This window comes from Marmoricola endophyticus (assembly GCF_014644415.1).
In the GTDB taxonomy this organism is placed as follows: Bacteria; Actinomycetota; Actinomycetes; order Propionibacteriales; family Nocardioidaceae; genus Marmoricola; species Marmoricola endophyticus.
This window is the reverse complement of the sequence record NZ_BMKQ01000001.1, coordinates 1,482,245-1,538,513: the sequence shown is the minus strand read 5'-3', so window position 1 is coordinate 1,538,513 and position 56,269 is coordinate 1,482,245. Positions and strand designations below refer to the sequence as shown.

Below are 56,269 nucleotides of genomic sequence, written 5' to 3'. Positions count from 1 at the left end.
CCTTCGCGTTCTACGTCGCCAACGTCAGCTCCTACGACCGCACCTTCGGCTCCGTCGCCGGTGCCGTGGTCGCCCTGCTCTGGCTGTGGCTGACCAACCTCGCGCTGCTCTTCGGTGCCGAGCTGGACTCCGAGCTGGAGCGCCACCGGCAGCTGCAGGGCGGGCTGCTGGCCGAGGTCTCGCTGCAGCTGCCCGTGCGCGACGACCGGACCATCCGCAAGCGCGCGAGCAAGCAGGAGCAGGTCGTCGCCGCGCACCGCGAGGTGCGCGAGTCGTTCCTCGGTGGCGGGCAGATGGAGGACCGGCCGTACCGATGAGTCTGCTGCCGCACCCCGGCACCGGCGAGCCGTTCGCCAGCCCGGTGCCGCCGGGTGCCGGGTGGCCGGGTGACCTCGCGACGCCGGACACGCGGGTCGCTCGTACGCCTGGGGGAGTGGCCCGGCTCGCGGCCAGGGCCTCGCTCGACGAGGTCTCCGCCCGGCTGTCGGTCTGCCGCGCCTGCCCGCGGCTGGTGACCTGGCGCGAGGACGCCGCGGTGACCAAGCGGGCGTCGTACGCCGACGAGCCGTACTGGGGCCGCCCGGCCCCGGGCTTCGGGTCGGCCACGCCGTCGATCCTCGTCGTCGGGCTCGCGCCGGCCGCGCACGGCGGGAACCGCACCGGCCGCAACTTCACCGGAGACCTGTCCGCCGACTGGCTGCACGCCTCGCTGCACCGCACGGGTCTCGCGGCACAGCCGACGTCGACGTACGCCGGCGACGGGCAGCGGCTCGAGCACGTACGCCTGCTCAACCCGGTGCGCTGCGCACCGCCGGAGAACAGGCCGACCCCGGTCGAGCGGGACACCTGCGCCCCGTGGATGCGGCGCGAGCTGACGCTGCTGCTGCCGAGCGTGCGCGCGGTGGTCTGCCTGGGGGCCATCGGCTGGCGAGCGGCGTGGACGGCGCTGGGCGACGCGGGCGTCGACGTCCCCCGCCCCCTGCCGAGGTTCGGCCACGCGGTCGAGGAGCGGGCCGGTGACCTCACCGTCGTCGGCTGCTACCACCCCTCGCCGCACAACACCTACACCGGCCGGCTCACCGCCGACATGCTCGACGCGGTGCTCCGGCGGGCGCGTGGGATCGCCGGACTCGACTAGCGTCGACCCCGGTGCCCGGCACGGCCCCGGTATCCCAACGGCAGAGGAAGAGGTCTTAAAAACCTCCCAGTGTGGGTTCGACCCCCACCCGGGGCACCCGGTCCATGGACGCAGCCGCCGGGCGGAACCAAACCTCGGCGATCGGCGTTACACCCTGTGCACGGCCCGATAGGCTCGAGCCGTCGGTGGCCACCAGAGCCGGTGGGCCACACCCGGCCTCCAAGGAGGAGACCACACATGGCACGCAGGAACGTCTTCCAGTCCAGCAACCCCGTCTTCAACCGCGCCGAGGGCTTCAAGCCGGGCAGCGGCTCCGCCCAGGGCGGGGACGCCGGCTACGGCTCGCCGTCGTCCTGGAGCACCGGTGCAGGGACCGCAACCCAGGCGCCGTACTCCGGCAGCGACTACGGCATCCCCAGCACCCACGGTGCCGACCAGGGCCGGATGACCCTGGACTCGGTGGTGCAGAAGACCGGGCTGACGCTGCTGCTCGTCGTCGCCGCGGCGGCACTGACGTGGTTCCTCACTCCCGCGCTCGACCTGCAGGGCCGCGCCGCGACGAGCCTCTACGCGATCACGATCGTGTCGGCCATCGTCGGCTTCGGCCTCGCGATGGTCACCTCGTTCAAGAAGACGATCAGCCCGGCGCTGGTGCTCGCGTACGCGCTGGTCGAGGGCGTGTTCATCGGCGCGCTGAGCAAGACCTACAACGCCGCGTTCGGGCAGGGCATCGTCACCGGCGCCGTGATCGGCACCGTCTGCGCCCTGGCCGGCACCCTCGCCGCGTACAAGTTCCTCGGGATCAAGGTCGGCGACCGGTTCCGCAAGGGCATGGTCGCCGCGGGCTTCGGCCTGGTCGGCCTGATCGTGCTCGACTTCGTGCTCGGGATGTTCAACAGCGCCATCGGCTTCAACGGGATGGGCGCGCTGGGCCTGCTGATGAGCGTCGCGATCCTGGTGTTCGGGATCTTCTCGCTGATCATGGACTTCGACTTCGTCGAGCGCGGCATCGACGCCCAGCTCCCGGAGCGCGAGTCCTGGCGCGCGGCCTTCGGGCTGACGGTCAGCCTGGTGATGATCTACGTCAACCTGCTCCGCCTGCTGGCCATCCTGCGCGGCGACTGATCACTGACGTCCCACGACGGCCCCGGGCCCACCTCGCGGAGGTGGGACCGGGGCCGTTCGTCGTCGATTCGCCGACCGGGCACTTCCTGCACACCCGGTCGTACACAACTGCCGGCTCGGGTCAGACGCCCGGGCCGAGCTCCTCGACGACGATCTGGTCGAGACGGGAGGTGGCGTCGTCGAGGTGGGCGACGATGCGCTCCTCGACGGTCGGCTCAGTTGTGCTCGCCGTGTCGCCGGCGTCCTCGGGACCCGGCTGCTCCTCCTGCTCGGTGGGTGTGCCCTCCTCCGGGGCGTGCCGGCGCCGGCGCCTCAGGGTGGCCCAGCGACCGCCGCCACCGGCGGGGGAGTGCGGTGAGCCGCCGACCTCGGTGCCCGGGTTCCGCGCTGCGTCGGCGGCGGCCTGCTCGACCGAGAGGACGCCCTCGCCGCGCTGCGCGGCCGGGTGCGTCTCGTCCTCGGGGCCGGCGCCGACGGCGGAGAGCACCGACGGGATGAGGACGGCCGCGAGGGAGGCGTACCCCTTGGCCGAGGGGTGGAACCGGTCCGGCCCGAAGAACACCGCGGGCGCGGCGTCGAACTCCGGTCCGAGGATCGAGCCCAGCGACACCGAACGGCCGCCCTCGCGGACCGTCACGACGGTCTGCCTGGCGGCCAGCCGTCGCGACCACAGTCGCACCATCTGCTTCAGCGGCGGCGGGATCGGTCGGATCGTGCCGAGGTCGGGGCAGGTACCGACGACGACCTCGACGCCCGCCTCCCGCAGGGTGTGGACCGCGCGGGCGATCAGGCGCACCGAGGTCGCGACCGGGACGGCGTGGGTCACGTCGTTGGCCCCGATGAGGATCACCGCGACGTCGGGGGTGTGCCTGCGCTCGAGGGCCCGCTCGACCTGACCGGCCAGCTCGGAGGACCGGGCGCCGACGCGGCAGAACGCGCGCAGGTGGACCCGTCGGTCGGCCCAGCGGGCGACCCCCGCCGCGAGGTAGGCGCCGGGGGTCTCCTGGACCCGGGACACCCCGTAGCCGGCCGCGCTGGAGTCGCCGAGCAGCGCGATCCGCAGCGCCGGGCGCGGGCGCGACCCGCCGTACCAGCCGGTCGCGTCGGGCACCGGGTCGTCGGTCACGCCGATCACCCGGCGGGCGATCCGCGCCTCCGCCACGGCCACACCGAGGAGCCCGACCCCGGCGGCCGCCGCGCCGCCACCTCCGGCCACGGCGGCCCGGGCGAGCGGGTGCCTGGGCAGCAGCGTCCTCTCGTCGTCGGCCATGGGGACAGCCTAGGGAGGCGCGAGTGACAGACAGATATCGTCGGCTCATGGAGTACGCCGAGTCCCTGCTCGACCTCGTGGGCAACACCCCGCTGGTCCGCCTCGACCGCAGCACCGACGGGGCCAAGGGCCTCGTGCTGGCCAAGGTCGAGTACCTCAACCCCGGCGGGTCGGTGAAGGACCGGATCGCGGTCCGCATGGTCGACGCCGCGGAGGCGTCGGGGGAGCTGCAGCCCGGCGGCACCATCGTCGAGCCGACCTCCGGCAACACCGGGGTCGGCCTGGCACTGGTCGCGCAGCAGCGCGGCTACTCCTGCACCTTCGTCTGCCCCGACAAGGTCAGCGAGGACAAGCGCAACGTGCTGCGGGCGTACGGCGCCGAGGTCGTGGTCTGCCCGACCGCGGTCGAGCCCGACCACCCCGACTCCTACTACTCGGTCTCGGACCGGCTGGCTGCGGAGCCGGGCGCCTGGAAGCCCAACCAGTACGCCAACCCGAACAACCCGCGCTCGCACTACGAGGACACCGGTCCGGAGATCTGGCGCCAGACGGAGGGCCGGATCACGCACTTCGTGGCCGGCGTCGGCACCGGCGGCACGATCAGCGGCACCGGTCGCTACCTGAAGGAGCAGGGCCCGGTACAGGTGGTCGGCGCCGACCCGGCGGGCTCGGTCTACTCCGGCGGCACCGGCCGGCCGTACCTCGTCGAGGGCGTCGGCGAGGACTTCTGGCCCGAGACCTACGACCGCACGGTTGCGGACCGGGTCATCGAGGTCTCCGACGCCGACTCGTTCGCCTTCTCCCGGCGCCTGGCCCGTGAGGAGGGCCTGCTGGTCGGCGGCTCGTCGGGGATGGCGGCGTACGCCGCGGTCCAGCTCGCGCACGAGCTCGACGACCCCGACGCGGTGATCGTGGTGCTGCTGCCCGACTCGGGTCGCGGCTACCTCACGAAGGTGTTCAGCGACGACTGGCTCGCGCAGTACGGCTTCCTGCCCTCCGCCGGCGACCAGACGGTCGGCGAGGTGCTGCGCAGCAAGCTCGGCGACATCCCGGCGCTGGTGCACACCCACCCCGGCGAGACGGTCGCCGAGGCGGTGCAGATCCTCCAGGAGTACGGCGTCTCGCAGATGCCGGTCGTGCGTGCCGAGCCCCCGGTGATGGCCGCCGAGGTCGCCGGGTCGGTCTCCGAGCGGGTGCTGCTGGACGCGCTGTTCACCCGTCGCGCGGCCCTGGTCGACACGGTCGAGCAGCACATGAGCGCAGCCCTGCCCACGGTCGGCGCCTCGGTGCCCGTCGCCGACGCGGTGCAGCGGCTCGAGGATGCGGACGCGCTCCTGGTCCAGGAGGACGGTCGCCCCGTCGGCGTGCTCACCCGCCAGGACCTGCTCGCGTTCCTCGCCCGACCCTGAGGGCCCCGGCCGGCGGGCGGCCGTCGGGGTGCAGGATCCCGGCCAGCGTCTCGACCCCGTCCACCAGCCGCGGTCCGGGCCGGGCGAAGCACCCGTCCGCGTCGACCGCCCAGACCGGTACGTCCGGCAGCTGCGCCCGGGCCTGCTCCGCGAGCGTGCGGGCGGCAGCCAGGTCGAAGCCGCAGGGCGCGCAGACGACCACGTCCGGCCGGCACGTGCTCACGTCCTCCCACGTCACCCGCACCGACCGCTCACCCGCGCGTCCGAGGACCGGGTCACCGCCCGCGGCGTCGACCTGCTCGGGCAGCCAGTGCCCGGGTGCGTACGGCGGGTCGGTCCACTCCAGCACGGCCACCCGCGGTCGCGTCCGACCGCGGACCCGACGTCGTACGACGTCCAGGCGCTCGCGCAGCGTGGCCACCAGTGCCGCGCCTGCTGCCGCCACACCGGTGCGGTCCGCGACCGTGGCGATGCTGGCCAGGACCTCCTCGAGCGTGCGGGGGTCGAGGGTGAGCACGTCCGCGGTGCAGCCGAGGTGGGTCAGGGCGTCGTCGACGGACGCGACGTCGACCGCGCAGACCGCGCAGAGGTCCTGGGTCAGCACCAGGTCGGGGTCGATGGAGCGCAGCGCACCGGCGTCGAGCCGGTAGAGGTCCTCGCCGCGCGCGACGGCGTCGCTCACCCAGGCGTCGATCGCAGCGCTCCCGGCGGCGGACACCGACGCTGGCATCGTGGTGGTGGAGACGACCGGGATCCGGTGCGCCGCCGAGGGGTGGTCGCACTCGAACGTCCGCCCGACGACGCGGTCACCGACGCCGAGGGCGAAGCAGATCTCGGTGGTCGACGGCAGCAGCGACACGATCCGCCGTACGTCGCTCACGGCGCGCCACATCCTCGGGGGTGGTGATGAGCCTGCGTTGATAACGACATGGCAACCATTCGGTCGGATCGGCCCTCAGAGCCTCGCGGACACGTCAAGTGTGATGTGGTGACCGACAGCCACGGCCCGAGAAGTGCACCGGGCTCAGCCTGCTCGATCAGCTCGACTTCCCGACGACAACTGACGACACCTGACCCGTGAGGCGGTACCCGACTGTGTGGGACTTCATCGTCGAACGACGATCCCAGCTCCTGATCAACGGCTTCAACCACGTCTACCTGGTGTTCCTCGCCGTGGTCTTCGCGACGATCATCGCGGTGGCGATCGCGATCCTCGTGACCAGGCTCCCCAAGCTGGAGCCCGTCGCCAACGCGGTGAGCGCGATCGGCCTGACCATCCCGTCCTTCGCCCTGATCGGTCTGCTGATCCCGGTGTCCAAGATCGGCGACGGCACGGCGATCATCGCGGTCACCTTCTACGCGGTGCTCCCGATCCTGCGCAACGCGGTGGTCGGTCTCCAAGGGGTCAGCCCGACGCTGCTGGAGTCGGCGAAGGGCATGGGCATGAGCGAGTTCACCTCGTTGTACAAGGTCCGCATCCCGATGGCCTGGCCGGTGATCCTGGCCGGCATCCGCGTCTCCACCCAGATGTCGATGGGCATCGCCGCGATCGCGGCCTACGTCCTCGGCCCCGGCCTGGGGACGTTCATCTTCACCGGTCTGACCGGGTACGGCGGCGCCAACGCGTTCAACAACGTCTTCGTCGCCACCGTCGCCATCATCGTCCTGGCCCTGATCCTCGACCTGCTCCTGATCATCCTCGGACGACTCACCATCTCGAAGGGAATCCGCGTCGCATGAGCGAGACCACTGCTACCTCCTCCGGCTCCGTCACCGGAGCCGAGATCCGGCTCGAGAACGTCACCAAGCAGTACGCCGGCCAGAAGGTCGCCGCGGTCGGCGACCTCACGCTGACCATCCCCGCCGGTGAGATCGCGATGTTCGTCGGGCCCTCCGGGTGCGGCAAGACCACCTCGCTGAAGATGATCAACCGGCTGATCGAGCCCACCTCGGGCACGATCATGATCGGTGGCGAGGACTCCAGGAAGCGCAGCGCGGACGAGCTGCGCCGCACCATCGGGTACGTCATCCAGGGCGGGAGCCTCTTCCCGCACATGACGGTGGCCAAGAACATCGCCCTGGTGCCCAAGCTGCTCGGCTGGGACGACGACCGGATCAAGAAGCGCACCGACGAGCTGCTCGACCTGGTCAGCCTGGACCCGTCGCGCTACCGCGACCGCTACCCGCGCGAGCTGTCCGGTGGTCAGCAGCAGCGCGTGGGCGTGGCCCGCGGTCTGGCCGCCGACCCGCCGGTCGTGCTCATGGACGAGCCGTTCGGCGCCGTCGACCCCATCACCCGCCAGCGGCTCCAGGACGAGCTGCTGGCCATCCAGCGCGAGCTGCGCAAGACCATCGTCTGCGTCACCCACGACATCGACGAGGCCATCAAGATGGGCGACCGGATCCTGATCCTGCAGGAGGGGGCGCAGGTGGCGCAGTACGACACCCCCGAGGTGGTGCTGGGCAGCCCGGCCAACGAGTTCGTCGAGGACTTCGTCGGATCGGGCTCGGCGCTCAAGCAGCTCTCGCTGGCCCGCGTCGACGAGGTCGGCACCTTCCCGCAGACCACGGCGAAGATCGGCGAGTCCTCCGCCGAGGTCATCCAGCGCGCGCAGGCCGCCGGTCACCGCTCGGTGGTCGTGCTCGACGAGCGCAACCGCCCGGTCGGGTGGCCGTGGCTGCGTCAGCTCAAGGGCGAGAAGATCGTGCAGTCCGAGCACGCACCCGACGCGATCGACCGACGAGCGACCCTGAACGACGCGCTCGACGTCATGCTCGTCAACGGCCACGGTGGCGCGGTGGTCACCGACGCCGGCGGCGCCTACTTCGGGGTCGTCGACTTCACCTCGGTCACCGACCAGATGCGCGCCATGCAGGAGAAGGCCCACGAGGTGAGCAATGGCTGACGTGGCCACCGCCCCCAACGCCCAGGCGGATGCGCGCGAGCGCACCGGCCGCAAGCGAGGGCCGAAGCTGGACGCCGAGCAGCTGATCGAGCTGTTCGGGATCCCGCTGATCGTGGTCGTCGGCTTCGTGGCCTTCGCCATCTGGCGCAACACCGCGACGCTGGACAGCGTCGAGACCAACGCGCTGCCCTGGAACTCGATCTGGATCCAGCTGCGCGAGCACGTCGTCCTGACCGCCGTGGGTGCGATGATCACCGTCGTCATCGCCGTGCCGCTCGGCATCGCCCTGACCCGTCCAGGCCTCAAGCGCGCGGCGCCGGTGGTGGTCGGCGTGGCCAATGCCGGGCAGGCCGCCCCCGCGATCGGTCTGATCGTGCTGCTGGCCATCTGGTTCGGCTTCGGCTTCTGGACCGCCATCGTTGCGCTGGTCCTCTACGCCGTGCTGCCGGTGCTGCGCAACACCATCGTCGGCCTGCAGGCCGTCGACCCGACGCTGGTCGAGGCCGGACGTGGGATCGGCATGTCGAACCTGATGGTGCTGCGTCGCATCGAGCTGCCTTTGGCCCTGCCGGTCATCATGTCCGGAGTGCGCACCGCGCTGGTGCTGCTGGTCGGCACCGCAGCGCTGGCGACGTTCATCAACGGCGGCGGGCTCGGTGGACTGCTCAACACCGGCATCACCCTCTTCCGCTTCCCGGTGATCGTCGCCGCCGCCGTCCTGATCGCCCTCCTGGCCCTCCTCATCGAGTGGCTGGGGCAGGTGCTCGAGCTGGTCTTCCGACCGAAGGGAATCTGACGATGAGATCCACCAAGGCGCGACTCGCGCTCCTCGCCGGGCTCGTCTCGACCGCCCTGCTGTCGTCGGGATGTCTCGGCCTGGGCACCGCCGGTGGTTTCGTCGCGACCGGGAAGCTGGCCGGCCCGCTCGAGGACGTGAAGTCGATGGACGGCGCCAGCGTCGCCGTGGGGTCGAAGAACTTCTCCGAGAACATCATCCTCGGCAAGATGGCGATCATCCTGATGCAGTCCGACGGGGCCAACGTCAAGGACCTCACCAACATCCCCGGGAGTGCAGCCGCCCGACAGGCGATGCTGACCAACCAGATCGACGCCCAGTGGGAGTACACCGGAACCGGGTGGATCACCTACCTCGGCCACGACAAGCCGATCAAGGACGAGGAGAAGCAGTACACCGCCGTCCGCGACGAGGACCAGAAGAAGAACCAGCTGGACTGGCTCCCGCCCGCGCCGATGAACAACACCTACGCCTTCGCGACGACCCAGGCCGGGAAGAAGAAGTTCGGCAACATCACCAAGTTCTCCCAGATCGCGACGCTGCCGGTCAGCGAGCGGACCTTCTGCGTGGAGTCCGAGCTGCTCAACCGACCCGACGGGATGCCCGGCCTGCTGAAGACGTACGGCATCCCGCTCGGCGACCCGAACGGCGTGCCGCGACGCAACCTGCAGACGTACCAGACCGGTGCGGTGTACGCCGCCACGGCGCGAGGCGAGTGCAACTTCGGCGAGGTGTTCACCACCGACGGCCGGATCGTGTCGCTGAACCTCAACGTGCTCGAGGACGACAAGAAGTTCTTCCCGAACTACAACGTCTCGCTGGTGCTGCGCGACGAGACCGCGAAGAAGTACCCGCAGATCGCCGACCTGATAGAGCCGGTCGCGAAGAAGCTGACCAACGAGGTGCTGCTGAAGCTCAACGCCAAGGTGGACGTCGACGGCGAGGAGCCCGCCGACGTCGCGTACGACTGGCTGAAGCAGAACGGCTTCGTCACCGACAAGTAGCGCTGAGACGCCAAGGAGCCGGCCACCCCAAAGGTGGCCGGCTCCTTCGTCGTACGGCGCTCAGACGGTCGCGAGTCCCGCCTCGGACGCGGCGTCCTCGGTCTCCTCGGTCGGCTCAGAGGAGTCGATCGTCGTGGCGAGCGGCTTCTCCTTGACGAACAGCAGCAGCGCCGCAGCGACCACCAGCAGCGGCAGCAGGTAGCCGAAGACCGGCGTCAGCGCGTTGCTGTAGGCGTCGACCACGACCGTCCGCGCCGCCTCGGGCAGCTGGCGTACGGCGTCGGGCGTGAGGGAGTTCGCGGCGTCGCCGCCACCCGTGCCGCCGAGCGAGGAGCCGGAGAGCAGGTCGACCAGGCGCGAGGAGAAGATCGTGCCCACGACCGCCGAGCCCAGCGAGGCGCCGATCTGGCGGAAGTAGTTGTTCGCCGCCGTCGCCGTGCCCACCTCGCGCGGGGAGAAGGTGTTCTGCACGACGAGCACCAGGATCTGCATGGCCAGGCCGAGCCCGATACCCATGACGGCGAGGTAGGTGCAGATCACCACGGTCGGTGTGCCGGGGTCCATGGAGGCCATCAGGCCCAGTGCGACGGCGACGATCAACGTGCCGACCACCGGGAAGGCCTTGTAGCGACCGGTCCGGCTGACCACCTGTCCGGAGACGGTCGAGGTGACGAGCAGGCCCGCCATCATCGGGATCATCAGCAGACCCGCCTCGGTGGCGGAGGCGCCGGTGACCATCTGCAGGTACGTCGGCAGGTAGGCCAGCGCCCCGAACATCGCGATCCCGATGATCAGGCCAGCCGCGGTGGTGAGCACGAAGTTGCGCTCGCGGAACATCCGCAGCGGCATCACCGGCTCGGCGGCCCGCCGCTCGGCGACCACGAAGCTGATCGCGGCCAGGACGGTCAGTGCGATCAGGCCGAGGATCTGCGGCGAGGTCCAGTCGTACGTGGTGCCGCCCCACACCGAGACCAGCACGAGGGCCGCAGAGGCGACGGCGAGGCTCGCCGTGCCGGCGACGTCGAGCTGCGGGCGGGAGTGGCTGCGCACCGGGAGCTTGAGGAACGCGACGGCGGCGATGATCGCGAGGAGGCCGAGCGGGAGGTTCATCCAGAAGGCCCAGCGCCAGCCGACGTGCTCGGTGAAGAAGCCGCCCAGCAGCGGGCCGGCCACCGAGGAGAGGGCGAAGACGCCGCCGAGGATCCCCATGTAGCGCCCACGCTGCCGAGCCGGGACGATGTCGGCGATGATCGCCTGGGCGAGGATCATCAGACCACCGCCGCCGATGCCCTGGACGGCCCGGCCGGCGATCAGCACCGGCATGCTCGTGGCGAGCCCGCCGATCACCGAGCCGACGAGGAAGAGGCTGATCGCGGCGATGAAGATCGGCTTGCGGCCGATCAGGTCGCCGACCTTGCCGTAGACCGGCATCATCACGGTCGAGGCGAGGATGTACGCCGTCGTCACCCACAGCATCTGGTCGACGCCGTGCAGGTCGCCGACGATGGTGGGCAGCGCGGTCGAGAAGATCGTCTGGTCCAGCGAGGCGAGCAGCATCGCCATCACCAGGCCCGCGAAGACCAGCAGCACGCTGCGGGTGCTGGTCTCCGGGGCGGAACGGCCGGGTGTGGTGGTTTGGCTCATGCGAGGCTCCTGGTGAGGGTGGTGATGAGGTCGAGGGCGCGGGCTTCGATGTCCGCGGGGTCGAGGTCCGAGTCGTCGGGCGCGTTCTCGACGGTGGTGCGCACGGTGGTCAGCGCGAGGACCAGCACGAGGTCGGCGTACGTCGACAGCTCCGCCGCGGGGAACGCGCTTCCGGCCCGCAGCAGCTCGGTGACCGAGGCGACCATCCGCTCCTTGCGGTGCATCAGCCGGACGAACTGGCTCTGGACGAGGTCGGGGTGCCGCCGGATCAGCTCCTTGCGGCGCCGGTGCAGCGTGTTGTCGCTCTGGTCGAGGACGCCGGTCTCGGTGACCGCGAGGCGGACGACGGCCCGCAGCGGATCGACCTCGGCGAGGTCGCGCAGGCCGGCGACGACGTCGCCGTGCTCGGCCTCGGACGCCTCGTCGGGCGTCACGCCGAGGACGGCGGCGTCCTTGGAGTCGAAGTAGTTGAAGAAGGTGCGCGCGGAGATCTCCGCCCGCTCGCTGATCGCCTCGATGGTCGCGCCGTCCAGCCCGTCGGCGAGCACCAGCTCCACCGCCGCCTTCTCGATGCGCGCCCGCGTCGCGAGGCGCTTGCGCTCGCGGAGGCCGGGCTCTGTCGTGGTCATGTTTCTACAGTACTGCAAAGTTGCAGTTATGCAAACATGCATCGACGCAGGAAGTTTCGACTCGACGTCCGGAGTGGTGGAGCCGGGTACGTGGGTGGTCGAGCCCGACCGAGCGCCAGCGAGGGCGATGTCCTGAGCCTGTCGAAGGGAGGACGTCGAGACCCGGTGAGGCGAGGACGACCTCAGCCCAGGCGGGTGGCCTCGGCGATCCGGTGGATCGCGAAGGTACGGGTCTCCCGCGCGCGCTGGTCGTGGGCGACCAGGCGCCCGTCGTCGATGCGCAGGGGGTCGACGACGCGCTCGGCGTGCGTGCCGTGGTTGTCGACGTACCCGATGCGTACCTGCTCGCCGTCCTCCGCGCTCTGCCGCAGCAGGCGCAGGACGTCGCCCGGCGACGTGGCGCGCTGACCGGCGGGCCGGCTCGCGGCCAGCCGGTCGCCGGCGCGTACCGCGCCCACCAGCACCCCGAGGCGCGACCCGTCCAGCTGCGGCTCCGCGGGCTCGGCGTCGTGGTCACGCCGTCGGCGCCGGGCGCGGTGGACGTCGGGCCTGGCGACACGCACGGTCCCGTCGGCCGCCTCGACCACGGGAGCCGCACCGAGCTCGCGCAGGCGGGGGAGGAGGACGTCGAGCGGGGTGTCACTGACGAGCACCGTCGGCGCGATCCGCCGCAGCCCGAGCGACGTGCCGCGGTGCAGCAGCTCGCTCAGCGCGGCCTCGTCGTCGCTGCGCAGGAATGCCGAGGCGACACCGGCGCGCAGGGTCCCGAACCGCCGTGAGACGTCGTCCACCAGGTAGTCCAGCGCCTGCGGGACGTCGGTCCGCGACGCGGCGGCGAGCAGGTCCTTGACCTCGCCGGCCGACCAGCCGGCGTCGAAGGCGCGCCGGATGCTGGCCGCGGTGAAGCGGTACGTCGTGGCCCCGCCCCGTGACTCCACGTCGGCGAGCAACCCGAGCGAGCGTGCCAGTGCGGTCTCGAGCGGGCCCGGGGCGACGGCGGTGAGGTCGGCCTGGAGGAGGACGTGGTCGACCGGCTCGGGCAGCAGCGGGGCCAGCGCGGCGGCCGCGTCGTCACCGGCGCCCAGTGCGCGTCCGGGCGACGCCAGCGCGTCCCGTCCGGTGATCCCGACGAGAGCCGCCTCCTCGAGCACGGCCCGGACGGCGTCGGCGCGGGTGGTCGGGCGGCGGGGGTGCCGCCACCGCATCCGGGCGACCAGCGAGGTGAGGCCGTCCTCGCCGGCCAGGCCACCCTCGGCACCGGCGAGCTCGGTCAGCGCCTCGTGCCTCAGCGCGGGCAGCCAGCCGCGCGCCAGCTCGGGTGTCAGCGCGTTGACCGGCCGGTCCTGCTCGTCGCGGCCGCCGACGAGCGACGCCATCCGCGGACTGGCCAGCCAGGCCCGTGCGAGCAGCGCCCACCGGTCGGCTGCGGGCTGCTCCTGCCAGGTGTCGTAGGCGTCGGTGGGGAGCCAGGCGGGGTCCACCTCGTCGGTCGCCCCAACGGCGAGCAGACCGGCGGCCGCTGCGGTCTCGACGACCAGGCCGGCCTCGGTGGGGGACACCTGCAGCAGGTCCGCGACCGCGCGCAGGTCGCGGACTCCGAGCCCTCCCGAGCGCAGGACGGCGGGAGGCGTCGTACCCCAGTGGTCGAGCAGCAGGTCCGTGCGTCGTACGAGCTCGAAGGCCGCGCCCGCCGCCGCCCGGTCGACGCGCTGGGCGGGTCGGTCGAGCGTCTCCAGCGGCGGGGGGACGTCGACGTCCTCGCGCGTCGAGCGACCACCGCGCAGACCGACCCGTACCGACCAGGGCAGCACGACCTGGCGCCGGTCCTCCCCGCGCCAGGCGACCAGCCGTGCGTCGAGGAGCTCACGCAGCACGGGGGAGACGGTGTCCGTCCGGCCGCCCGCGTCCTCGTGGTCGAGGTGGTCGAGCATCGCGCGAGCGGGCTCGGAGAGGCCCTCGCGCAGCTCCGCGGCGTCGTCGGACGAAGCGCCCTGGACGACGCCGAGCAGCTCGCCGAGCACACTCACCGGCCGCAGCGGCTCCCCCCAGACCAGGGTGAGGTCGCCGAGCCGCTCCAGTGCGTCGCCGACGGCCTCCGGGGCCGCATGGACGACGTCGGCCACCGTGGGGCTGCCCGTGGGCGCCAGGTGCAGGACCGCCTCGAGCACCGTCAGGTCGAGGCGGGTCAACCCGTCGAGAGCGCGCAGCACCGAGGGGCGCGTGGACAGCCGCGCGGCGAGCTGCGCGGAGTCGTGGGGCGTGGGCACCGCGACGTCGGGACGGGCCAGCAGCAGCGCGCCGAGGCGCTCGTCGGACCAGCCGCGGAGCTGGTCGGCGAGGGTACGGGGAGCGGCGCTGGGCATCCGCTCGATTTTACTCGCGGACGCGTCGAGCGACGGTGTCACCCGGGGGTGGGCGAGACTGGGCGCATGGCACTGATCAAGGCCGAGGGGCTCGGCAAGTCGTACGGAGGACGGCCGGTGGTGACCGACCTGTCCTTCGAGGTGCACCCCGGGAGCGTGACCGGCTTCCTCGGACCCAACGGCGCCGGGAAGTCCACGACGATGCGGCTGATGCTCGGGCTGGACTCCGGCGCGGGGAGCACCACCTTCGACGGGAAGCCGTTCACGGCCCTGGAGCAGCCGATGACGCGGGTGGGGTCGCTGCTGGAGGCCAAGCCGTTCCACCCGACGCGCACCGCGCGCAACCACCTGCGGATGCTGGCTGCCGCGAACCGGGTGCCGGCGACGAGGGTCGACGAGGTGCTGGCGCTGGTCGGGCTGACGGAGGTGGCGCGCGCGAAGCCGAAGAGCTTCTCGCTCGGCATGGGCCAGCGGCTCGGCCTGGCGGCGAGCCTGCTCGGCGACCCCGACACGCTGATCCTCGACGAGCCCGCGAACGGGCTGGACCCACAGGGCATCCAGTGGATGCGCGAGCTGCTCAAGCACCTCGCCTCGCAGGGACGGTCCGTCCTGGTCTCCAGCCACCTGCTCTCGGAGATGGCGCTGCTGGCCGACGAGCTGGTGGTCATCGGTCGCGGCCGGCTGATCGCCAGCGGGCCGGTCGGCGACTTCGTCGGGTCGGCCCGTCAGCGCCCGGTCCTCGTACGCTCGCCTCAGGGTGACGTCCTGGCCGAGGCGCTGCGCGGAGCCGGGGCCGACGTACGCGAGGAGAACGGGACGCTCGTCGTCTCCGGTCTCTCCGCGTCGCGGATCGGGGACCTCGCCCACGAGCGCGGTGCGACGCTGCACGAGCTGACTCCGCAGCAGGCCACGCTGGAGGAGGCCTTCCTCGAGGCCACCGGCGGCGCGGAGGAGTTCGCGGCGCTGGTGCCTGGCAGCCTCCCGGCGACGGAGGGGAGGCGGCCGTGATCCGCGACGCGCTGCGGTACGAGTGGGCCCGGCTGACCACGATCCGCTCGACCTGGTGGCTGACCGGGGCGGCGCTCGTCGTCGGCATCGGGCTGGCCCTGCTGATCTCCGCGCTCAGCGCGCACGAGTTCGGGAAGAACCCGCCCAGCGGCTCCGACATCGAGGGCCTGGGGCCGTTCGTCGTCACTCAGCTCGCCGCCACCGGCCAGGTCCCGAGCCTGGTCGGCTTCCTGCTGGCGATCGTCGGGATCTTCGCGTGGGGCCACGAGTACCGCCACGGCATGATCCGGGCCTCGCTCACCGCGCTGCGCTCGCGCGAGGCGCTCTGGGTGGCGAAGTACGTCGTCGTCGGCGCCTGGGTCGTCGTGGCGCAGCTGGTCACGATGCTGGTCAGCGGCGTGATCGGCGAGGTGCTGCTCGACGGCTACGCCAGCGTCCTCGACGGCGCGACCTTCCAGACGATGGCCTGGCAGCTGCTCTCGACGCTGCTCCTCACCTGGCTGGCGATGGCGTTCACTTCGCTGACCCGCTCGCAGGCGTTCGCGCTGACGGCGATCTTCCTTTGGCCGCTGCTGGTGGAGAACGTCATCCGCCTGGTCTTCGTGCTGGTCCCCTCGCTCAACGACGCCGTGGCGGTGACGCGCTTGCTGCCCTTCTCCGCCCAGCGCCGGATGACCGACGTCCTCAGCGAGGCGTCCGGCACCTTCGGCGACCCGCTCTCCGCCGTCGGAGGCACGGTGATCTTCGGCGGCCTGACCGTGGTGCTGATGATCGCGGCGTACGTCGCCTTCACCCGCCGCGACGCCTGAGGCGTCAGCCGGAGGCCGAGCAGTGAGCGAGCGTCAGCGAGTGAGCGTCTGTCGAGACCGGCAACGGTGAGGTCCGCGGCGACGGCGACCACCGGAGGTCGAGCAGTGACCGAGCGTCAGCGAGGGAGCGGTTGTCGAGACCGGTAGCGGTGAGGTGCGCGGTCACGCATGTGAGGAGTAGGGGCGCCGTTGACCTACCGTCCGAGGATGAGCAGCGAAGAGGAGATCGCGCTGACCGGCGGGCGCATCACCAAGGGCGTGGTCCGCGTGAGCAACACCGTGCGACGGCCCGTTGGCGCCTACTCCGAGTACGTGCACCGCGTGCTGGACCATCTCGCCGTCCTCGGCCTGACCTGGGTGCCGCGGTACCTCGGTCAGGACGATCAGGATCGAGAGATCCTCACCTTCCAGCCTGGAGTAGTACCTGAACCCCTACCCCGTGGTCGGTGGGCTGAGCCGCAGGTGCGCGTAGCCGCGACCTTTCTGCGCGGGCTTCCTGACGCGACGGCGGGTTCTCTACTTGCCGCTGGCCGGCCAGTCGTGTGCCACAACGACTTCGGGCCGCACAACCTCGTCTTCTCGGCCGGGACGCCCCCAGCGGAAAGCGGCCGAGCGCAGATTGAAGGCCTACCAACCGGGGTCATCGACTTCGACCAAGTCTCCCCAGGTGAGCGAGAGGACGACCTGGCGTACGCGGCGTGCTGTGGTTTCTCGGGCCCGAGACTGAGCGGCAACTAGAGCGCCAGCTTGTTCTGCTGTCCGCCTTCATCGATGCCTACGGGCCGAGCACGCTGGACCTCCGCAGCTTCGGCGCCCGCACGGCAGCTCGCGCCGAACGGGAGCGAGTCATGCACGAGCGAGCTGGTCGACCCTCACCACCGGGCTCGTGGCTGCATCAACAGATCGTATGGCTGTCAACGAACACGGGGCGGTTTGACCGTTGGGCACTCGCCACGTTCTGAGGCCTCTGGCGGGCCAACTCCAGCGAAGTCACCAAGTCCCGGACAGGGATCGTGCTGTGGGCACGCTCCGCATGACCATCCCGAACGAGGCGGGAGGGGCAGCTCAACGCACGAGGCGGATGTCGATCTCGCGTTCCACGTACTCCCACTCCGTCGTGGTGCGCAGCCGGGCGACGAGATCCTCGAACGCCGGCGCATCGTCGGGGCTGTACTCGAACCAGGTGAGGAAGTCGAAGGGCTCGTCGAGGTCGCGGCCGTGGAGGAGGCGGCGGGCGACGGCCGGGAGGTAGTCCATCCCGATGGAGATGTGGTGGGAGGTCTCCTCGAACAGCAGCCGGCGCTCGTCCTGCGCGAGCGCCCACCACGCTGCGGACTTGCTGATCGGGATGAGAGCAGCGCGGGTCGCCTCCGGCCGGCCGAGTCCTGCCTGCCTTGCCGCCAACGCCTCCCGCTCGTCTCGGCGGGTGTAGCGGGTGTTGCTGGTCAGCCCGCGTAACGCCCACACCGCGTCTGTGTCACCACGGTGCGTCGCGTCGGAGACGGAGAGCCGCGGCACCACCGGCAGTGGCGGTCCGGACACCGCCGCGACCGTCTCCACCCGCCACTGGCCCACCTCGCCTCCGGCGAACACGGTGATCGGCACCTGGGCACTCAACCTGACCGCCGACCTCGGCCGCAACGCGTCATCGGCCTCGAGGCCCGATGGCCCGCTCTCAGATGCGAGGTTGCCTCTCGACGGCGGCGACGGGCACTGTCGCCGACGTGACCCGGGTCACTACGCTCGCTCCATGACCGCGCAGCCGCACAGCGACCAGTCAGCCGAGCCGTCGTACGCGCAGGGAGAGGACTCGCCGCCGCTGCTGGAGGAGACGATCGGCGCGAACTTCGAGCGGACGGTGGCCGAGCACGGCGACCGCGAGGCGCTGGTGGAGGTGGCGAGCGGGCGGCGGTGGACGTACGCCGAGCTGGACTGCGACGTCGACGCGGTGGCCCGCGGACTGCTGGCGGCCGGCCTGGAGACCGGCGACCGGATCGGGATCTGGGCCCCGAACTGCACGGAGTGGACCCTGGTGCAGTACGCCACCGCGAAGATCGGCGCAATCCTGGTCAACGTCAACCCGTCGTACCGCACCCGCGAGCTGGCGTACGCCGTGAACCAGTCCGGCCTGCGGATGCTCGTCAGCGCCACGGCGCACAAGACCTCGGACTACCGGGCCATGCTCGAGGAGACCGCGAACGAGACGCCGACGCTGGAGCGGATCGTCTACCTCGGCACCGAGGACTGGGACGCGCTGGTGGCCGAGGGGGAGAGCGTCGCCGAGTCGGCGGTCGCCGAGCGGATGGCGACGCTGAGCCCCGGCGACCCGATCAACATCCAGTACACGTCGGGCACCACCGGCTACCCCAAGGGTGCGACGCTGAGCCACCGCAACATCCTGAACAACGGCTACCTCACCACCGAGACGATCGAGCTCACCGCAGAGGACCGGCTGGCGATCCCGGTGCCCTTCTACCACTGCTTCGGGATGGTGATGGCCAACCTCGGCTGCACCACGCACGGCGCCACGATGGTCATCCCGGGGCCGGGCTTCGACGCCGGCGAGTCGCTGGCCACGATCGCCGCCGAGCGCGTGACGGTGCAGTACGGCGTCCCGACCATGTTCATCGCGATGCAGAACCACCCCGACTTCGCGAGCACGGACTTCTCCACGCTCCGGGCCGGGATCATGGCCGGCTCGATCTGCCCGATCGAGGTGATGAAGCGCTGCGTGAACGACATGAACATGGCGGGCGTCTCGATCGCGTACGGGATGACCGAGACGTCGCCGGTCTCCTGCCAGACCCGCGCCGACGACGACCTCGAGCGGCGTACCGCGACCATCGGCCGCGTGCACCCGCACGTGGAGATCAAGGTCGTCGACCCGGCCACCGGCGAGACCGTGCCGAGGGGGACGCCGGGGGAGTTCTGCACCCGCGGCTACTCGGTGATGCTGGGCTACTGGGACGACGAGGCCAAGACCGCCGAGGCGATCGACGCCGACGGGTGGATGCACACCGGGGACCTCGCCGAGATGCGCGCCGACGGCTACTGCACGATCGTCGGACGGATCAAGGACATGGTGATCAGGGGCGGGGAGAACGTGTACCCGCGCGAGATCGAGGAGTTCCTCTACACCCACCCCGACATCGCCGACGTGCAGGTGGTCGGCGTGCCCGACGAGCGGTACGGCGAGGAGCTGTGCGCCTGGATCGTGATGAAGGAGGGGCGCGAGGCGCTCGACGTCGACGCCGTGCGGGACTTCTGCCAGGGCAGGCTCGCCCACTACAAGCTGCCGCGCTACGTGATGGTGGTGAGCGAGTTCCCGATGACCGTCACCGGGAAGATCCGCAAGGTGGAGATGCGCCAGGTCTCCGCGGAGCGGCTCGGCCTCGTCGGCCGCGGCCACGACGCCCGATGACCCGCAGCTTCCTCGCCCGCGACCGCTCGCCGTCGTCGTACGCGCTGGAGGGCGTGGCACTCACGAGCGGCGGCACGACCGCCACCAGCGTCGAGCCCGCGTACGCATGGGCGACCGACCCCGACCCCGGGCGGGTGGTCGCGCTGGTCTCCGGCGGCGGTGCCGGCCACGAGCCGATGCACGCCGGCTTCGTGGGCCGCGGCGGCCTCGACGCGGCGGTACCGGGGGAGGTGTTCACCTCGCCGCACAACGGCCAGCTGTACGCCGCCGGCCGCGAGGTCGCCCGCGCCGGCGGCGTGCTGCACGTGGTGAAGAACTACACCGGGGACCGGATCAACTTCCACATCGCCGCCGAGCGGCTGCGCGCCGAGGGGATCGAGGTGGAGGAGGTCGTGGTCGACGACGACCTCGGCAGCGACGACGCCGAGGTGGGTCGCCGCGGCACCGGGGCGACGGTGGTCGTGGAGAAGGTGCTCGGGGCCGCGGCCGACACAGGAGCCGACCTGACGACGCTCGCCGCGCTCGGCCGCCGCGTGGTCGAGCGCTCGCGGACCCTCGCGGTCGCCTCGGGTGCGCACCACGCGCCGGGTGACGGGAACCCGGCGTTCACCCTGGACGACGGTGAGCTGGAGTACGGCGTCGGCATCCACGGCGAGCGCGCCGCCTCGACCGCGACCGATGAGGGGCTCGACGTCCTGGTCGAGCGAATGGCCGGCGCGCTGCACGAGGCCCTGCCGGTCGGCCAGGACGGTGTGCTCGTCCTGGTCAACGGCCTCGGAGCGGTCAGCAACCTCGAGCTGCTGCACGTCGCGGGTCTCGCGCACGCGGCGCTGACCGATCGCGGGGTGCGCGTCCGTTGCGTGACCGCGGGGACCTTCGTCTCGGCGCTGGACATGCGCGGCTTCTCGCTCACGCTCACGGCGGCCGAGGAGGACTGGCTGCAGCACTGGTACGCCGGCCACGCCACCACCGGCCTGCCCCGCCCGGTGCCGCTGGGAGAGGTCACCCGCCGCGAGCCCGACCCCGGCACGGGGAGCGCCGGCTCCTCGCCCTGGCTGGGCGCGCTCGCCGAGCGGTTCGCGCAGCTGCGCCCGGCGCTGGACCGGCTGGACCAGCACGCCGGCGACGGCGACCTCGGGACCAACCTCGCCGGCGGTACGGCGGCAGCCGCGCGCGCAGGTGTCGCGGGCGACCTCCCGGCGGACCTGCGCGTCCTCGCCGACGCGTTCCTCGACTCCGTCGGCGGGTCGAGCGGACCGCTGTTCGGGCTCGTCCTGCGGCACGCCGCCGCCGCGCTCGCGCAGGATGGCGACGACCCGGCGCGAGCGCTCGCCGACGGCCTGCGCGCGGGACTGGACGCGGTCCGGGAGGCGGGTGGCGCCGAGATCGGCGATCGCACGCTCCTCGACGCGCTCGGCCCGGCCTCGTACGACAAGGACCGGCCGCGCCGCCACCTCGACGCGGCCGCGGTCTCCGCCGCGCTCGAGGGCGCCCGTCGTACCTCGGACCTGCGGGCGCGCCGCGGGCGGGCCAGCTACCTCGGCGACCGGGCACTGGGCCGGCCCGACCCCGGGGCGGTCGGTCTGGCCGCCCTGCTGCTCGCGCTGCACGAGGCGGTGACCGGCGCCGAGGACGCCGCGCTGCGCGCCGACCTCGACGGGCTGCTTCGCGAAGAGTGACAGACCCCAGCAAACCCGGTGAATCGTCTCGAGAAACTGGTCCGTACTAGTCCGAGCGGGCTATGGGCGTACCGCGCCGGCCTTCCTAGATTCCGGCGCGTACACCCACGCGGGTGGGTGCTCGAGCCGAGGAGCCGGACCATGACCCCACGTCGACGCCGCCACCTGATCGGGGGCCTGCTCGGCTCCGCGGCGCTCGCCCTGACCGGACCCGCCGCGCTCGGCCCCGCGTCGGCCACCACCGCAGGGGGAGCGGCCGACGACGGCGGGACCGCCTGCCTCGGCATGGCGACGACCCCCGGGGTCGCCGTCTCGACCGACCCGTCGACCGGTGTCACCACCTTCACCGGCACGTCCGGCGACGACGTCATCGTCGGCACCACGGGCAAGGACACGATCCGGGCCGGCGCCGGCGGCGACGTGGTCTGCGCCGGCCCCGGTGACGACACGGTCTACGGCTCGACCGGCGACGACGTGCTGCGGGGCCAGGCCGGCGACGACCGGGTCTACGGCCAGGCGGGCGACGACACCGTGCACGGCAACGACGGGAACGACGTCGTCCGGGGCAACGACGGCGACGACCACGTTCTCGGCGGCATCGGCAACGACACCGTCGTCGGGGGCAAGCAGAGCGACGTCTGCAACGGCGGGCAGGGCACCGACCGGGCACGTACCTGCGAGACGCTGATCGGCTTCCCGTAGGCCTCCTTGCAGAAGCCGGTCGCCCCGAGGGGCAGGAGTTCCGTAGGCTTCCTACGGTCCCGGTCCACCGGGGCGACTCGGTTCGTTGAGGGAGGCAGGCCTGTGCCCACGGGGAAGGTCAAGTGGTACGACGCGGAGAAGGGCTTCGGCTTCCTCTCCCGCGAGGACGGCGACGACGTCTACGTCAACGCCTCCGCGCTGCCCGAGGGCACGACCACGCTGAAGAACGGTGCCCGCGTCGAGTTCGGAGTCGCCCAGGGGCGCCGCGGCGACCAGGCGCTGCAGGTGACGCTGCTGGAGTCCGAGAGCGTGGTCGCCAACCAGCGGTCCGCCCGGTCGGCGCAACGGTCGGCCCAGCGCAAGAAGCCGGAGGAGATGGCCGGCATCGTCGAGGACCTCATCAAGCTGCTCGAGGGCGTCTCCGAGGGCTATCAGCACGGCCGGCGCCCCGACGCCCGCACCGCCAAGCCCACGGCGAAGCTGCTGCGGGCGCTGGCGGACGAGCTGGACTGATTCCGCGCTTCGCGCGGGTGCTGGCGCGGGGTCGCGCCGGGCTCGGTGACCCGGGTCGTCGTCGGGGCTGCGTCGGTGCGGGCCGCGTCGCTGGTCGCCGTGTCGGCGACGCGGCCTCCTGTGGTTCGGGCCGGCGTGCCGCCACGCCTCTTTTACGCTCCTTCGGCCCGCACCGCCTCCGCCCCGCACCGTCCCCGTCGGCCTCGCTGGCGCTGGGTGGGGGAGGGGAGCGGGTGACCACGGTGGTCGAGCAGTGAGCGAGCGCCAGCGAGTGAACGTCTGTCGAGACCTGTGTCCGTGGGTCGGGGTCGCGCCGGGCTCGGTGACCCGGGTCGTCGTCGGGGCTGCGTCGGTGCGGGCCGCGTCGCTGGTCGCCGTGTCGGCGACGCGGCCTCCTGTGGTTCGGGCCGGCGCGCCGCCACGCCTCTTTTACGCTCCTGCGGCCCGCACCGCCTCCGCCCCGCACCGTCCCCGTCGGCCTCGCTGGCGCTGGGTGGGGGAGGGGAGCGGGTGACCACGGTGGTCGAGCAGTGAGCGAGTGCCAGCGAGTGAGCGTCTGTCGAGACCTGCGACCGTGAGCCGGATGCTGAGACGAGCGAAGGTCAGCCGACCCGGGGCTCGGCGCGCTCGCGCGGGCGGGTGAGGACGACGTACGCGGTCCAGGCGACGATCAGCGCGGACAGCACGCCCAGGCCGACGCCTGGGCCCCAGGCGGGGTCGAGGGCGATGCCGATCGCGCCGCCGATGACCCAGGAGAGCTGGAGGAAGGTCTCCGAGCGGGCGAAGGCGGAGGTGCGGTACTGCTCGGGCGTGTCCTGCTGGATCAGCGAGTCGAGGGCGAGCTTGCCGAGGGCCTGGGCGATGCCCACGACGAGGCCGAAGATGACGGCGGTCGGCAGGCTGTAGAACACCGCGACGAGGAGCGCAGCGACGGCGTCGGCGAGCAGGACGACGACCACGGTGATCGTGGGGTTGACCCGCCGCAGCAGGTTGCCCAGCCCGAGTCCGACCGTGTTGCCGAGACCGGCGGCGCCGATGACCAGGCCGAGCAGCAGGGTCCGGCGGTCCTCCCACCCGGGGAACGGGTCCTGGTTGAGCAGGAACGCCATGTAGATCGTGAGGAACCCCGACAGCATCCGCAGGCCCGCGTTGCAGCGCAGGGCGAAGGCGACGTGGACCGGCAGCCGCAGCTTCTGGCGCTCCCCGGTGAGCGTCACCGACTTCTCCCCGGCCGAGGCGTCCGCGCGACCGGGGAGCAGGATCGCGAGGATCGTGCCCGCGGCGAAGACGACGAACGCGTAGCGCAGCGACCACTGCCCGCCCGCCAGCGCCGCACCCGCGGCCAGCGGGCCGGACACGGCGGCCCCGACGACGCCGGCCAGCGAGATCCGGCTGTTCGCCTTCACCAGGGTCATCGTGGGGGGAAGCAGCCGGGGCACGGTGGCGGCGCGGGCGACGCCGTACGCCTTGGAGGCGACGAGGCACCCCAGCGCCGACGGGTAGAGCAGGAACGAGCCCGACGCGACGGCGTCCGCCGCGACGATGCAGCACAGCCCGCGGGCGGCGAACGTCGCGCCGATCGCCCACCGGCGACCGTGGGAGAACCGGTCGAGGAACGGTCCGATCAGCGGGGCGACCACTGCGAACGGCAGCATGGTGAGCACCAGGAACAGCGCGACCGGCCCGCGCGCGCCTCCCGGGTCGGCGAAGAAGATCGTTCCCGCCAGCGAGATCGCCACGGCCGCGTCGCCGGCGGCGTTGAAGGCGTGCAGCTCGATGACCCGCGACAGCCCGGACTCACCGGCACCCTGGGCGTGGGAGGCCGTCCGGGCACGGCGCAGGGCGTACGACGCCGCGCGCCCGGTCGCGCGACCCGTCGCCGTGGCGCCGCGCGTGGTCGCCTCGGCCGCCCGCCGGGCGGTCGACTCGCCGTTGTCGTGCGGGGGCCCCTCGTGCGAGGTCTGCTCACCCTGGTCGACCCGCGGCCAGGGCGCGGTGTCGTCGTACGGGTCGGCAGGCACGTCGTCCATCCTCTCAAGTCGACGTGAGGGAGCACCTCGCCGGACGTCGGTGCTCCCCGTAGACTCGGCGGACGTGACCCCCACCGACCAGCCTGCCGCCGACGGTGCGCTCGAGCGTGCCGCTCGTACCTCCCTCGTCGCGCAGGTGGGGGCCGACGTCGTCGGTGACCACGTCCGCAGCGAGGTCGAGGCCCCCGAGGGCGCCGTGACGTGCTACTTCGTCTGCACCCAGCCCGGGTACCCGGGCTGGGAGTGGGCGGTCACCCTGGCGGGCTCGGACGAGTCCGGGGACGCCTACACCCTCGACGAGCTGGTGCTGCTGCCGGGCGCGGAGGCGATCGTGGCGCCGGCGTGGGTGCCCTACCGCGAGCGGATCCAGTCCGGGGACCTCTCACCCGGCGACCTGCTGCCCACCGACGAGGACGACGCGCGGCTGGTGCCGACCTTCCTCGCCGGCGACGACGACGAGCCCGACGACGACCGGCAGCAGCTGCGGTCGGTGGCGAAGGAGATCGGCCTGGGGCGCACGCGCGTGCTCTCCGTCGAGGGCCGTGAGCAGGCCGCCGACCGGTGGCTGACCTCCGACCACGGGCCCGACAGCCAGCTGGCCAAGCAGGCGCCGCACTCGTGCTGGTCCTGCGGCTTCCTCGTACGACTGGCCGGCCCGCTCTCCGCGAGCTTCGGCGTCTGCGCCAACGAGTTCGCCAACGACGACGGCCGCGTGGTGTCGTACGGCCACGGCTGCGGCGCCCACTCCGAGGCCCAGCTGCGGACCAAGCAGCTTCCGCTCCCCGTCCCGGACCCCGTCTTCGACACCCTCACCCCCGAGGACCTCGAGCGGTTCTGAGCGCTCGCGGCGCGGTCAGCCCAGCGGCGGCGGCTCGCCGTGCTCGATGCGGTGGCGGCGCCGGCGGCGGCAGTAGTCCACGCCGGCGAGACCGAGGCCGAAGCCGGCGACGCAGGTCCACAGCCACCAGGTGTGACCGTCCTCCTTCAGGCGCCCGTAGAACGGCAGCAGGAGGACGAAGCCGAGTGCCCACAGCGCCGTACCGACCGCGACCGTGCGCACGCCGTCGACGTCGAGCGGGTCGACGTCGGCGATGATGTAGGTGCGCTTCCCGATCTCGTGGGTCTGCACCTGCTCCTCACCCTCGGTCACGCCCGCAGTCAACCACGCCGTGCGCGCACGCCGGGTCTCGACGGGGCCCCTGGGGCTCACTGGGCGGGCACCCGTCACACGTTCGTCACGAATCCGTGGTGGGATGCGCACTCGTGGACAGGTTCTTCAAGATCGCCGAGCGTGGCTCGACCGTGGGCACCGAGGTACGCGGTGGCGTCGTCACCTTCTTCACGATGGCGTACATCATCGTGCTCAACCCGCTGATCCTCGGCTTCGCCCAGGATGCCGACGGCAAGTACCTCGGTGGCGGCTCGGCCCCGAACCTCGCGGCGATCGCTGCGGGGACGGCGCTGGTCGCCGGGGTCATGACCATCCTCATGGGGGTCGTCGCCAACTACCCGCTCGCGCTGGCCACGGGGCTCGGGCTCAACGCCTTCGTGGCGGTCGCGGTCGCCACCCAGATGACCTGGGCCGACGCGATGGGCCTGGTCGTGATCGAGGGCATCGTCATCCTGGTGCTGGTCCTCACCGGCTTCCGTACGGCGGTCTTCCACGCGGTCCCTGCGGAGCTGAAGACGGCGATCTCGGTCGGCATCGGGCTGTTCATCGCGCTGATCGGCTTCGTCGACGCCGGCTTCGTCCGCAGGATCTCCGACGCCGCCAACACCACCGTGCCCGTCCAGCTCGGCCCGACCGGCACGCTCGACGGCTGGCCCACCCTGGTCTTCGCGATCGGGCTGGTGCTGGTCGTCGCGCTGTGGGTGCGCAAGGTCCGCGGCGCGATCCTGATCGCCATCGTGCTGAGCACGGTGGTCGCGATCGTCGTCCAGGCCCTGACCGACACAGGGCCGCTGAAGGACGCCGACGGCAAGGTGAACCCGCTCGGCTGGAGCCTCAACGTCCCGGCGCTGCCGGACAAGGTGGTCGCCGCGCCCGACTTCGGCACGCTCGGGCAGTTCAACCTGCTGGGCAGCTTCTCCTCGATCGGCGTGGTCTCCGCGATCCTGCTGGTCTTCACGCTGATGCTCGCCGACTTCTTCGACACGATGGGCACGATGACGGCCATCGGCGCCGAGGCGGGCCTGCTCGACGAGCAGGGCATGCCGCCGCACACCCAGCGGATCCTCGTCGTCGACTCGGTCGCGGCGATCGCCGGTGGCGCCGGCGGCGTGTCGTCGAACACGTCGTACGTCGAGTCCGCCTCGGGGGTCGGTGAGGGCGCCCGCACCGGGCTGGCGTCGGTGGTCACCGGCGTGCTGTTCCTGCTCTCGATGGTCTTCTCGCCGCTGGTCGAGGTCATCCCGAGCGAGGCCGCCGTCCCCGCGCTGGTGCTGGTCGGCTTCTTGATGATGACCCAGGTCAAGGGCATCGACTGGGACGACGTCGAGATCGCCATACCCGCCTTCCTGACCATCGTGCTGATGCCGTTCACGTACTCCATCTCCGTCGGCATCGGCGCCGGCTTCATCGCGTACGTCCTCATCAAGCTGGTCAAGGGCAAGGCGGCCCTGGTGCACCCGCTGCTGTGGGTCGTCTCGGCGCTGTTCGTCGTCTACTTCGCGATCGAGCCCGTACGCGACCTGCTCACCTGAGCGACGTCGACGGTCTCGACGCGCTCGCTGGCGCTCGCTGCTCGACCACCGGAGGTTGAGCCTGTCGAGACCACGCGCCCGAGGTGGTCGAGCCCGATCGAGCGTCAGCGAGGGAGGACGTCGAGACCACCCTGTGTCAGGCGAAATAGTTAGCCGAGGTAATGAGTTAGGCTAACGACATGACCACCCAGCGCGCCGACACCCGCTCCGGGGCCGGCCTCGCCTCGGAGCTGCGGATGTCGGTGATGCGGCTGCGGCGGCGGCTGGTGGCCGAGCGCGACCCCGGCAACCGGCTCAGCGCACGGGCGCTGAGCGTGCTCTGGGTGCTGCGCCGCGAGGGCGAGAGCACCGTGGGCCAGCTGGCCGACCACGAGCGGGTGCGCCCCCCGTCGATGACGCGCACGGTCGCCGCCCTGGTGGAGGACGGGCTGGTCTGCCGGCGCACCTCGGACGACGACCGGCGCCAGGTCCTCGTCTCCATCTCCGAGCAGGGCCTGGCCATGCTCGCCGCCGATCGTCGCCGCCGCGACGCCTGGCTCGCCCGCCGCCTGGCGGAGCTCACCCCCGACGAACGCGCCGTCCTCCGCGAGGCAGCACCCCTGATCGAAAGGCTGGCCGACGCCGACTGATGAGTCCCACGTTCCGCGCCCTGCACGTCCGCAACTACCGCCTCTACGCCCTCGGTGGCGTGGTCTCGAACACCGGCACCTGGATGCAGCGGATCGCGCAGGACTGGCTCGTGCTCCAGCTGCACGGCGGCAGCGAGGCGCAGGCGGCGACGGCGCTGGGGATCACCACGGGGCTGCAGTTCCTCCCGATCCTGCTGTTCTCCGCCTACGCCGGCCTGGTCGCCGACCGCATCTCCAAGCGTCGGATGCTCCAGCTCACGCAGGCGTTCATGGGCCTCACCGCGGGCGTGCTCGCGGTGCTCGCGCTGACCGGCGTGGCGCAGCCGTGGATGGTGTACCTCATCGCCTTCGTCTTCGGGACGGGGACCGCCTTCGACGCCCCGGCGCGGCAGTCGTTCGTCAGCGAGATGGTCGGGCCTGAGGACCTCACCAACGCGGTCGGCCTCAACTCGGCGTCCTTCAACCTCGCCCGCCTCGTCGGCCCGGCGCTGTCCGGGCTGCTGATCGCCGCCTTCGGCTCCGGGGTCCGGGCGACCGGGCTGGTGATCGCGCTCAACGCGGTCAGCTACCTCACGGTGATCCTCGCGCTGCGAGCGATGCGCGGCGCGGAGCTGACGCCGACCGCGCCGGTCAGCCGGGGGAGAGGGCAGCTGCGCGAAGGCCTCGCCTACGTGCGCGGCCGGCGCGACATCATGCTGATCCTCGCCGTGATCTTCTTCGTCGGCACCTTCGGGATGAACTTCCAGATCACCTCGGCCCTGATGGCCACGCAGGTGTACGGCAAGGGCGCCGGCGAGTACGGCCTGCTCGGGACGACCCTGGCCATCGGCTCGCTGAGCGGCGCGCTGATCGGCGCCCGTCGGACGACCCGGCCGCGGATGCGCCTGGTCGTCGGCGCCGCGCTGGCCTTCGGGGTCCTCGAGGTGGCCGCGGGCCTGATGCCGACGTACCTCGCCTTCGCGGTGCTCACCCCGGCGCTGGGGCTGTCCACCCTGCTGATGATGAACGCCGCGAACACGTACGTGCAGCTGGGCACGCAGCCGGCGATGCGCGGCCGGGTGCTCGCGCTCTACCTGATGATCTTCCAGGGCGGTACGCCGGTGGGAGCGCCCATCATCGGCTGGGTCGGCGGCACGCTCGGCGCGCGCTGGACGATGATCGGCGGCGGTGCGATCGCCGTGGTCGGGGTGCTGCTCGCCGTCGCGGTGTTCTCGGGCGGCCCGCGGCTGCGCTACCGGAGGGGCAGGCGCTCGCGCACCGGCGTCGAGGTCGAGGCCGAGGAGGCGGCGCTCGCCGCCTGACCCTCCTGCTCGACCGCGGCCCGGCAGCGCTCGATGGTGCGCTCCAGGAGGCCGACCAGCATGGTGTCGGGGTCGCGCGCCGTGGACTGCGCGATCGCGACGACGGCGGAGTGCACGATCGCCGGCGCGCCGCGCTTGGCGAACGAGTCCCGACCGGTCTCACCGATCACGCTGAACCGCCGGGCCCAGTCCCGGGCGGCGGGTACGAGGTCGAGCGCGGCAGCCGTCTCCGCGTCCATGTCGTCCAGCGGCAGGCCGTCGAGGAGGTTGAGCGTCTGCCGGCAGCGCAGCAGCCCGACGGCGGCGACCCGCTGCCGGCTGGCCGAGGCCACCGGGAGGGCGAGCAGGGCGGCGTCGCGCGCGATCTCGGCGTCGAGCCGGGGTGCGGTGGGTCGCAGCCCGATGACGTCGGGGATCAGCGGCACGATCCGTGCCCGGGCGTCGTCGCCCACGTGGTCGTTGACCGAGCGGGCCGTGGTCGCCAGGAGCGCGTGCGTGCACGCCGGGTGGTCCGACCACTTCTCCCCGGCCAGCCAGGAGGCCATCTCCATGAAGCAGGCGCCCTTGCGTGCCGAGCGGTGCCGACCGCGGGAGAGGACCGGCACGGTGTCGGGGACGGGGCCGACGGACGGCTCCGTGCGTGCGAACAGCGACCAGGGCGAGCGGGACGACGTGGTCATCAGACCACCTCCGAGAGCTGGGAGCGAGGAGTGCCGGTCCGCTCAGTCTGCGCTCACCGGCGGCGTACCGCTAGAGCCGCGGCAGGTTTCCCCCCGACGAGGGGCCTAGAGTGGGACGGGTGAGGAGCGTGTGGTGAACCCGAGGTACCGCCGTCTCGTCATCCCCGGTGCGCTCACCGCTCTCATCGTGATCGTCGTCGTCGCCGCCCTGCTGAAGTGAGCGCGAGGAGATGAGCGAGCCGCTGCTCCGTGCGCTGACCCGGCTGCGCGGCGTGCTCCTCGACGAGGAGCAGCTGGTGCGCGCCGTGGCCTCGGGACACCGCCGCGGCGGCGCGCCGAAGCCCCCGTGGCGGCGCGCCGAGCTGAGGTACGTCGACCTCAAGGCCGGGCGCCGGCTCCAGAGCGTCACGTTCGATGCGACCCAGTCGTTCACCGCCAACCACGCGCCGGGCGACGCGGCACGCGACGCCGTCGACGACCTGCTCGACCTCGGGTTCGGGCAGTGGGAGGTGGAGACGCTCGACGAGGTGCACCGGCTCCGGGTGAACAAGTCCGGCGAGGCCGTGGTCACCACGACGCGACGCGAGGCCGCGGAGACCGCGCCGGACCGGTCCCACGACCGGGCCAAGGACCGGCTGCTCCCCGAGGACCACCCCGTGCTGGTGGCGCTGGGCATCTCCGACGCGCAGGGCCGGGTGCGGTCCGCACGGCAGGCGAAGTACCGCCAGGTCGAGGAGTTCCTCCGGCTGCTCGACGGCACGGTCACCGCCGCGCTGGAGTCCGGGAAGCTGCGTCGCCCGACTGTCGAGGACCCGCTGCGGGTCGTCGACCTGGGCTGCGGCAACGCGTACCTCTCCTTCGCCGCGCACGCCCACCTGAGCGCCCGCGGGCTGCCCGTGCGCCTGACCGGCGTCGACACCAAGGCGCAGTCGCTGCGCCACGGCCGGGAGGTGGCCACGGAGCTCGGCCTCGGCGCGGACGACGTCGACTTCGTCCAGGGCGGCATCGACGACGCCGAGGTCGCTCCGGCGCCCGAGGTGGTGCTCGCCCTGCACGCGTGCGACACCGCCACCGACGACGCCCTGGCCCGGGCCGTCGGGTGGCAGGCGCCGGTCGTGCTGGCCGCGCCCTGCTGCCACCACGACGTCGCCGCCCAGCTGCGTCGGGCGCCGACCCCCGCTCCGTACGACGCACTCACCCGCGACGGGATCCTCCGTGAGCGGCTGGCCGACACCCTCACCGACGCGATGCGCGCCTCGCTGCTGCGGCTGGAGGGCTACCGCGTCGACGTCGTCGAGTTCGTCGGCAGCCAGCACACGCCGCGCAACACCCTGCTGCGGGCCGTACGCACCGGACGGCCGCCGCGCGAGGCCGACCGGGACGAGCTCGACATGCTCACCGAGACCTGGCGGATCAGGCCGCGGCTGGGCGAGCTGCTGGAGCGCTGACCCGGTGGTGAGGCGCCGGTGAACCCGATCGGGCCCGTCGCCGCGGTCGTCGCCCTGCTGCTGCCCGCTGTCGGTCTGCCGGCGGCGACGGGCAGCACCCGCTGCGTGGTCGGCGACCCGAGGATCGACGAGGCCAGCGGGCTGGTGGACGGCCTCGGCCCGGACCGCTCCCTGATGGTCACCGCCAACGACTCCGGCGACGCCGCCCGGGTCTTCGTGCTGGACGAGCAGTGCCGCACGGTGGGGGTGCGGACGTACGGCGGCGAGGGGACGGCCACCGACGTGGAGGCGCTCGCCCCCGACGGGCCGGGTCACGTCTGGGTCGGGGACACCGGCGACAACACGTCCTCGCGCGACGAGATCGTCGTGCGCCGGGTCGCCGTCGGTCGCGGTGACCGCACCGAGCGGGCGACGTCGTACCGCCTGGTCTACCCCGACGGCGCCCACGACGCCGAGACGCTGCTGCGGGACCCGCGCAGCGGACGCCTGTACGTCGTCACCAAGCAGCTGCTCTCCTCGCAGGTGTACGCCGCGCCCCGCACGCTCGACGCGCAGCGGCCCAACCGGCTCGCGCCCGTCGCGCGGGTCTCGCTCACCCCGACCGACGGGGCGTTCCTCGCCGACGGCAGCCGCGTGGTGCTGCGCGGCTACGGCACGGCCTCGGTCTACGCCGTCCCCGGCTGGCGACTGCTCGGCGCGGTCGAGCTGCCGAAGCAGCCGCAGGGCGAGTCGCTGTCCGTCGGGCCCGGTGACCGGGTACGGGTCGGGTCCGAGGGGGTGCGGCAGCCGATCCTCGAGGTGCGGTTGCCGGGCCGGCTCACCGGGTCACCGACGGCCCGTAGGGGCGATGTGCCGACGGCCGCCGACGGGCAGGATCGACACGTGAGCGAGCAGAACGGCTGGACGTTGCCGGCCCTCGGTTCGGGACTGGTCGTTGTCGCGGGACTCGGGTGGGTGCTGCGCAGGCGGGGCCGCTGAGGTGGTCCGGTTGCGGACCGTCTCCCCGCGCGATCCCGGGTGGACCCGGAAGCGGTCGGGGCGCGGCTTCACCTACCTCGACCAGCACGGCGAGCGTCTGGCCGGGGAGGACGTCGCACGGATCAAGGCGCTGGTCATCCCACCGGCCTGGGAGAGCGTGTGGATCTGCCGCGTCCCCAACGGCCACATCCAGGCGGTCGGCACCGACGCCGCTGGGCGCCGCCAGTACCTCTACCACCCCGACTGGAGGGTGCAGCGAGACCGCGAGAAGTTCGAGCGGGTCACCCGGGTCGCCGAGCGGCTGCCGGCGGCGCGTGCCGCGCTCCTCGAGCACCTGGCGGTCGAGGGGATGCCGCTCACGCGGGCGGCGGCCGCCGCCGTACGCCTGCTCGACCTCGGCTACTTCCGGATCGGCAACGACGTCTACGCCGAGCACGAGTCGTTCGGGCTGACCACGCTGGAGAAGCGGCACGTGAGCCGCTCCGGCGACCTGCTCGTCTTCGCGTTCACCGGCAAGTCGGGTGTCGAGCACCGCATCGAGATCGACGACCCGCTGGCGATCGCGGCGGTCGAGTCGATGCGACGCCGGCGCGGCGGCAGCGAGCGGCTGCTGGCCTACCAGGAGCTGCGCGAGTGGCTCGACCTCGACTCCTCGCTGGTCAACGACTACCTGCACACGGCGGTGGGGGAGGAGCTCAGCGCGAAGGACTTCCGCACCTGGCACGCCACCGTGCTCGCCGCGGAGGCCCTCGCCCTGACCGAGGAGCCCGGCGACACGAAGGCCTCCCGCAAGCGCGCGGTGAGCGCGACGATGAAGCAGGTGGCGGCGTACCTCGGCAACACCCCGACCGTCGCGCGCAGCTCGTACGTCGACCCGCGCGTGGTGGACCGCTACGAGGACGGGGTCACCATCGGCGACGTCGTCCGCCGGGAGTACGACGACGCCGCCGCCCGGCAGTCCGCGCTGGAGGAGGCGCTCCTCGCGCTGCTCGCCGACGCCTGACCCGGTGCCCGACGTCGGGCGGTCTCGACGCGCTCGCTGCTCAACCACCTGGGGCGGTGGGTGGTTTCGACGCGCTCGCTGGCGCTCGCTGCTCAACCACCTCGGGGTGCGCTCGCTGGCGCTCGGTCGGGGCCGATCACCTGGAGCGCGGTGGGTGGTCGAGCCGATGCGAGCGCAGCGAGCGAGACGTCGAGACCACCCGCACCGGCCGGCCGACCTCAGTGCGCGGCGGCGCTCACCGTCTCGGGGACCGCGCCGACCGCGGCATCGCCCGACGTACCCCGCACCCGCGGGATCAGCGCGATGATCGCGACACCGACGAACGCGGCGACGGCACCGATGACGAAGCAGACCTGGAACGCCCCCTCCGAGGGCACCTGCACGGGCCCCAGCGCAGTGGTGGAGCTGGTGAGGATCGTGCCCATCAGCGCAGCCGCGACGGTGGTGCCCAGCGAGCGCATCAGCGTGTTGACGCCGACGGCGGAGGCCGCCTCGCGCGGCGGGGTCGCGTCGAGGATCAGGGTGGGCATGGCGGCGTACCCGATGCCCACGCCCGTCGAGATCACGATCACGGCGATCATCAGCTGCCACGGCGTGCCCATCAGGGCCAGCGCGACGAGGTAGCCGGCGCCGAGGACGCTCGCGCCGACCATCAGCGTCACCTTGGCGCCGATGGTGTCGATCAGCCGGCTGGAGACGGGCGAGAAGATCATCATCATCAGGCCGCCGGGCGCCATCCACAGGCCGGCCTGCAGGATCGTCTGGCCGAGCCCGTAGCCGAGCTGGTCGGGCAGCTCGAGCAGCTGCGGCACGACGATGGACATCGCCATCATCCCCATGCCGATCGCGACGGCGGCGAGGTTGGTCAGCAGCACGGGGAGCCGTGCGGTGCTGCGCAGGTCGACCAGCGGCTCGCGGGTGCGCAGCTGCATCGCGCCCCAGGCCACCAGGACGACGAGCCCACCGACGAGGAAGCCGATGGTCCGGCCGGATCCCCAGCCCCAGGTGCTCGCCTTGGACAGCCCGACGAGGAACAGCACCAGGCCCAGGGCCAGGCCGACCGCGCCACGGAGGTCGAAGCTGCCCGGCTCGGCGTCGTGGGTGTGCGGGACGAGGACGGCGACGGCGACCAGCACGAGGGCGGCGACGACGGCGGAGATCCAGAACAGCAGGTGCCAGTTGCCGACCTGCACGATCCAGGCCGACAGGGGCAGGCCGATCGCTCCCCCGACACCGAGGGTCGCGCTCATCGCGGCGACGGCGGTCGACGCCATCTGCGGGGGTACGACGGCGCGCAGCAGCGCGATGCCTACCGGGATGAAGCCCATCGCCAGACCCTGCAGGCCACGTCCGACCAGCATCGGCGCCAGCGAGCTGGACAGCGCCGCGACCACCGAGCCGACCAGCAGGAGCACGGTGCTGCCGATCAGCACCCGCTGCTTGCCGACCATGTCGGCCAGCCGGCCGCTGATCGGCATCGTCACCGCACCGCACAGCAGCGTGATCGTGACGACCCAGGCGGTGTTGTCCGCCGTCGAGCTCAGCAGCCTGGGCAGCTCGCCCTGGATCGGGATGACCATCGTCTGGGTCAGGGCGGCCATCAGGCCGCCGAAGCAGAGGGCGGCGACGGTGGCGACCGGGTGGGTCGCGCGGGTCTTCTGTCCGGGCACGTACGGCTCCTGGGTCTCGGGCGGGAGGCGGGCCGGATCTCCGACCGTGAGCGACGATAGACCCATGTGGCACTCGGTGCCAATCGGTGCGTCGAGTGTCACAACTGCTATCGTTCGTCCGGTGACCGAGACGACGCTGCGCGACCACGCGCGCGCCGGCGTGCGCACGGAGGTGATGCGGCGGGCCTGGGAGCTGTTCGCCGTCCAGGGGTACGACGCCACCACGGTCGACCAGGTCGCCGAGGCGGCGGGGATGTCGCGACGCAGCTTCTTCCGCTACTTCGAGGGCAAGGACGAGCTCGTCGCCGCCCAGCTCCAGGAGTCCGGCGAGGACCTCGCCGCGGACCTGTCCGCCCGACCGGTGGGCGAGCCCGCGTGGAGTGCGCTGCGCGCGGTCCTCCAGGGGTCGGCGCGTCGCTCGGAGGAGAACGCCGACGCCTCCCGCGCCCTGCAGCGGATGCTCGAGGACGAGCCGTCGCTGCGCGGTGCCACCGAGTCGCGGCGGCACCACTGGTCGGACGTGCTCGTGCCGGCCGTCGCCGAGCGGCTGGGCGTCCGCGCCGACGACCCCGCTGCGGCGGCGGTCACGCTCAGCGCGCTCGCCTGCTACGAGGTCGCCCGCCACGCGTGGGCGGCGCCCGGGTGCTCGACACCGCTCGGCACCCTGCTCGACCGGGCGATGGAGGCCGTCGCGCCGCTCGGGGCCTGAGGCGCGCACACTGGCGCTCATGGACCTGACCGCCACGCAGGGCGACATCACGACGCAGTCGGTGGACGCGGTCGTCAACGCCGCCAGCAGCGCGATGCGCGGCGGCGGTGGCGTCGACGGCGCGATCCACCGTGCCGGCGGACCCGCGGTGCTCGCCGACTGCGAGAGGCGCTTCCCGCACGGGCTCCCCACGGGGCAGGCGGGCTGGACGACCGCCGGTGAGATGCCCGCGCGCTGGGTGATCCACGTGGTCGGCCCGAACTACGCCGCCGGTCAGCGCGACCGCGCGCTGCTGGTCTCGTGCTACGCCAACGCGCTGCGCGTGGCCGACGAGGTGGGTGCCCGGACGCTGGCCGTCCCGCTGGTCTCGGCAGGGGTGTACGCCTGGCCCTTCGACGACGCCGTGGCGGCAGCGGTCGACACCCTGCGTCGTACCCCGACCGAGGTGGAGAGCGCCGTCCTCGTCGGGTACGACGCCCGCGCCCACGCCGCCCTGCGCGCTGCGCTCGACAGCCGCCTCTGACCACCCCTGCGGGTCCGGTCTAGCGTGATCGTCCGTGGCGACTGAGGCGACGAGCGACAGCGGCGAGCGGGACGACCTCGCGGGTGACCAGGTCGACCGCTCGCAGCGCTGGAAGGCGCTGGCCGTGTGCCTGGTCGCGGGCGGGATGACACTGCTCGACGTCAGCATCGTCAACGTCGCGCTGCCCTCGATCCGGGAGGGCCTCGGCGCGGGTGACCGGACGATCCAGTGGGTCGTGGCGGGCTACTCGCTCGCGTTCGGAGTGATGCTGGTGCCAGCGGGACGCCTCGGCGACGCCCGCAGCCGGCGCCAGGTCTTCATCGCCGGTGTCGTGCTCTTCACGCTGGCCAGCGCCGCGTGCGGCGCCGCGCAGAGCTCGTTGTGGATCGCGCTGGCCCGCATCGTCCAGGGCTTCGGTGGCGGGATGATCACGCCGCAGACGTCGGGCTTCATCCAGAACCTGTTCAAGGGCAAGGAGCGGGGCCGGGCGTTCGGGCTGTTCGGGATGTCGATCGGGGTCTCCACGGCGATCGGGCCGCTGCTCGGCGGCCTGCTGGTGCAGCTGGGCGGCGCGGACTTCGGCTGGCGGCTGGTCTTCTACGTCAACGCGCCGATCGGCGTGATCCTCGTGCTGCTCGCCCTGAAGTGGCTGCCGAGCGTCCCGCGCGGGCCGAAGCAGTCGCTGGACCCGGTGGGCGTCGTGCTCTTCGGCATCGCGGTCCTCCTGGTGCTGCTGCCCGTCGTCGAGGGTGAGCAGGGGGCGCCGCTTTCCCAGCGGCCGTGGTGGCTGCTCGGCGTGGCGGCGGCCGTGCTCGTCGCGTTCTACGCCTGGGAGCGGTGGTGGGCCTCACGGGCGCGGGAGACGCTCGTCGAGCTGTCGTTGGCGAAGGTGCGCTCGTACGTCTTCGGGATCACGCTCGGCACCCTGTACTTCGCCGGGTTCACCTCGCTGTTCATCATCGTGACGCTCTACCTCCAGAGCGGCCTGGGCTACTCCGCCCTGCAGGCGGGCGCCACGCAGATGCCGTTCGCCGTCGGCTCCGCCGTGGCGGCGTACGTCGCCGGCCGGCTGGTCAACCGCTTCGGGCGGGCGCTGGTCGTCGTCGGCCTGATCCTCGTGGCGGTCGGACTGGTGCTCGTCGACATCGTCGTACCGCTGGTCGAGGGAGACGTCGGGCTGAAGCTGGCGCCGTTCCTGCTGCTGGCGGGGCTCGGCAGCGGCATGGTCATCTCGCCGAACGTCACCCTCGCGCTCGACGAGGTCGACAACACCAAGGCCGGGGCCGGCGGCGGGCTCCTGCAGACCGCGCAGCGGATGGGGTCGGCGGTCGGGGTGGCCGTCGTGCTGGCGCAGTTCTTCGACGAGGTGGCCGCGACGCGTGGCGACTACGGCGAGGCGATCTCGCGGTCCCTGCACACGACCGTCGGCCTGGTGGTCGTCGCGCTGCTGATCGGGCTCGTCGACCTGCTGCGCCGTCGCACCGGTGGGGACCACGAGCCGGAGCACCGGGGGGCGCCGCACCCGCACGGTCACGGCGGTGCGCACGCGGCCTGAGACCGCCTGCGGAGTGTCAGCGGCTGATCGCAGCGTCGATGAGCGCGGTCGCGGCCGACAGAGCGGCGCGGCCTGTGGCCTCGTCGTGCTCGACACGGCCGGAGGCGCCGACGCCGTCGTACACCAGCTGCAGCTGACGTCCGAGCGCCTCCGGATCGGCCGCGCCGGCCTGCCGCGCCAGATCGGCGAGCAGCTCGCGCAGCCAGGTGCGGTAGCGCTGGGTCGCCTCGCGGGCGCCGCTTCCCTCGACGGCCTCCGCACTCGCCGAGGTGAACGCGCAGCCGTGGTAGTCGGCGTCCTGCAGCCGACGGGCCTGCCGCGCGAACACGGCGACGAGCCGCTCGCGCGGGTCGTCGTGACGCTCGACCTCCTCGAGGACGGCGGCTCGGGTGCGGTCGTGGCGAGCCTCGAGGTACGCCCGGACCAGCGCGTCCTTGCTGCCGAAGGAGTTGTAGAGCGAGGCCTTCGCGACCCCGGCCCGCTCGATCACCCGGTCGATCCCCACGGTCTGCACGCCCTCGGCGTAGAAGAGCTCGTCGGCGGCGGCCAGCAGCCGGTCACGGGCGCACGGCTTCTCCGCGGCCCCGGTCGTCGTCGCTGGCATCGTCGTCTCCTCGATCGCGCCGGTCAGCCTACGACGACCCGCACGCGGGAGGTGTCCCACGCGATGTGGTCGCCGATCGACGCGACCGCCTCGTGGACGTCGGGGTAGGTCCACCCGACGTCGCTCAGGGTGTCGTCGCCGGTCACGGAGAGGTACGCCGCCTCACCCTTGTACGGGCAGTACGTCGTCGTGCTCGACGCGGTCAGCAGCGCCTCGTCGACGTCGCCGCGCGGGACGTACTGCACGGGCGGGTAGCCCTTCTCCTCGAGGGTCAGGGCCGCGGTGGTGTCGGCCAGCAGCCGGTCGCCGGCGTAGGCGCGGACCCGGCGTCCGGTGGGCTCGACGGTGATCGGGTGGGACGCGTCGGGGATCTTCACGGGGCGGCTGGTCATCTCAGGTGTCCTCTCGGGGTGGGTGCAGGAGCACAACCGGGCAGGAGCGCCGGCTATGCCGCCTCGGGGCAGCCGGCGGCCGCGGGGAGTGCCGCGCGGCGGCGGCGACGCACGAGGCCCGCCAGTGCGAGCAGGGCGAGGACCGCGACGGCGGCGGCGTACTCCACCGAGGTGGTGCGCAGGCCACCGCCGCGCGCGAGCAGGGCGCCGGCGGCCACGGCGGGCACGCCGAAGGCGGAGTAGGAGACGACATAGAGCACCGAGAGCACGCCGGCCCTCTCGTGCGGACGGGTGAGGGGGACGACCGTGCGCAACCCGCCCTGGAAGCCGGCACCGAAGCCGACCCCGGCGACCGCGGTGCCGACGAAGAACCCGACCAGGCTGTCGGCGCCGACGGCCACCTGCGTGAGCGCCACCCCGGCCACCAGTGCGCCGATGCCCAGGGTCATCACCCGGGTCGCCCCCACGTCCCGGGTGAGGACGACGGTGACCGCGCCCGACCCGGCCAGGATGAACAGGCCGAGGCCGCCGAGCACGAATGAGCGGTGTCCGGCCAGCGTCGTGACGATGGTCGGGCTCAGCGAGCCGTAGAACCCGGCGAGGGCCCAGACCGCGAGCAGCACCGGAGTCGCGGTGAGCACGGGGCCGCGCAGGCGTCGCGGGACGGCGATCTCCGGGCGCAGCGAGCGCAGGGCGGCGCGGCCGCCGCCGGGCACGCGCCCGACGCTCTCGCGCATCCAGGCGACACCTGCGAGCTGGAGCACGAAGACGGCGAGGAGCACGGCGTAGACGAGCGTGGTCGGGGCCGGGAGGAACTGCACCATGAGGCCGGCGACGAGGGCGCCGAGTGCCGTGCCGACCGCCGGGGCGGCGGAGTTGAGCAGCGTGCCCCGGGCCCGGTCGACGTCGAGGAGGGCCGCCCCGATCGATCCGAGCGCGGCGCCGGTGGCCAGTCCCTGCACCACGCGGGCGCCGGCGAGGAGGCCGACCCCGGTGGCGTCGATCAGCACGACCATCGACACCGCCTGCATGAGGAGGGCCACGGCCAGGACCGGCCGGCGGCCGACGTGGTCGGACACGCGTCCGACGACCAGCAGCGCGACGAGCACGGCGACGGCGTACACGCCGAAGACGACGGTCGTGGTCAGCGGTCCGAAGGCCCACTCCTGCTGGTAGACGGAGTAGAGCGGTGTCGGCGCGCTCGAGGCCATCAGCAGTGAGACCGCTATCGAGGCGAGCAGCGCAAGGGTGGCGGTGGCGCGTCCTCGCGAGATAGGTAGACCGGTCTGTTCACTCATGGCGACGACACTAGACCGACCTGTCTGCCGACGTCAAAGCGGCGGCACGCCGCCTGGTGACGGCAACGGCCCGGAGGTGCGACGCCGTGCCGTGCTCAGAACGCGTTGATCCCTGTCTCGGCGCGGCCGATCAGCAGCTTCTGGATCTGCGAGGTGCCTTCGTAGAGCGTCATGACGCGTGCGTCGCGCATCAGCTTCTGGACGGGGTACTCGTCGACGTAGCCGTACCCGCCGAGCACCTGCACGGCGAGGTTCGAGGCCTTGACCGCTGCCTCGGAGGCGAACAGCTTCGCCTTCGAGGCCGCGGTGCTGAACCTCTCGCCGCGGTCGGCCAGGTCGCACGCGCGCCAGTAGAGGAGCCGCGCGGCGTCGCAGTCGACGGACATCTCCGCGATCATGTCCTGCACGAGCTGGTACGACGCGATCGGCTTGCCGAACTGCTCGCGCTGGGTGGCGTACGCGACCGACTCCTCCAGGCAGGCCTGGATCAGGCCGGTGCAGGACGCGGCGATGCCGATCCGGCCCTTGTCGAGGGTCTCCATGGCGTACCTGAAGCCGGCACCCTCCTCGCCGACCATCGCGCTCTCCGGGACGCGCACGTTGTCCAGCACCAGCTCGGCGGTGGCCTGGCCGCGCAGGCCGAGCTTGCCGTGGATGGTGTTCCGCTCGAAGCCGTCGAGGTCGGTGGGCACGAGGAACGCCGAGACGCCCTTGGGGCCCTTGTCGCCGGTGCGCGCCATGACGAGCGCGACGTCGGCCCAGGTGCCGTTGGTGATGAAGATCTTCGTGCCGGAGATCAGGTAGTCGTCGCCGTCGCGGACCGCCTTGGCCTGCAGGTTGGCCGCGTCCGAGCCGTTGCCGGGCTCGGTGAGCCCGAAGCAGGCGAGCTTCTCGCCGTTGCAGATCGGGACCAGCCACTCCTGCTTCTGCTCCTCGCTGCCGTGGGCGAGGATCACCTTCCCGACCAGGCCGAGGGAGACCGACACGATGCCGCGGATGCTGGAGTCGGCGCGGCCGAGCTCCTCCATGCCGAGGGCGTACGTCAGCAGGCTGCCGCCGACACCGCCGTACTCCTCGGGGACCGAGAGGCCGAAGAAGCCGATCTCGGCGAGCTTCGGGATGATCCCCAAGTCGACCTGCTCGTCGCGGTCCCACTGCTGACGGTGGGGCACGACCTCCTTGTCCAGGAACTCCCGGGCCAGCTGCCGGAACTGGATCTGGTCCTCGTCGAGCTGCAGGTCCACGTGAAGTCTCCTCGCCTCGTTGCGCCGTCCGTGGCGAGTCTCCCACCGTGGGCCGCGCCCGCCGTCACCCCCCGGTGTGCGCGAGGAGTACGTCGGCGAACCTCGCCCAGGTGCGCGGCGGCGGGTACTCGTGGCCCACCCCGTCCAGCACGACCAACGAGGCACCCGGGATCGCCGCGGCCAGCGCCTCCCCGTGCGCGCGGGGGAAGAGCGGGTCGGCGCCGCCGTGGACGACCAGCGTCGGCGCCTGGATCCGCGTGACGTCGAGGTCGTCCCCGTCGCCGGACCCCAGCACCAGCCAGTGGTTCTCGGCCGACGCCGGGATCGCGCTGCGCTGCGCGACGCGGGCGGCGGTCCGGCGTACCCGCTCCTCGTCGAAGCCGAGCGTCCCCGCGAACGGCCGCTCCGCCTCGACCAGCCGCTCGGCCACGGCGCCGGGGTCGGACCAGTCGGTCTCCGACGGCTCCGCCTCGAAGGTCGCCGCCACCGCGGGCAGCGGTCCGGGCAGCTCGGCGTCGACTCCGCCGACCGGCGAGGTCGAGGCCAGCGTCAGCGTGGCGACCAGCTCGGGGTGGCGCAGCGCGACGGTCTGCGCGATGCCTCCGCCCATCGAGAGCCCGACGAGATGCACGGGCGACGGTCCGAGGTGCCGGGCCAGCGCGACGCAGTCGGCGTCGAGCGCGCCGCCGTCGTACGTCGGCGCTCCCGGCGGGTCGCAGCTGGACCGGCCCGTGTCGCGGTGGTCGTAGCGCACGACCCGCCGAGCGCGGTCGGCCAGGATCCGGCACAGGTCGTCGTCCCACCAGTCCATGGCACAGGCCGCGCCGCCGACCAGCAGCAGGCAGGGGTCGGCGGAGTCGCCGTACGACTGCCAGCACAGCCGGGCGCCGTCCACGTCGAGGTACTGCTCCTCAGGCTCCATGCACCGACCGACCGTCTGCGGCCGCCGAGCTCATTGGTCGTCGGTGCGTCAGGCGTCGACCTCGGACTTGTCACCGGCCCACAGCGTGTGGAAGGTGCCGTCCTTGTCGGCACGCTGGTAGGTGTGCGCGCCGAAGTTGTCGCGCAGGCCCTGGATCAGCGCGGCGGGGAGCCGGTCGCGACGCAGCGCGTCGAAGTACGACAGCGACGACGCGAACGCCGGGACCGGGACGCCGGACTCGGTGGCGGCCACGACCACGCGTCGCCAGCCGGGCTCGCCCTGCTCGATCGCGTCGGCGAAGAAGTCCTGGGTCATCAGCGTGGTGAGGTCCGGCTCGGCCTCGTACGCCTCGCGGATGCGGTCGAGGAACTTCGCCCGGATGATGCAGCCACCACGCCAGATGGTGGCCATGTCGCCCGGCGTGACGTCCCAGTCGTGGGTGTTCGACCCCTCGACGATCTGGTCGAAGCCCTGCGCGTAGGCGACGACCTTGGCCGCGTACAGCGCGTCGCGGACGTCGGAGACGAACTGCTCCTTGTCGACCTCTACCCCCGCGGTCTGTGCGGCCCCGAACTTCCCCTGCGCCGCGGCCCGCTGCTCCGCGTGGCCCGAGACGCTGCGGGCGAAGGTGGCCTCGGCGATGCCGGTGACGGGAACGCCCAGCTCGAGAGCGGTCTGCACCGTCCAGCGGCCGGTGCCCTTCTGCTCCGCCTGGTCGAGGACCACGTCGACGAACGGCTTGCCCGTCTCGGCGTCCTCGTGCTCGAGCACGTCGGCGGTCATCTCGATGAGGAACGACTCCAGCTCGCCCTCGTTCCACTCGCGGAAGATGCCGGCGAGCTCGGCGGGGGAGAGGCCGAGCACGCTGCGTAGCAGGTCGTACGCCTCGGCGATCAGCTGCATGTCGGCGTACTCGATGCCGTTGTGCACCATCTTCACGAAGTGACCCGCGCCGTCGGGGCCGACGTGGGTCGCGCACGGAGTGCCGTCGACCTGGGCGGCGATCTTCTCCACGATCGGGCCCAGCCGCTCGTAGGCGTGGTCCGACCCGCCGACCATGATCGAGGGGCCCTCGAGCGCGCCGACCTCGCCGCCGGAGACGCCCATGCCGACGAAGTGCAGGCCCTTCTCCTCCAAGGCCTGCTGGCGGCGCAGGGTGTCCTCGTAGTGCGCGTTGCCGGCGTCGACGACGATGTCGCCCTCGTCGAGCAGCGGGGTCAGCTCGTCGACCACCGCGTCGGTGGCGGCGCCGGCCTTGACCATCACGATGATCGCGCGCGGCTTCTCGATGCTCGCCACGAAGTCCTCGAGCGACTCCGAGCCGACGAAGTCACCCTCGTCGCCGTGCTGGTCGAGGAAGTCGGTCATCTTGCTGGTGGTCCGGTTGTGGACCGCGACCGTGCTGCCGTTGCGGGCCATGTTGCGCGCGAGGTTGGACCCCATCACCGCGAGCCCGGTCAGTCCGATGTCGGCCTTTGCCTGGGTGTCGTCGTTCGTCACGACAGGCGCAAGTCTCGGCGTCGCGGAGTTGTTCCTCACGGTCTCGTCACGAGTCCGCCTCGGTCTGGTCACGTCTCAGGGTCGTCTCTTCCGCTGGGCATCGCGTGGATCTAACCTCCGACTGGTCACGGTCGTGACGACGGCATCCGGGAGGCTGACCATGGCAGGACGAGGCGGTCGAGGCGTAGGCGCTTCGCTGGGGGTGGTGCTGACGCTGACCGCGCTGCTGCTCGGCGGGCTGGCGCCCGCGACAGCCGGTACGACGAGGTCCGGGGAGGCACCGGCTGCCGAACCGTCGGCCGGGGTCTTCCACCCGGTTCCGGCGCGGCGCGTGCTCGACACGTACGTCAACGCGAGCCCGGCCCGGCCGGCCCCGGGACAGGCCGTGACCACCGGCTTCGGCGGCGCCGTCCCCGACGACGCGACCGCGGTGGTCCTCAACCTGACGGTGCGCGGACCGAGGACTCCCGGCCACCTGACGGCGTGGCCGCACGGGGCGCCGCAGCCGGCCGTGTCGTCGCTGAACTTCGCCGCCGGGCAGACGGTGGCCAACGCGGTGGTCGTGCGTCCTGGCGACGACGGGACGGTCGACGTGCTCAACGGGTCGACGGGCGCGCTGGACGTCGTGGTCGACGTGACCGGCTACTTCGCCCCGCCCGCACCCGGGGCGGACCCGGCAGCGGGGCGCTTCGTCGCTGGCACGCCGGCACGCGTCCTCGACACCCGCGAGTCGAGCGGGACGGTCCCGGCCGGCGGTACGAGGTCGGTGCCGGTCGCCGGGCGGGACGGTGTGCCGCAGGCCGGTGCCTCGGCCGTGCTGCTCAACCTGACGACCACGCGCGCTGCCGCGGCGGGCTACCTCACAGCCTGGGGGGACGGCGCTCGTCCGGGGACCTCGAGCGTGGTCTTCGGTGCCGGTTCGACGACGGCGACGCTGGCGCTGGTGCCGCTCGGTGAGGACGGCCACGTGTCGTTGTTCAACGGGTCGACCAAGCCGGTGGACGTGGTCGCCGACGTCGCGGGCTACGTGGAGGGTGGCTCCGCGGCGCCTGGCGACGGATCGATCGTCCCGGTCACCCCGACGCGGTTCCTCGACACCCGCTCCGCCAAGGGTGCGCCGACCCCGGCCGCTCGGCACAGCGCGGACGTGAAGGTGCTCGGCACGGCCGGTGTCCCCGCCCGGGAGGTCTCGGCCGTCGTGGTGAGTCTGACCGCGACGCGCGAGCAGAAGCCTGGCTACCTCACGGCTTACGCGACGGGCGAGTCCTCTGCCGGGGTGTCCACCCTGAACTTCATCGCGGCCCGCACCGTCGGCAACCTCGCCGTGGTCCCCGTCGGCTCGGACGGCCGGATCTCGGTGCTCAACGGCTCCGCCGGACGTGCGGACATCGTCGGCGACGTCGTCGGGTACGTCGCACAGCCCGCCGGGTCGCAGGACCCGGCGCCGGGGCTCACCGACTGCTGGGCGGCCGGGAGGTGCGTCTCGCTGCAGAGCACCGGCGGCCACGTGGCGGCGCTCGCGACGGACGGGACCGGCAGGCACGCCGTGCCAGGTGCCACCAGCGCGGGATTCCTCTCCTGCCCCACCGCGACCTGTCAGATGCTGGAGGTCGACGACCGCCCGTCGAGGTCGTGGACGTTTCACACCCGCGCCGTCGACGGCTCCTGGACGAGTCGAGTGGTCAAGACCAACCCGCCGGCGAACCCGAACGACCCGCCGTACTACGACAGTCCGACCGTCTACACCGGCTTCACCTGCAGCGCCCTCGACGAGTGCGTCCTGGTGGGCTACTACGACGACACCGTCGTGAGGGGCGGCGAGCGGTACGTGATCAGCGGCAAGACGTTCACCGCCTCGAGCAGCGCGGGGGAGTACGGCCGCGTCGCCTGCCGCGGGGTCGGTGACTGCGTGGCCACGAAGTCCGACGGTTTCGGCTTCGACGGAGGCCTGAGCTACTTCCGCGGCGGGAGCTGGACCGACACCGACTCAACGGGTCCGGACAAGGGACATCTCGACTCGGTCGCCTGCATGCCGGGCGGTCCGTGCCTCGCGGCGGTGTACTACAACGGGACGACCAGCCCCACGCCGGTCGACCGCATCGACAGCCAGCAGGTCACCAGGATCGCGGACGTGCCGCTGCAGGAGCCCGTCGAGCTGGCCTGCTCGGCGACCGCGTGCCACGCCCTCGGGCTGGTCGACGGACGCCTCGCTGCCGCGGTGTCCGACGGCTCGACGTGGACCCGACAGGATCTCCCGAGCACGCCGCAGCGGGCCTCGGGCGACGTGCGGCAGCTGCTGTGCAGCAGGGACGACTACTGCGTGGCGCGAGGATCCGCGCCGGCCGAGCAGCTGATCTACGCCGGGGGGCGCTGGCGGACGTCGCCGTCGTACTAGCCGGTCCAGGCGCTCAGCCCAGGCGCTCCACCACGTGGTCGATGCACGCCGTCAGCGCCTCGACGTCCGCGGGGTCGATCGCCGGGAACATCGCGATCCGCAGCTGGTTGCGGCCCAGCGCACGGTAGGAGTTGGTGTCCACGATCCCGTTGCCGCGCAGCACGGCGACGACCTCGTCGGCGCTGACCGCCTCGTCGAGGTCGACGGTGCCGACGACCAGCGAGCGCAGGGCGGGGTCGGTGACGAACGGCGTGGCGTACGACGACGCCTCGGCCCAGGCGTACAGGTGCGACGAGGACGCCGTCGTGCGCGCCACCATCGCCCCCAGCCCGCCCTGGTCGAGCATCCAGCGCAGCTGCTGGTCGAGCAGGAAGTACGTCGCCACGGCCGGGGTGTTGTAGGTCTGGTCCTTGGCGGAGTTGTCGATCGCCGTCGGCAGGTCGAGCGAGGAGGGGACCCAGCGGTCGGTCGCGGCGATCTCCTGGACGCGATCCAGCGCCGCGGGCGACATCAGCGCGACCCACAGCCCGCCGTCGGAGGCGAAGCCCTTCTGCGGCGCGAAGTAGTAGACGTCGCTCGCGGCGACGTCGACCGGGAGCCCGCCCGCACCCGAGGTCGCGTCGATCAGGACGAGGGCGTCGTCGTCGGCGCCGGGGACGCGGCGTACGGGGGCCATCACCCCGGTCGAGGTCTCGTTGTGCGCCCAGGCGTAGGCGTCGACCCCCCGCTCGGCCACCGGGGTCGGCGCGGACCCCGGCTCGCTGGCGATGACGCTCGGGGCGGCCAGGAACGGCGCACGTCCCGCGGCGACCGCGAACTTGTTGGTGAACTCGCCGTACGTCAGGTGCTGGCTGCGCTCGCGGACCAGACCGAGGCACGCGGCGTCCCAGAACGCCGTCGTCCCCCCGTTGCCCATGACGACCTGGTAGCCGCCCGGGAGTGCGAAGAGCTCGCTCAGGCCCTCGCGGGCCGACCGCACCAGCGACCGCACCGGCGCCTGCCGGTGGCTGGTCCCCATGACCGAGTGCCCCGACGCCGCCAGCGCTGCGAGCGCGCCGTCCGGCACCTTCGAGGGCCCCGACCCGAACCGTCCGTCGGCGGGCTTGAGCGACTCGGGGATCACGATCGCAGCGGTCTTCGGGGCCATGCCCCCATCCTCCCAGTGCGTGACGAGGGGGTTTCGACAGGCTCGACCTCCGCCGGTGGCGGTGGTCGAGCCCGAGCGAGCCCTGCGAGCGAGGACGTCGAGACCCGGTGACGTGCGTCGGGAGCTCGACACCGGTGGTCGTCGAGCGTGACGAGACCCGGGCCCCTACGCTGCTGTGCGTGTGGATCGAGCAGGTGCCGATCACCCACCCGGACGCGGTGCGGCTGATCGCCGAGGTCCAGGAGATCTACACCGCGCGCTACGGCAGCCCCGACGAGTCGCCGGTCGACGGGTCCGAGTTCGAGCCCCCCGAGGGCCGCTTCTTCCTCGGGTACGACGACGGTCCGGGCGGGGCGCCCGTGGCGACCGGGGCGTGGCGCCGCAGCACCGTCCCCGCGCTCGGGTCGACCCGCACCGCGGAGATCAAGCGGATGTTCGTCGTCCCGACCCACCAGCGGCGCGGGCTCGCGCGGCAGATGCTCGGACACCTCGAGACCAGCGCCGCCGCGGAGGGGATCGAGGTGCTCGTCCTCGAGACGGGGACCAAGCAGCCCGAGGCGATGGCGATGTACGCCGCCGCCGGCTACGAGCAGGTGCCCGGCTTCGGGCACTACCAGGGGTCCCCGCTCTCGCGCTGCTTCGCGCGGCGTCTCGTAGCCTCGCCCGCGTGAGCGCCGGCGTACGCATCGAGGACCCCACCGAGGACGAGCTGCGCCGGTCGATGGTGCTCAAGTGGGGCACCGTGGCCCCCGGCGTCATCCCCGCATGGGTCGCGGAGACGGACTACCGGCTGGCGCCGGTCGTCGCGGAGGCGCTGCAGCGCGCCGTCACCGACGGCGTCACCGGCTACCCCGCCGACGAGGTGGGGGAGGGCCCGCTCGGCGAGGCGTACGCCGGCTTCGCCGAGCGCCGCTTCGGGTGGCGGGTCGACCCGTCCTTCGTGCTCCCGGTCGCCGACGTGACGGCCGGCGTGCGCCTGGCGATCGACCTGCTCTCCGCGCCCGGTGCGCTCGCGCTGCCGGTGCCGGCGTACTCACCGCAGCTCGGGCTCGGTGCGACCACCGGCCGGGACACCGTGGCGGTGCCGTTCGTCTCCGAGCAGGGCCGGGCGGTGATCGACCTCGACGCGCTGGACGCCGCCCTGGGGGCCGGCGCGAGCACTCTCGTCCTCACCAACCCCCACAACCCGTGCGGCACCTGCCCGACCCGCGCCGAGCTCGAGGCCGTCCGCGACGTGGTGGTGCGCCACGGCGCCCGGGTGGTCTCCGACGAGATCCACGCGCCGCTGACGCTGGCGGGGGCCGAGCACGTGCCGTACCTCAGCCTCGAGGGCACCGCCGACCACGCGGTCGCCGTGGTCGCCGCCAGCAAGGCGTTCAACACGCCGGCGCTGCGGTGTGCGCAGGTGGTGGCCGGCGACGAGGGGACCGCGCGGCGGCTGGCGAGCGCGCCGAAGCCGCAGAACTCCTCGTGGTCCGAGCTCGGGGTGCGCGCCTCGACCGCGGCGTACGAGCAGGGCGACGACTGGCTCGACGCATTGTTGGTCCGGCTGGACCAGCAGCGCACGCTGCTCACGGAGCGGCTCGCGACCGATCTGCCGCTGGCGCGGGTGCGGCCGCTGGAGGCGACGTACCTCGCCTGGCTGGACCTGCGTGCGTACGGCCACGACGACCCGGCCGCCGTCGCGCTGGAGCGGGGCCGGGTCAGGCTGGCGCCCGGTCACGACTACCACCCGGGCCTGGCCGGCCACGTCCGGCTGAACGCGGCGACCAGCCCCGAGCGGCTCGTCGAGATCGTGCGACGCCTCGGCGTCGCGCTCGCCTAGCGCTTCTCGGAGACTGCCTGACGGACCGCCTCGATCTTCGCCAGCGAGGTCGCCGGGGCACCGCCGGGGGCGAACTTCTTCGGGAACCCGTTGGCCGTGGTCGGCTCGGGGCGCTCGGCGGAGTAGAGCCAGGTGTCGAAGAACGCGTCGAGGTCCTGCCCGGAGACCTTCTCCGCGAGGGCGACGAACTGGCTGATCTGCCCGTTGCCGTGGCGCCGGCTCGAGGCCCAGGTGCGCATCGTGGTGAAGAAGGCCGGCTCGCCGATCTTGGTGCGCAGCGCCTGCAGGGTCATCGCGCCGCGGTCGTAGACCGCACCGGTGAACTCGTTGCCGGCGCCCGGGTTGCCGATCTTCGTCGTCCAGAAGTCGTCGGTCGCCGGGTGGGCGGCGTAGGTGTCGGCGAACAGCTTGGCGGCCGACCCGTCGTGGTGCTTCTCCGACCACATCCACTCGGTGAAGGTCGCGAAGCCCTCGTTGAGCCAGATGTCCTTCCAGTTGTGGACCGAGACGGAGTCGCCGTACCACTGGTGGGCCTGCTCGTGGACGACGACGTAGATGTTCGGCCCGCCGCTCCAGAACGAGCGGGTGTAGACCGGGCGGGTCTGGTTCTCCAGCGCGAACCCGAAGTCGGCGTCGGGGGCGACACCGCCGAGCGCGTCGAACGGGTACGGGCCCCACAGCGAGGACTCGAAGTCGATGATCTCCGGCACCCGGGCGAGGTCGGCGGCGGCGTACTTGCCCTCCGACCCGCCCTCCGAGGCGACCGCGGTGATCACCGGCTTGCCGTCGTCGGTGTAGCCCGAGCTGATGTCGAACTGCCCGGCCACGAAGTAGGCGAGGTACGACGCCATCGGGTTGTCCTCGCGCCAGTGCCAGGTCCGCTGGCCGGCCTTGACGTCCTTGCTGACCAGCTGGCCGTTGCCGAGCACCTCGACGGAGGAGGGGACCCGCACGGAGACGTCGTACGTCGCCTTGTCCCGCGGGTGGTCGTTGGACGGGAACCACCACGCGGCCATCTCCGGCTCACCGACCGCGGCGGCGCCGTCCTTGGTGCGGATCCACGGCTTGATCTTGCCGTCCGAGATCGTCGAGGGCACGCCCGCGTAGGTCACGACGACGGTCATCGGGGCACCCGCGGCCAGCTTCTTCGGCGGCGTCACCACCAGCTCGTGCGGCTTCTGGGTGAAGGTCGCGGGCTGCCCGTCGACCGTCACCGTGGACGCCGGCAGCACCAGGTCCAGGTCGAAGCGGCTGAGCGCCTGGGTGGTCGTGGCCGTGATCGTGGTGCGACCGGCGACGGTGTCGGTCTTCGGCGTGTAGGCGATGTCGACGTCGTAGTGGCTGACGTCGTACCCGCCGTTGCCGTACGTCGGGTAGTAGGGGTCGCCGATCCCCGGTGACCCGGCACCGGTGGGTGCGGCGGAGGCCCCGGAGACCACGGCAGCGAGCGGGAGGGTGAGCGCGAGCGTCGCGGCCAGTGGTGCCAGCCGCCGCACGCGTGTGGAGAGCACAGACATGTGTCGTCCTTCGTGTCGCCGGCCACCCCGATGCGGCCGGATGACCTCACCCCACCACAGCCCACCGACGTTGGCGAGGGTCCAGCCGAAGGCCCGGTCGCGGCCAGTGGGCGGGTGCGGGGGTCTCGACGTGCTCGCTCGCAGGGCTCGCTTCGCGCTCGACCGCCCGCGCACGTCGGGTGGTCGAGCCTGACCGAGCGCTAGCGAGGGAGGACGTCGAGACCCGGTGAGGTGCTTGCGGCGTCGGTTGGCTGAGGGTGGTTTCGACGCGCTCGCTGGCGCTCGCTGCTCAACCACCCACTGGCTCGCTTCGCGGGCTCACTCGCCCCAGGCGGCGTCCCAGCCCTCGACGGAGTGGGCCGGGCGGGTGTCCGGGCCGGTGTAGACCGCGGAGGGCCGGATGAGGCGCCCGGTGCGCTTCTGCTCGAGGATGTGCGCCGACCAGCCCCCGGTGCGGGCGCACGTGAACATCGAGGTGAACATGTTCGAGGGCACCTCGGCGAAGTCGAGGACGATCGCCGCCCAGAACTCGACGTTGGTCTCCAGCACCCGGTCGGGACGGCGCTCCTTCAGCTCGGCCAGCGCCGCCTTCTCCAGCTCCTCGGCGACGGCGTAGCGCGGGGCGTCGAGCTCCTTGGCCGTACGACGCAGCACGCGTGCGCGCGGGTCCTCGGCGCGGTAGACGCGGTGACCGAAGCCCATCAGCCGCTCGCCGCGGTCCAGCAGGTCCTTGACGTACTTCTCGGCGTCGCCGGACTCCTCGACGTCGCTGATCATGCCGAGCACGCGCGAGGGGGCGCCGCCGTGCAGCGGACCGCTCATCGCGCCGATCGCGCCGGAGAACGCCGCGGCGACGTCGGCGCCGGTGGAGGTGATGACGCGGGCGGTGAAGGTCGAGGCGTTCATGCCGTGCTCGGCCGCCGAGGACCAGTAGGCGTCGATCGCGTGGGCGTGCTTGGGGTCCGCCTCGCCCTTCCAGCGGATGAGGAACTTCTCGGCGAGCGTCTTGCCCTCGTCGACCGTCTTCTGGGGTACGACGGCCTGGTTCAGGCCGCGCGCGGACTGGGCGGCGTACGAGAGCACCATGACGGCGAGCCGGCCGATGTCCTCGCGCGCCTGCTCGTCCGAGATGTCGTAGGTCTGCCCGAACCCGAAGGCGGGGGCCAGCATCGCCACGGCGGCCTGGACGTCGACGCGTACGTCGCCGGTGTGGACGGGGAGGTTGTACGGCTCGGCGGGCGCCAGCCCCGGGGTGTAGGAGCCGTCGATCAGCAGGCCCCAGACGTTCTCGAAGGGCACGCGTCCGACGAGCTCCTCGATGTCGACCCCGCGGTAGCGCAGCGAGGACCCCTCCTTGTCGGGCTCCGCGATCTCGCTCTCGAAGGCGACGACGCCCTCCAGCCCGTGGTGCACCTCGGTCATGTCGACTCCTTCGTCGGGTTCCTGCGTCCGCGTCCTACCCGCGGGTACGCCGCATTGTGCCCGACCCGGACCCGTGCAGTGGCCCCGGTCACCTGGCTAGGTTGGTCACCATGGCAGCCGCAGGGGAGCAGCACGAGTTCGGCCGCGTCGACTACACGCTCGCTGGCCTGGACGAGAGCGACCTGACCGCCGACCCGCTGGACCTCTTCGGGCGCTGGTACGACGAGGCCGGGTCCGCGGGCGTGCCCGAGCCGAACGCGATGGTCCTCTCGACCGTGTCCGAGGGCCGTCCGTCCTCGCGCACCGTGCTGCTCAAGGACCTCGCCGCCGACGGCGTCCCCGGCTTCGTGCTCTACACCAACCGCGCCTCGCGCAAGGGCTCGGACCTCGCCCGGGACCCGCGCTGCGCCCTGCACTTCGGGTGGTACCCCCTCCAGCGGCAGGTCCGCGTCGAGGGCGTCGCCCAGCGCGTCTCGCAGGCCACGTCGGAGGCGTACTTCGCCAGCCGGCCGCGGGCCTCGCAGCTCGGCGCGTGGGCCTCGGTCGAGCCGGTCGCCCAGTCGCAGGTGGTCGCGGACCGGGCCGCGCTGGAGGCGTCGTACGAGGCGGCCGAGCAGCGCTTCGACGGGGGTGAGGTCCCGTGCCCGCCGAGCTGGGGCGGGTTCCTCGTCGTCCCCCTCGAGATCGAGTTCTGGCAGGGGCGCCACGGCCGGGTGCACGACCGGCTGCGCTACCGCCGTGACAACCCCGACGGGGACTGGGGCACCGAGCGCCTGGCTCCCTGACACGTCGCGCTGACGCCGCCTGCCGGGTCGTCCGCCGAAAACCCTTGTCCGCACCGATCGAGCGGTCCTACGCTCGGAGGACACGGGAAAGGAGGTGGTCCGAGGAATGAGTTCTTCTTGGATGCGTGAGGTGGCTGCGGGCTAGCAGCTTTCCGGCTGGTCCACCTCCGGTGTGAACGCCGAGGTGCTGCTGGCCACTACGACGCAGTCACCCGACCCGCGGGCGTCAGGGAACCTCATCCGGTCCCTGAGCGGTCCTCCTCACGAGCACCACGCCCGCGGGTCGTTCCGTCTCCGGGGCGAGGCGCTGTGGCCGACGTCGCAGGCCGCGGGAGCGACAGCGAGCCGGTTCGGGAATATGGTTGCCTGCGGCAACCGTTGAGGCGGTCACCGTCCCACCCAGCACGTCAGTCGAGGAACCGCATGTCGCAGACCGAGGCCCGCCACCGCGCGGACGCCGAGCACCCCGCCGAGCACCCCGTCGACCCGGCGCCCGTCGACCGGGCCGTTCCGGGCGACCAGTCGGGCTCGGCCGCTCCGATGAGCCACCGCGAGATCCTGCAGGCGCTCTCCGGTCTGCTGCTCGCGATGTTCGTGGCGATGCTCTCGAGCACCATCGTCTCCAACGCGCTGCCGCGGATCGTGGCCGACCTGAAGGGCAGCCAGTCCGGCTACACCTGGGTGGTCGTGGCGACCCTGCTGACGATGACCGCGACGACCCCGATCTGGGGCAAGCTGGCCGACCAGTTCTCCAAGAAGCTCCTGGTGCAGGTCGCTCTCGTGATCTTCCTGGCCGGATCGGTCGTCGCCGGCGTCTCCCAGAGCATGGGGATGCTGATCGGGGCCCGCGCGATCCAGGGCCTCGGCGTGGGTGGTCTCTCCGCGCTCGTCCAGGTCGTGATCGCCTCGATGGTCACCCCGCGGGAGCGTGGCCGCTACTCCGGCTACCTCGGTGCGGTGTTCGCGCTCGCGACGGTCTCCGGCCCCCTCATCGGTGGTCTGATCGTGGACAGCATCGGCTGGCGCTGGTGCTTCTTCGTCGGCATCCCGGTGGCAGCGGTGGCGTTCGTCGTCCTCCAGAGGACGCTGCACCTGCCGGTGGTCAAGCGGCCGGTGCGCATCGACTACGCCGGCGCGACCCTGATCGTCGGCGGCGTCTCGGTGCTGCTGGTCTGGGTCTCCCTGGCGGGCAAGAACTACGACTGGATCTCGGGCTGGAGCCTCGCGCTCGTGGCCGTCGGCGTGCTGGCGCTCGCCGCGGCCACGTACGTCGAGGCGAAGGTCGCCGCGGAGCCGGTGATCCCGCTGCGCCTGTTCCGCGACCGTACGACGGTCCTCGCGACCGCCGCCTCGATCATGGTCGGCATCGCGATGTTCGGTGCGACGGTCTACCTCGCGCAGTACTTCCAGCTGGCCAAGGGGATGAGCCCGACCCACGCCGGGCTGATGACCATCGCGATGGTCGGTGGGCTGTTCGTCTCCAGCCTCACCACCGGCCGGATCATCTCCCGTACGGGGCTGTGGAAGCGCTACCTCGTCGGGGGCACGACCCTCCTCGTGGTCGGCCTCGCGCTGCTGAGCCGGATCGACGCCTCGACCCCGCTGGTCTACACCGGTGTCGCCATGGCCGTGATGGGCGTGGGGCTCGGCGCGACGATGCAGAACCTCGTCCTGGCGGTGCAGAACAACACCCGTCAGGCCGACATGGGCGCCGCGTCCTCGGTGGTCTCGTTCTTCCGCTCGCTCGGCGGCTCGATCGGGGTGAGCGTGCTCGGTGCCGTGCTCAGCAGCCAGGTGGCGTCCACGGTCACCGAGAAGCTCGCCGCCGCGGGTGTGCCGTCCAGCGGGGGCGACAGCACCTCGATCCCCGACCTCGACTCCCTCCCCGGTCCGATCCGGGCGATCTTCGAGGGCGCGTTCGGATCGGCCGCGGGGCACATCTTTGCCATCGCCGTACCCTTTGCGGTCCTGGCCCTGATCTGCGTGCTGTTCATCAAGGAGGTCCCCTTGCGGACCACGATCGACGTCGAGGACGAGCTGAGCCTGGGGCTGGAGCCGCAGGACGTGACGGGCGAGCGCGCGGAGTCCCGCCGCGAGGACGTCGGCGCGCGGCCATGACCGACGCCCCGGAGCTGGCCCGCCCGATCCAGGCCGAGTCCCTGGACGGGCTCGAGCACGAGGTCGGCATCCTCGTACGACGCATCCGTCGGGTGCTCGCAGAGCGCGCCACGGGTGTCGACCCGCAGCTCTCGACGCCGTCGTTCCTGATGCTGACCTACCTGGCCGAGACCGGCCCGCAGCGCTCGGCCGACATCGTCGAGCACTTCGACATCGACAAGGGGGCCATCAGTCGGCAGGTGGCCCAGCTGGTCGAGCTGGGGCTGGTGACCCGCAGCCCGGACCCGGAGGACGGGCGCGCGCAGCTGATCGAGGTCAGCGAGCGTGGTCGCGCCCGGCTGGAGTCGATGTCCGAGCGGCGCCGGGCGCTGCTGGTGCAGCGCCTCGCCGACTGGGACGACGCCGACCTCTCGACGTTCGTGGCGCTGCTGAGCCGCTACAACGCCTCGTTGTCCCGGCTCTCGGAGCTGGCCGAGCCGGGCGGCTCGCTCTCGGACACCCTCGTCGGCGGCCGGTAGGCCTGCACTCCCGACTCCACCGGTGCGAACCCGACGGAGCGGTAGACCCGGCCCGCCGGGTTGTCGGCCTCGGTGATGATGACCCAGCGCCGTGCCCCCCGCTGCTGCGCCCACCGGGCGGCCACGCCGAGCAGGTGTCCGGCCAGCCCGCGGCGCCGGTGGGCGACGTCGGTGCCGACGTCCTGGTAGCGGGCCACCCCGTCCCCGCAGAGGACGATCCCGAGGTCCGCGACCAGCCGGTCCCCGGCGAAGGCTCCGAACCACGTCCCCTGTCCGGCCGCGACGACGCCTTGCCGGGCGCGGGAGCGGCCGACGAGGAAGCGTCGGTGGAGGTCGGTGTCGTACTCGCCGGTGCGGGTGTTCTCCCGTGCGTCGTTCTCGATCTGGGCGGCCCAGTCCTCCGGCGTGCCCAGCGGACGGACGTCGTACGCCGAGTCCAGCGGACGCGACTGCGGGACCCGGTCGCTGGCCAGCACGTCCTCGGTCTCGAGGTCCAGACCCACCGCTGCCCACCGCGCCGGGTCGGCCGCGGCGGGCAGGCCGACCGAGCGGTGCCGGGCGCGGGGGAAGGCCGTTTCGAACACCCCGAGCCAGCGCTCCGTGTCGTCGACGGCCGACGCGTCGGTGACGAGCACGAAGTTGCCCCAGTGGTACTCCGGGTTGTCCGGCGTCCGCACGAGCAGGTGGTCGGAGAACTCGGCCACCTCCGCGCCCTTGAGCCGTGCGACGGCGAGGTCCGTGGCCCACCCCAGGGGCAGCCGGCTCATGCGTGCGGGCGTAACCAGACCGCCGCGTCCGGGGGCAGCTCGTCGGCGACCGGCTCGCTGGCCAGGACGACCTCCATGGCCGGCAGCGCGATCGGGTCCTCGGACATGTTGACCAGGACGCTGACCTCGCCGCGCACGAAGCCGAGCACGTCGGGCCCGACGTCGAGGAA

The 56,269-nt window shown here is 72.4% G+C and carries 52 protein-coding genes and 1 tRNA gene (2 of these 53 cut by a window edge); 32 read left to right on the top strand and 21 right to left on the bottom strand.

What is annotated here, in order from left to right:
- The 4 genes from IEX42_RS07480 to IEX42_RS07465 form a co-directional block, all read left to right on the top strand.
- Positions 1-317: the 3' end of a YhjD/YihY/BrkB family envelope integrity protein gene (locus tag IEX42_RS07480; protein WP_188779212.1), read on the top strand. 1,042 nt of this gene lie to the left of the window's left edge; only the last 317 of its 1,359 coding nucleotides appear in the window; the start codon falls outside the window, past its left edge; the stop codon is at positions 315-317.
- On the top strand, positions 314-1,138 hold the full coding sequence (locus tag IEX42_RS07475; protein WP_188779211.1) for a uracil-DNA glycosylase: 825 nt from the start codon (positions 314-316) through the stop codon (positions 1,136-1,138). Before IEX42_RS07480 ends, IEX42_RS07475 begins: the two co-directional genes overlap by 4 nt.
- Positions 1,139-1,161: 23 nt before the next feature.
- A tRNA-Leu gene (locus tag IEX42_RS07470) sits at positions 1,162-1,234 on the top strand.
- A 141-nt stretch (positions 1,235-1,375) separates the two neighbouring features.
- Entirely contained in the window at positions 1,376-2,263 is an 888-nt protein-coding gene (locus IEX42_RS07465) for a Bax inhibitor-1/YccA family protein (RefSeq protein WP_188779210.1), read from the top strand.
- Between the two features lie 121 nt (positions 2,264-2,384).
- Here IEX42_RS07465 and IEX42_RS07460 read toward each other — a convergent pair whose 3' ends face one another.
- On the bottom strand, positions 2,385-3,533 hold the full coding sequence (locus IEX42_RS07460; RefSeq protein WP_188779209.1) for an SGNH/GDSL hydrolase family protein: 1,149 nt from the start codon (positions 3,531-3,533) through the stop codon (positions 2,385-2,387).
- A 47-nt stretch (positions 3,534-3,580) separates the two neighbouring features.
- Here IEX42_RS07460 and IEX42_RS07455 point away from each other — a divergent pair, with 47 nt between their 5' ends.
- Positions 3,581-4,942, top strand: coding sequence for a cystathionine beta-synthase (locus tag IEX42_RS07455; RefSeq protein WP_188779208.1), 1,362 nt, complete (start codon positions 3,581-3,583; stop codon positions 4,940-4,942).
- Here IEX42_RS07455 and IEX42_RS07450 read toward each other — a convergent pair.
- The gene (locus IEX42_RS07450) at positions 4,902-5,822 is read right to left on the bottom strand and encodes an ABC transporter substrate-binding protein (protein ID WP_229660694.1); all 921 of its coding nucleotides are present in this window, start codon (positions 5,820-5,822) and stop codon (positions 4,902-4,904) included. The genes IEX42_RS07455 and IEX42_RS07450 overlap by 41 nt on opposite strands.
- Positions 5,823-6,019: 197 nt before the next feature.
- Between IEX42_RS07450 and IEX42_RS07445 the strand changes: the two genes are divergently transcribed.
- The 4 genes from IEX42_RS07445 to IEX42_RS07430 are packed head-to-tail and all read left to right on the top strand — an operon-like array spanning position 6,020 to position 9,648.
- A complete protein-coding gene (locus IEX42_RS07445) occupies positions 6,020-6,682 on the top strand; it encodes an ABC transporter permease (RefSeq protein ID WP_229660693.1) in 663 nt (220 codons plus the stop codon).
- Entirely contained in the window at positions 6,679-7,848 is a 1,170-nt protein-coding gene (locus tag IEX42_RS07440; protein WP_188779206.1) for an ABC transporter ATP-binding protein, read from the top strand. The genes IEX42_RS07445 and IEX42_RS07440 overlap by 4 nt, the downstream gene beginning before the upstream one ends.
- A complete protein-coding gene (locus tag IEX42_RS07435; RefSeq protein ID WP_188779205.1) occupies positions 7,841-8,644 on the top strand; it encodes an ABC transporter permease in 804 nt (267 codons plus the stop codon). The genes IEX42_RS07440 and IEX42_RS07435 overlap by 8 nt, the downstream gene beginning before the upstream one ends.
- 2 nt (positions 8,645-8,646) lie before the next feature.
- Positions 8,647-9,648 carry a glycine betaine ABC transporter substrate-binding protein gene (locus tag IEX42_RS07430; RefSeq protein ID WP_188779204.1) on the top strand — a complete coding sequence of 334 codons (1,002 nt, stop codon included), beginning with the start codon at positions 8,647-8,649 and terminating at the stop codon, positions 9,646-9,648.
- A 60-nt stretch (positions 9,649-9,708) separates the two neighbouring features.
- On the opposite strand, the gene IEX42_RS07425 is transcribed toward IEX42_RS07430, so the two are convergent.
- The 3 genes from IEX42_RS07425 to IEX42_RS07415 form a co-directional block, all read right to left on the bottom strand.
- On the bottom strand, positions 9,709-11,292 hold the full coding sequence (locus tag IEX42_RS07425) for an MDR family MFS transporter (RefSeq protein WP_188779203.1): 1,584 nt from the start codon (positions 11,290-11,292) through the stop codon (positions 9,709-9,711).
- Complete coding sequence (locus tag IEX42_RS07420; protein ID WP_188779202.1) at positions 11,289-11,921, bottom strand: TetR/AcrR family transcriptional regulator; 633 nt, start codon at positions 11,919-11,921, stop codon at positions 11,289-11,291. Before IEX42_RS07420 ends, IEX42_RS07425 begins: the two co-directional genes overlap by 4 nt.
- A 182-nt stretch (positions 11,922-12,103) precedes the next feature.
- Positions 12,104-14,284 carry a helicase C-terminal domain-containing protein gene (locus IEX42_RS07415; protein WP_188779201.1) on the bottom strand — a complete coding sequence of 727 codons (2,181 nt, stop codon included), beginning with the start codon at positions 14,282-14,284 and terminating at the stop codon, positions 12,104-12,106.
- A 66-nt stretch (positions 14,285-14,350) separates the two neighbouring features.
- Between IEX42_RS07415 and IEX42_RS07410 the strand changes: the two genes are divergently transcribed.
- The 3 genes from IEX42_RS07410 (at position 14,351) to IEX42_RS07400 (ending at position 16,839) form a co-directional block, all read left to right on the top strand.
- Positions 14,351-15,292, top strand: coding sequence for an ATP-binding cassette domain-containing protein (locus tag IEX42_RS07410; protein ID WP_229660692.1), 942 nt, complete (start codon positions 14,351-14,353; stop codon positions 15,290-15,292).
- On the top strand, positions 15,289-16,101 hold the full coding sequence (locus IEX42_RS07405; protein ID WP_188779200.1) for an ABC transporter permease: 813 nt from the start codon (positions 15,289-15,291) through the stop codon (positions 16,099-16,101). The genes IEX42_RS07410 and IEX42_RS07405 overlap by 4 nt, the downstream gene beginning before the upstream one ends.
- Positions 16,102-16,308: 207 nt before the next feature.
- Entirely contained in the window at positions 16,309-16,839 is a 531-nt protein-coding gene (locus IEX42_RS07400; protein WP_188779199.1) for a phosphotransferase, read from the top strand.
- Between the two features lie 327 nt (positions 16,840-17,166).
- Here the strand turns inward: IEX42_RS07400 and IEX42_RS07395 are convergent, their stop codons facing one another.
- Entirely contained in the window at positions 17,167-17,706 is a 540-nt protein-coding gene (locus IEX42_RS07395) for a chlorite dismutase family protein (RefSeq protein WP_188779198.1), read from the bottom strand.
- Between the two features lie 145 nt (positions 17,707-17,851).
- On the opposite strand from IEX42_RS07395, the gene IEX42_RS07390 reads away from it, so the two are divergent.
- The 4 genes from IEX42_RS07390 to IEX42_RS07375 all read left to right on the top strand — a co-directional run bounded on the left by IEX42_RS07390 (position 17,852) and on the right by IEX42_RS07375 (position 22,416).
- The gene (locus tag IEX42_RS07390) at positions 17,852-19,522 is read left to right on the top strand and encodes an AMP-binding protein (RefSeq protein WP_188779197.1); all 1,671 of its coding nucleotides are present in this window, start codon (positions 17,852-17,854) and stop codon (positions 19,520-19,522) included.
- Positions 19,519-21,201: a dihydroxyacetone kinase subunit DhaK gene (locus IEX42_RS07385; protein WP_188779196.1), complete on the top strand. Its 1,683-nt coding sequence runs from the start codon at positions 19,519-19,521 to the stop codon at positions 21,199-21,201. The genes IEX42_RS07390 and IEX42_RS07385 overlap by 4 nt, the downstream gene beginning before the upstream one ends.
- Positions 21,202-21,342: 141 nt before the next feature.
- Complete coding sequence (locus tag IEX42_RS07380) at positions 21,343-21,903, top strand: calcium-binding protein (protein WP_188779195.1); 561 nt, start codon at positions 21,343-21,345, stop codon at positions 21,901-21,903.
- A 102-nt stretch (positions 21,904-22,005) separates the two neighbouring features.
- A complete protein-coding gene (locus tag IEX42_RS07375) occupies positions 22,006-22,416 on the top strand; it encodes a cold-shock protein (RefSeq protein ID WP_188779194.1) in 411 nt (136 codons plus the stop codon).
- Positions 22,417-23,018: 602 nt separating this feature from the next.
- On the opposite strand, the gene IEX42_RS07370 is transcribed toward IEX42_RS07375, so the two are convergent.
- Positions 23,019-24,437 carry an MFS transporter gene (locus IEX42_RS07370; RefSeq protein WP_229660691.1) on the bottom strand — a complete coding sequence of 473 codons (1,419 nt, stop codon included), beginning with the start codon at positions 24,435-24,437 and terminating at the stop codon, positions 23,019-23,021.
- A 73-nt stretch (positions 24,438-24,510) separates the two neighbouring features.
- Here IEX42_RS07370 and IEX42_RS07365 point away from each other — a divergent pair, with 73 nt between their 5' ends.
- Positions 24,511-25,284, top strand: coding sequence for a DUF3027 domain-containing protein (locus IEX42_RS07365; RefSeq protein ID WP_188779192.1), 774 nt, complete (start codon positions 24,511-24,513; stop codon positions 25,282-25,284).
- Between the two features lie 15 nt (positions 25,285-25,299).
- Here IEX42_RS07365 and IEX42_RS07360 read toward each other — a convergent pair whose 3' ends face one another.
- Positions 25,300-25,596 (bottom strand): DUF2530 domain-containing protein, encoded by a 297-nt coding sequence (locus IEX42_RS07360; protein WP_229660690.1) that lies wholly within the window; start codon positions 25,594-25,596, stop codon positions 25,300-25,302.
- Between the two features lie 113 nt (positions 25,597-25,709).
- On the opposite strand from IEX42_RS07360, the gene IEX42_RS07355 reads away from it, so the two are divergent.
- The 3 genes from IEX42_RS07355 (at position 25,710) to IEX42_RS07345 (ending at position 29,079) form a co-directional block, all read left to right on the top strand.
- Positions 25,710-27,149 (top strand): NCS2 family permease, encoded by a 1,440-nt coding sequence (locus tag IEX42_RS07355; protein WP_308422208.1) that lies wholly within the window; start codon positions 25,710-25,712, stop codon positions 27,147-27,149.
- 179 nt (positions 27,150-27,328) lie between these two features.
- A complete protein-coding gene (locus IEX42_RS07350) occupies positions 27,329-27,778 on the top strand; it encodes a MarR family winged helix-turn-helix transcriptional regulator (RefSeq protein ID WP_188779191.1) in 450 nt (149 codons plus the stop codon).
- On the top strand, positions 27,778-29,079 hold the full coding sequence (locus IEX42_RS07345) for an MFS transporter (RefSeq protein WP_188779190.1): 1,302 nt from the start codon (positions 27,778-27,780) through the stop codon (positions 29,077-29,079). Before IEX42_RS07350 ends, IEX42_RS07345 begins: the two co-directional genes overlap by 1 nt.
- On the opposite strand, the gene IEX42_RS07340 is transcribed toward IEX42_RS07345, so the two are convergent.
- Entirely contained in the window at positions 29,010-29,759 is a 750-nt protein-coding gene (locus tag IEX42_RS07340) for a hypothetical protein (RefSeq protein ID WP_188779189.1), read from the bottom strand. The genes IEX42_RS07345 and IEX42_RS07340 overlap by 70 nt on opposite strands.
- Before the next feature lie 230 nt (positions 29,760-29,989).
- Here IEX42_RS07340 and IEX42_RS07335 point away from each other — a divergent pair, with 230 nt between their 5' ends.
- The 3 genes from IEX42_RS07335 to IEX42_RS07325 are packed head-to-tail and all read left to right on the top strand — an operon-like array spanning position 29,990 to position 33,188.
- Complete coding sequence (locus tag IEX42_RS07335; RefSeq protein ID WP_188779188.1) at positions 29,990-31,207, top strand: SAM-dependent methyltransferase; 1,218 nt, start codon at positions 29,990-29,992, stop codon at positions 31,205-31,207.
- An 18-nt stretch (positions 31,208-31,225) separates the two neighbouring features.
- Positions 31,226-32,185, top strand: a complete 960-nt coding sequence (locus IEX42_RS07330; RefSeq protein ID WP_188779187.1) for a hypothetical protein — start codon at positions 31,226-31,228, stop codon at positions 32,183-32,185.
- Between the two features lies 1 nt (position 32,186).
- Complete coding sequence (locus IEX42_RS07325) at positions 32,187-33,188, top strand: DNA topoisomerase IB (RefSeq protein WP_188779186.1); 1,002 nt, start codon at positions 32,187-32,189, stop codon at positions 33,186-33,188.
- 218 nt (positions 33,189-33,406) lie between these two features.
- Here the strand turns inward: IEX42_RS07325 and IEX42_RS07320 are convergent, their stop codons facing one another.
- Entirely contained in the window at positions 33,407-34,858 is a 1,452-nt protein-coding gene (locus IEX42_RS07320; RefSeq protein WP_229660689.1) for an MFS transporter, read from the bottom strand.
- Between the two features lie 121 nt (positions 34,859-34,979).
- Between IEX42_RS07320 and IEX42_RS07315 the strand changes: the two genes are divergently transcribed.
- From IEX42_RS07315 to IEX42_RS07305, 3 genes are read left to right on the top strand one after another with little or no spacing between them, the layout of a single operon-like run.
- Positions 34,980-35,567: a TetR/AcrR family transcriptional regulator gene (locus IEX42_RS07315; protein WP_188779184.1), complete on the top strand. Its 588-nt coding sequence runs from the start codon at positions 34,980-34,982 to the stop codon at positions 35,565-35,567.
- A gap of 19 nt (positions 35,568-35,586) precedes the next feature.
- The gene (locus IEX42_RS07310) at positions 35,587-36,090 is read left to right on the top strand and encodes an O-acetyl-ADP-ribose deacetylase (RefSeq protein WP_188779183.1); all 504 of its coding nucleotides are present in this window, start codon (positions 35,587-35,589) and stop codon (positions 36,088-36,090) included.
- Between the two features lie 34 nt (positions 36,091-36,124).
- The gene (locus IEX42_RS07305; protein WP_229660688.1) at positions 36,125-37,645 is read left to right on the top strand and encodes an MFS transporter; all 1,521 of its coding nucleotides are present in this window, start codon (positions 36,125-36,127) and stop codon (positions 37,643-37,645) included.
- A 16-nt stretch (positions 37,646-37,661) separates the two neighbouring features.
- On the opposite strand, the gene IEX42_RS18285 is transcribed toward IEX42_RS07305, so the two are convergent.
- The 6 genes from IEX42_RS18285 to gnd all read right to left on the bottom strand — a co-directional run bounded on the left by IEX42_RS18285 (position 37,662) and on the right by gnd (position 43,605).
- Positions 37,662-38,249: a TetR/AcrR family transcriptional regulator gene (locus tag IEX42_RS18285; RefSeq protein ID WP_188779182.1), complete on the bottom strand. Its 588-nt coding sequence runs from the start codon at positions 38,247-38,249 to the stop codon at positions 37,662-37,664.
- Between the two features lie 23 nt (positions 38,250-38,272).
- A complete protein-coding gene (locus IEX42_RS07295) occupies positions 38,273-38,641 on the bottom strand; it encodes a DUF427 domain-containing protein (RefSeq protein ID WP_188779181.1) in 369 nt (122 codons plus the stop codon).
- A gap of 53 nt (positions 38,642-38,694) precedes the next feature.
- Positions 38,695-39,939, bottom strand: coding sequence for an MFS transporter (locus tag IEX42_RS07290; protein WP_188779180.1), 1,245 nt, complete (start codon positions 39,937-39,939; stop codon positions 38,695-38,697).
- Between the two features lie 95 nt (positions 39,940-40,034).
- The gene (locus IEX42_RS07285) at positions 40,035-41,183 is read right to left on the bottom strand and encodes an acyl-CoA dehydrogenase family protein (RefSeq protein WP_188779179.1); all 1,149 of its coding nucleotides are present in this window, start codon (positions 41,181-41,183) and stop codon (positions 40,035-40,037) included.
- A 64-nt stretch (positions 41,184-41,247) separates the two neighbouring features.
- Positions 41,248-42,105, bottom strand: coding sequence for an alpha/beta fold hydrolase (locus IEX42_RS07280; protein WP_188779178.1), 858 nt, complete (start codon positions 42,103-42,105; stop codon positions 41,248-41,250).
- 48 nt (positions 42,106-42,153) lie between these two features.
- Positions 42,154-43,605, bottom strand: a complete 1,452-nt coding sequence (gnd, locus tag IEX42_RS07275; protein WP_229660687.1) for an NADP-dependent phosphogluconate dehydrogenase — start codon at positions 43,603-43,605, stop codon at positions 42,154-42,156.
- A 205-nt stretch (positions 43,606-43,810) separates the two neighbouring features.
- On the opposite strand from gnd, the gene IEX42_RS07270 reads away from it, so the two are divergent.
- Positions 43,811-46,000, top strand: a complete 2,190-nt coding sequence (locus IEX42_RS07270; RefSeq protein ID WP_188779177.1) for a hypothetical protein — start codon at positions 43,811-43,813, stop codon at positions 45,998-46,000.
- A 13-nt stretch (positions 46,001-46,013) separates the two neighbouring features.
- Here the strand turns inward: IEX42_RS07270 and serC are convergent, their stop codons facing one another.
- Positions 46,014-47,147 (bottom strand): phosphoserine transaminase, encoded by a 1,134-nt coding sequence (gene serC / locus IEX42_RS07265; RefSeq protein WP_188779176.1) that lies wholly within the window; start codon positions 47,145-47,147, stop codon positions 46,014-46,016.
- Between the two features lie 179 nt (positions 47,148-47,326).
- Here serC and IEX42_RS07260 point away from each other — a divergent pair, with 179 nt between their 5' ends.
- Together IEX42_RS07260 and IEX42_RS07255 are read left to right on the top strand one after the other, a co-directional pair.
- On the top strand, positions 47,327-47,818 hold the full coding sequence (locus tag IEX42_RS07260) for a GNAT family N-acetyltransferase (RefSeq protein WP_188779175.1): 492 nt from the start codon (positions 47,327-47,329) through the stop codon (positions 47,816-47,818).
- Positions 47,815-48,972, top strand: coding sequence for a MalY/PatB family protein (locus IEX42_RS07255; RefSeq protein ID WP_188779174.1), 1,158 nt, complete (start codon positions 47,815-47,817; stop codon positions 48,970-48,972). The genes IEX42_RS07260 and IEX42_RS07255 overlap by 4 nt, the downstream gene beginning before the upstream one ends.
- Here IEX42_RS07255 and IEX42_RS07250 read toward each other — a convergent pair.
- Both IEX42_RS07250 and IEX42_RS07245 read right to left on the bottom strand, forming a co-directional pair.
- Positions 48,969-50,489 carry a M1 family metallopeptidase gene (locus IEX42_RS07250; protein WP_188779173.1) on the bottom strand — a complete coding sequence of 507 codons (1,521 nt, stop codon included), beginning with the start codon at positions 50,487-50,489 and terminating at the stop codon, positions 48,969-48,971. The two genes, IEX42_RS07255 and IEX42_RS07250, sit on opposite strands and share 4 nt — an antisense overlap.
- 318 nt (positions 50,490-50,807) lie before the next feature.
- Positions 50,808-51,911 (bottom strand): citrate synthase 2, encoded by a 1,104-nt coding sequence (locus IEX42_RS07245; protein ID WP_188779172.1) that lies wholly within the window; start codon positions 51,909-51,911, stop codon positions 50,808-50,810.
- A gap of 110 nt (positions 51,912-52,021) precedes the next feature.
- Between IEX42_RS07245 and pdxH the strand changes: the two genes are divergently transcribed.
- The 3 genes from pdxH to IEX42_RS07230 all read left to right on the top strand — a co-directional run bounded on the left by pdxH (position 52,022) and on the right by IEX42_RS07230 (position 55,332).
- The gene (gene pdxH, locus IEX42_RS07240) at positions 52,022-52,696 is read left to right on the top strand and encodes a pyridoxamine 5'-phosphate oxidase (RefSeq protein WP_188779171.1); all 675 of its coding nucleotides are present in this window, start codon (positions 52,022-52,024) and stop codon (positions 52,694-52,696) included.
- A gap of 423 nt (positions 52,697-53,119) precedes the next feature.
- Complete coding sequence (locus tag IEX42_RS07235) at positions 53,120-54,814, top strand: MDR family MFS transporter (RefSeq protein WP_229660686.1); 1,695 nt, start codon at positions 53,120-53,122, stop codon at positions 54,812-54,814.
- On the top strand, positions 54,811-55,332 hold the full coding sequence (locus tag IEX42_RS07230) for a MarR family winged helix-turn-helix transcriptional regulator (RefSeq protein ID WP_229660685.1): 522 nt from the start codon (positions 54,811-54,813) through the stop codon (positions 55,330-55,332). Before IEX42_RS07235 ends, IEX42_RS07230 begins: the two co-directional genes overlap by 4 nt.
- Here the strand turns inward: IEX42_RS07230 and IEX42_RS07225 are convergent.
- Both IEX42_RS07225 and IEX42_RS07220 read right to left on the bottom strand, forming a co-directional pair.
- A complete protein-coding gene (locus IEX42_RS07225) occupies positions 55,251-56,099 on the bottom strand; it encodes a GNAT family N-acetyltransferase (protein WP_188779170.1) in 849 nt (282 codons plus the stop codon). The genes IEX42_RS07230 and IEX42_RS07225 overlap by 82 nt on opposite strands.
- Positions 56,096-56,269, bottom strand: partial view of a glycoside hydrolase family 13 protein gene (locus IEX42_RS07220; RefSeq protein WP_229660684.1) — the end only. 1,407 nt of this gene lie beyond the right edge of the window; the window shows 174 of its 1,581 coding nt (coding positions 1,408-1,581); its start codon lies off the right edge, out of view; the stop codon is at positions 56,096-56,098. The genes IEX42_RS07225 and IEX42_RS07220 overlap by 4 nt, the downstream gene beginning before the upstream one ends.

Excerpts from the sequence above, each read along its gene's own strand:
- IEX42_RS07350 (WP_188779191.1), top strand. The coding sequence starts at position 27,329 with ATGACCACCCAGCGCGCCGACACCCGCTCCGGGGCCGGCCTCGCCTCG.
- IEX42_RS07435 (WP_188779205.1), top strand. The coding sequence starts at position 7,841 with ATGGCTGACGTGGCCACCGCCCCCAACGCCCAGGCGGATGCGCGCGAG.
- IEX42_RS07420 (WP_188779202.1), bottom strand. The coding sequence starts at position 11,921 with ATGACCACGACAGAGCCCGGCCTCCGCGAGCGCAAGCGCCTCGCGACG.
- IEX42_RS07415 (WP_188779201.1), bottom strand. The coding sequence starts at position 14,284 with ATGCCCAGCGCCGCTCCCCGTACCCTCGCCGACCAGCTCCGCGGCTGG.
- IEX42_RS07410 (WP_229660692.1), top strand. The coding sequence starts at position 14,351 with ATGGCACTGATCAAGGCCGAGGGGCTCGGCAAGTCGTACGGAGGACGG.
- IEX42_RS07455 (WP_188779208.1), top strand. The coding sequence starts at position 3,581 with ATGGAGTACGCCGAGTCCCTGCTCGACCTCGTGGGCAACACCCCGCTG.
- IEX42_RS07400 (WP_188779199.1), top strand. The coding sequence starts at position 16,309 with ATGAGCAGCGAAGAGGAGATCGCGCTGACCGGCGGGCGCATCACCAAG.
- IEX42_RS07475 (WP_188779211.1), top strand. The coding sequence starts at position 314 with ATGAGTCTGCTGCCGCACCCCGGCACCGGCGAGCCGTTCGCCAGCCCG.
- IEX42_RS07290 (WP_188779180.1), bottom strand. The coding sequence starts at position 39,939 with ATGAGTGAACAGACCGGTCTACCTATCTCGCGAGGACGCGCCACCGCC.
- IEX42_RS07440 (WP_188779206.1), top strand. The coding sequence starts at position 6,679 with ATGAGCGAGACCACTGCTACCTCCTCCGGCTCCGTCACCGGAGCCGAG.
- IEX42_RS07295 (WP_188779181.1), bottom strand. The coding sequence starts at position 38,641 with ATGACCAGCCGCCCCGTGAAGATCCCCGACGCGTCCCACCCGATCACC.
- IEX42_RS07425 (WP_188779203.1), bottom strand. The coding sequence starts at position 11,292 with ATGAGCCAAACCACCACACCCGGCCGTTCCGCCCCGGAGACCAGCACC.
- IEX42_RS07335 (WP_188779188.1), top strand. The coding sequence starts at position 29,990 with ATGAGCGAGCCGCTGCTCCGTGCGCTGACCCGGCTGCGCGGCGTGCTC.
- IEX42_RS07310 (WP_188779183.1), top strand. The coding sequence starts at position 35,587 with ATGGACCTGACCGCCACGCAGGGCGACATCACGACGCAGTCGGTGGAC.
- IEX42_RS07250 (WP_188779173.1), bottom strand. The coding sequence starts at position 50,489 with ATGTCTGTGCTCTCCACACGCGTGCGGCGGCTGGCACCACTGGCCGCG.
- IEX42_RS07230 (WP_229660685.1), top strand. The coding sequence starts at position 54,811 with ATGACCGACGCCCCGGAGCTGGCCCGCCCGATCCAGGCCGAGTCCCTG.
- IEX42_RS07245 (WP_188779172.1), bottom strand. The coding sequence starts at position 51,911 with ATGACCGAGGTGCACCACGGGCTGGAGGGCGTCGTCGCCTTCGAGAGC.
- IEX42_RS07280 (WP_188779178.1), bottom strand. The coding sequence starts at position 42,105 with ATGGAGCCTGAGGAGCAGTACCTCGACGTGGACGGCGCCCGGCTGTGC.
- serC (WP_188779176.1), bottom strand. The coding sequence starts at position 47,147 with ATGGCCCCGAAGACCGCTGCGATCGTGATCCCCGAGTCGCTCAAGCCC.
- IEX42_RS07460 (WP_188779209.1), bottom strand. The coding sequence starts at position 3,533 with ATGGCCGACGACGAGAGGACGCTGCTGCCCAGGCACCCGCTCGCCCGG.
- IEX42_RS07225 (WP_188779170.1), bottom strand. The coding sequence starts at position 56,099 with ATGAGCCGGCTGCCCCTGGGGTGGGCCACGGACCTCGCCGTCGCACGG.
- IEX42_RS18285 (WP_188779182.1), bottom strand. The coding sequence starts at position 38,249 with ATGCCAGCGACGACGACCGGGGCCGCGGAGAAGCCGTGCGCCCGTGAC.
- IEX42_RS07235 (WP_229660686.1), top strand. The coding sequence starts at position 53,120 with ATGTCGCAGACCGAGGCCCGCCACCGCGCGGACGCCGAGCACCCCGCC.
- IEX42_RS07385 (WP_188779196.1), top strand. The coding sequence starts at position 19,519 with ATGACCCGCAGCTTCCTCGCCCGCGACCGCTCGCCGTCGTCGTACGCG.
- IEX42_RS07465 (WP_188779210.1), top strand. The coding sequence starts at position 1,376 with ATGGCACGCAGGAACGTCTTCCAGTCCAGCAACCCCGTCTTCAACCGC.
- IEX42_RS07380 (WP_188779195.1), top strand. The coding sequence starts at position 21,343 with ATGACCCCACGTCGACGCCGCCACCTGATCGGGGGCCTGCTCGGCTCC.
- IEX42_RS07345 (WP_188779190.1), top strand. The coding sequence starts at position 27,778 with ATGAGTCCCACGTTCCGCGCCCTGCACGTCCGCAACTACCGCCTCTAC.
- IEX42_RS07430 (WP_188779204.1), top strand. The coding sequence starts at position 8,647 with ATGAGATCCACCAAGGCGCGACTCGCGCTCCTCGCCGGGCTCGTCTCG.
- IEX42_RS07390 (WP_188779197.1), top strand. The coding sequence starts at position 17,852 with ATGACCGCGCAGCCGCACAGCGACCAGTCAGCCGAGCCGTCGTACGCG.
- pdxH (WP_188779171.1), top strand. The coding sequence starts at position 52,022 with ATGGCAGCCGCAGGGGAGCAGCACGAGTTCGGCCGCGTCGACTACACG.
- IEX42_RS07340 (WP_188779189.1), bottom strand. The coding sequence starts at position 29,759 with ATGACCACGTCGTCCCGCTCGCCCTGGTCGCTGTTCGCACGCACGGAG.